The organism is Agromyces sp. Root1464 (assembly GCF_001427265.1).
Classification (GTDB): Bacteria; Actinomycetota; Actinomycetes; order Actinomycetales; family Microbacteriaceae; genus Agromyces; species Agromyces fucosus.
This window is the reverse complement of sequence record NZ_LMFU01000002.1, coordinates 683713-740870: the sequence shown is the minus strand read 5'-3', so window position 1 is coordinate 740870 and position 57158 is coordinate 683713. Positions and strand designations below refer to the sequence as shown.

Genomic DNA, 57158 nt, shown 5'->3' with positions numbered 1-57158 from the left:
ACGTGCGGCGGGTGCTCGAGCCGGTCGGCCCCGTGCTGAACTTCGCGGCGTCGAACTTCCCGTTCGCCTTCTCGGTCGCGGGCGGCGACTCGGCCGCGGCGCTCGCCGCCGGCTGCCCGGTCGTCGTCAAGGCGCACTCGGGCCACCTCGAGCTCTCCCGGCGCACGGCAGAGGTCGTCGTCGACGCGCTCGCCGGTGCGGGCATGCCCGACGGCGTCTTCCAGCTCATCGAGGGCCAGCAGAACGGCGTCGCCCTCCTGAAGGACGACCGCATCCGCGCGGGCGCCTTCACCGGATCGACGCACGTCGGCCGGCTGCTCGCCGACATCGCGGCGACCCGGCCGCGCCCGATCCCGTTCTTCGGCGAGCTCGGCAGCGTGAACCCCGTCTATGCGACGCCCGGAGCCGTCGCCGCCGAACCCGAGCTGCTCCAGGGGTTCCTCGCCTCCGTCGCGGGTTCGGCCGGCCAGCTCTGCACGAAGCCGGGCTTCCTCTTCGTGCCGGACGATGCCGAGCTCGGCGGCCTGGCCGAAGCCGCCGCCGCCGTCGGCGAACATCGGCTGCTGAACCCCGGCATCGGCCGGGCGTTCGAGGAGCGGCGCGGCGCCGTGCTCGGCGCCGACGGCGTCACCGTGCTCGCCGAGGGCGAGGTGCGAGTCGACCACGACGGGCAGCGGTTCGTGACGCCGACCGTCGTCGAGGTGTCGGTCGAGCAGCTCCGGGCGCAACCGGATGCGCTCCTCGAGGAGTCGTTCGGTCCGCTGTCGGTGATCGTGCGGTATTCGGATGCCGCTGCACTGCCCGCGCTCCATCGCGAGCTGTTCCCCGGCAACCTGACCTCGACCGTGCACGCCACGGATGCGGAGGCGGGGCAGCTCGGCGAGCTCGTCGACGCTCTCGCCGAGACGAGCGGCCGGGTGCTCTTCGGCGGTTGGCCGACCGGGGTCTCCGTGACCGCTGCGATGCAGCACGGCGGGCCGTTCCCGGCGACGACGACCGATGCCACGAGCGTCGGCACGGCGGCGATCTCGCGGTTCCTCCGCGGCGTCGCCTACCAGAATGCGCCGGAGGCCCTGCTGCCTGCTGCGCTGCGCGACGACAACCCCTGGGGCATCCCGCAGCGCCGCAGCGAGGCTGGCCGGTCGAACGGCTGGGGCGGCCTCACCGGCGAGTTCTGAGCGAGCGGATGTCGCGTGGCCGGTGAAGCCCCGGCCGCGCGACATCCATCAGCGAGCGCCGGCCAGCGCGGACTGGATGTCCCGGATGACCGACCCGAGCGTTCCCGATGCGAGCAGTCCCGGGCCGAGTGGTCCGGCGGAGTCCTCGCCGACCATCGGCAACTGCCGAAGGGCCGACCGCGTTCGTTCGTCCATCCGCCCGAGCTGCCAGGCGACCTCGTCGTCGAGGGCGTCGGGTCGGTCCGGAGCGGCGAGGCCGGCGGCCTTCGCGGCGTAGGCGGCGGCGCCGAGCGCGTGCGCACCCATGTGGGCGACGCCGGAGGCCTGTGCGGCGGCCCTGGCCGCGGCCACGGCCGCGGGCGACTCCGCCGACTTCGCAGCCCGTCCGGCGACGAACCGCCGGCGGATCTCGTCCGCGGTCTCGAGCTCGCCGCGGCCGAATGCCCGGGCTCGCGCGATCGCGTCTCGCGGTCGGTCGTCCGTCGGGGCCTCGGACTCGAAGAGGCCGAGCACCCGCTCAGCGCAGTCCGCCGCCCACAACGCGACGTGACGCCGGTCGGCTTCGCTCAGCGACTGCGGTGATTCCATCCCAGCAGTGTCGCACGGCGGTTCGCCGCGGCGTCAGCGCAGGCTGAAGCCCTCGGCGAGCGGGTCGGCCGGATCGAGCTCGAACTCGCACGAGCCCACGCGGTACGCCTGGCCGGTGACCTCGGGCACGACGGCGCCCTCCGTGCGCTCGGCGACCCGCGCGAGGAAGCGCGTGCCGATGATCGAGTCGTGCGTGAGCACCTCGCCGTCGGCGAGTTCGCCCGTGTGCGCGAGCAGCGCGACGCGGGCGGCGGTGCCCGAGCCGCAGGGGCTGCGGTCGACCTCGCCGTCGGCGAAGACGGTGACGTTGCGCTGCCACGGGCCGTCGGCGGTGCGGCCGAGGTCGTCGACGAGGATCGTGCCGTACACGCCCGACAGCCGGTCGTCGTCGAGCTGGGCGGCCGGGTGGTCGTTCAGCGCCCACTTGATCTCGCGGCCGAGACGGATGAGCTCGGTCGTGTCGGCGGGCGCCACGGTGAGGCCGAGGGAGGCCGCCGGCAGGGTCGCGTAGACGGCGCCGCCGAACACGAGGTCGACGAGGACGTCGCCCCGGCTCGTCGACAGCGGGATGCCCGTCGCGAGCACCCGGGACGGCACGTTGCGGAAGACGACGCCCGTCGTGACGCCGCCGCTGCGCTGCACGCGCGCCTGCACCCGTCCGCTCGGCACGTCGATCGTGACGATCGCCTCGCCGTCATCAGGTGCGGCGACGCGGCCCGTGCGCACGGCCCAGGCGCCGAGCGCCATGGTGCCGTGCCCGCACGCAGTCGAGAAGCCGTCCTTGTGCCAGAACAGCACGCCGAAGTCGGCGCCGTCGTCGTCGGGCGGCGTGATGAAACCGCCGTACATGTCGTCGTGTCCGCGCGGTTCGAGGCAGAGGAACCGGCGCACCGCGTCGGCCTCGCCGGTCATGGCCTCGACCCGGCGGGCGGCGACGGTGCCGCCCTCGGTCGGAACATCGAGCACGATGCGGAACGGTTCGCCCGCGGTGTGCCAGTCTTCGGTCTTCCAGTGCATGTGCGTTCCGTTCGTCGTTCAGTGGGCGTCGGGCGTCAGGGCGAGTTGCGCGACGGCGAGATCCTGCCAGCCCATGCCGCAGGTCTTGATCACGACGGGCCGAGCGGATGCCTCGGGCTCGTCGCCTCCGAACAGCCGCGCCATCGGGGTGAGCGAGTCGGGGGAGAGGTGCCCCTCGGCGATGGCGAGGATGACGTCGCCGGCCTCGGCGAGGGCGACCCGCTGCGACTCGACGATCACGCGGGCGCGCCCGAGGAGCTCGCCCGGCAGTTCGCGGGCGTCGCGTTCGTGCGAGCCGACGGCCACGACCGCGGCGCCGTCGCGGACGAGTGCGGCGTCGAAGAGCGGCTCGCGGGCGGTGGTGGCGCAGACGACGATGTCGGCGTCCGCGACATCCGCTGCACTGCCGACGGCCACGTCGAGACCGTTCGCGGTGACCGTGGCGACCGCCTGCTCGGCCCTCGCCCGGTCCCGACCGACGAATCGCACCCGTTCGATCGGGCGGATGGCGCGCATGGCCTCGACGTGTCTCACGCCCTGCGGGCCGGTGCCGAAGACGACGAGCGATGTCGCATCCGGAGCGGCGACGACGTCAACGGCGGCCGCCGACACGGCCGGGGTGCGCAGGCTCGTGAGCTCCGTGCCGTCGAGGAGGGCGACGGGCGCGAGTGTCTCGGCGTCGAGCACGATGTAGAGCGCCTGGATGCGCTCGAGGCCGCGTGCGGGGTTCGCGGGCGCGACGGTCGCGAGTTTCTGGCCGGTGTAGGCGCCGAGGTCCGACGGCATGAGCAGGAGTTGGCCGTGCCGCACGTCGACGATCGCGCGTGCCGGATCGTCGTCGGGGTCGAACCCGTCGCGGAGGGCCTGCTGCAGGGCGACGATGGCCTGGCGCATGGTGATGCGCTCGGCGATGGCGGGGCCGTCGAGCAGACGGAGCGAGTCGAAGATGCCGGGCATGGACACATCGTACGGGTAATGCGTAATATGTCACATATTGCATAATGCTCGGGCTCCCAACCCGACGAGCTGCCCCCGGATCCGCCGCCACGAGCGCCGGAACCCGCGCAGTGCTCGAGCACGGCAATCCGCTTGTCGTCCGACGCGCGGACAGCGAATGATTCAAAGGTGACTCATGGCTCGATCCACTCTTCGCGCCGCGGCGGTGCTCGCCGTCTCGACGGCGCTCATGCTGACCGCGTGCACGACCTCGCCCGGCACCGACTCCGGCGACGGCGAACCCCAGACCGGCGGCACGCTGAAGGTGCTCGCGAACGGCGACGTCGACCACCTCGACCCGCAGCTCGTCGCGTACGTCCCGACCTACAACGTCATGCGCTCGGTGTCGCGGTCCCTGCTGAGCTACGCGGCGAGCGACGATGCCGCCGAGCGCATCGTGCTCCAGCCCGACCTCGTCGAAGAGGTGCCGACCCCGAGCGCCGACGGCCTCACTTACACCGTGACGCTGCGCGACGGCGTCACCTGGGGTGCACCAGACGGTGCTCGCCCGATCGTCGCGAGCGATGTCTCCCGCGGCATCGAGCGTCTCTGCAATCCGCACATCTCGGGTGCCCTCGCGGGCTACTTCCAGGGCCTCATCGCCGGCATGGACGAGTTCTGCACCGGCTTCGCCGCGGTCGCACCCGAGGTCGGACCGATCAAGGAGTACATCGAGGGCAACGAGATCTCCGGCATCCGCACCCCCGACGACCGCACGATCGAGTTCACGCTCGTCGAGCCCGCGAGCGACTTCCCCTTCATGCTCTCGCTCGACGCGGCCGACCCCGCGCCGATCGAGGCGCTCGACGCGCTGCCCGACTCGCCCGAGTACCGTCGCGCCTTCGTGTCATCCGGTCCCTACCAGGTGGCCGAGTACACGCCCGACGCGAAGCTCGTGCTCGAGCGCAACCCGGCGTGGGACCCCGAGAGCGACCCGCTCCGCAAGGCCCACGTCGATGGCATCGAGATGACGATGGGCGTCGAGGGCGACGCCGCCATGCAGCAGCTGCAGGCCGGATCCGCCGACATGCTCTTCGACCTCACGCCGAGCCCCGCGAACATCCAGCAGCTCAAGGCGGCGAACGACGAGAAGTTCTCCACGATGGAGAACGGCGGCGTCGACCAGTTCATGTGGATGAACACGGCGTCGGCGAACAACGGCGGTGCGCTGACCAAGCTCGAGGTGCGCCAGGCGCTGCAGTACGCCGTCGACAAGGCGGCTGTCGTGCAGACGATGGGCGGCGCCGAGCTCGCGGGCGTCACGAACGGCATCTTCGGCCCCGGCATCCTCGGCTACGAGGAGTCCGACGAGTACGCGACCGACGGCGGCAAGGGCGACCCCGAGAAGGCGAAGGAGCTCCTCGCTGCGGCGGGCTACCCCGACGGCCTGACCCTGAAGATGCCCTACCGCAATGTCGGCACGCAGCCCGACATCGCCCAGACGGTGCAGGCGAGCCTCGAACGCGCCGGCATCACCGTCGAGCTCACGCCCGTGCCGCCGACCGACTACTACGCGAACTTCATGACCAACCCCGACAACGCGAGCTCGGGTGCGTGGGACATCGCCCTCGTCGGCTGGTCGCCCGACTGGCAGGGCGGCGCAGCGCGCAGCGTCTTCCAGCCGCAGTTCGTGTTCGACGGAACCCCGCAGACGTACAACTACGTCGACTTCAACAGCGACGCCGCGAACGAACTGGCCGCAGAGGCCCTCGCCGCGGCGACGCCCGACGAGGCGGCCGACCTCTGGCACCAGGTCGACCAGGCCGTCATGGCCGACGCGCCGATCGTCAGCATCGCCTACCGGCTGAAGCCGAACTACCACTCGGCCCGCGTCGGCGGCTTCGAGCCGTACGCCCAGAGCCAGAACGGCGACTGGACGAACGTCTGGCTCACGAAGTAGCAGCCCGAATCATTCGCAAACCCAGTACCCGGCGGCCGGTCACGGCCGGCCGCCGGGTCTGATCGAGGGAACCCAATGACGATCCTCCTCGACGTGCGCGACCTCGCCGTCGACATCCCGACCGAGGACGGCACGGTGCACGCGGTGCAGCATGTCTCCTTCTCCGTCAACGAGGGCGAGTTCTTCGGCGTCGTCGGCGAATCCGGCTCCGGCAAGTCCGTGATGGTGCAGTCGATCATGGGGCTCGTGCCCGGTGCACGCACCAGCGGCTCCGTGCTGTTCCGAGACCGCGACCTGCTCTCGCTCGCGCCCGAGCAGCTCCGTTCGGTGCGCGGGCGGGAGATCAGCATGATCTTCCAGGATCCGCTCTCGAGCCTGCACCCGCAGTACACCGTGGGCTGGCAGATCGTCGAGCAGATCCAGGCGCACGAGAAGGTCAGCGCGAAGGCGGCGAAGGCGCGCGCGGTCGATCTGCTCGACCGGGTCCGCATCCCGGATGCCGCGGCGCGCTTCGACGCCTACCCGCACCAGTTCTCGGGCGGAATGCGACAGCGCGTCATGATCGCGATGGGGCTCTCGCTCGGCCCGGCGCTCATCATCGCCGACGAACCGACCACCGCGCTCGACTCGACCGTGCAGGCGCAGATCCTCGACCTCCTCGGCGAGATGCGCAGCGAGTTCGGCACGACCGTGCTCATGATCAGCCATGACCTCGGCGTGCTCTCCCGCGTCGCCGACCGGGTCATGGTCATGTACGGCGGCCGTCGCATGGAACTCGGGGCGGCCGATGCCGTCCTCTGCGGTCCTGCTCACCCCTACACCGCGGGCCTCCTCCGCTCCTCGTCGTTCAACCGGGAGCCTGGAACACCACTCGTGCCCATCGGCGGACGGCCGCCGAGCCTGCTCGCGCCGCCCGAAGGCTGCGCGTTCCGCGACCGGTGTCCCGATGCGATGTCGATCTGCACCACCAAGCCGCCCGTGCGCCACTACGACGACGGCACCGAGGTGGCCTGCTGGCTCGAGTCGACGCCGGTCGAACCGGAGCCGCCGGTGCTCCCGCCGCCGAGCCTCATCGCGACCGGCGACGACGCCATCGTGACCGTCGACGCGCTGCGTCTCGCCTTCCCGCAGCGGCGGGGCGAGCCGCGCGTCGTGCTCGACGACGTCTCGCTCGAGGTGCGACGTGGCGAGACGCTCGGCCTGGTCGGTGAGAGCGGCTGCGGCAAGACCACGCTCGCCCGCGCGATCGCCGGTCTCGTGGCACCGACCGCCGGCACCGTCGAGTTCGACGGCGCGCCCACCGCGAACCTCGACCGCGCGCAGTGGCGCGACCTCCGGCGCCGCGTGCAGCTCGTCTTCCAGGACCCGTTCGGCTCGCTGAACCCGAGGCGCCGCGTCGGGTCGATCATCGGCGACCCGTTCCGCATCCACCGGCTCGCGAGCGGCGCCGAGCGGCGGGCGAAGGTGCAGGACCTCATGGAGCTCGTCGGCCTGAACCCCGAGCACTACAACCGCTTCCCGTCGCAGTTCTCGGGCGGACAGCGTCAGCGCATCGGCATCGCGCGGGCGCTCGCCCTGAATCCCGAGCTCGTGATCCTCGACGAGCCGGTCTCCGCGCTCGACGTGTCGATCCAGGCGCAGGTGCTGAACCTGCTCGACGAGCTGCAGCGCAGGCTCGGCCTCACCTACCTGTTCATCTCGCACGACCTCGCGGTCGTGCGCCACGTCTGCGATCGGATCGCCGTCATGGAGGGCGGGCGCATCGTCGAGCTCGGAACCGCCGACCAGGTCTGGAACGATCCCCAGCAGCCCTTCACTCGGCGGCTGCTGGCCGCGGCGGCGCCCGAGATCCCTCGGGAGCCGCGCGAGCGGCGACTGCTGCCGCCGACCGGCTCCGCTGGCGCGCACGCCGATCGGCACCATGCCGAGCAGCTCGCGGTGGAGGTCGCCTCGTGAGCATCCTTCCCAAAACCCCTGCGGCGGCGGCGAGCGCCTCGACCGAGGTGCAGGCGCGCGGCTCCGGCCGGCTCACGCTCACCCGGCTGCTGCGCGACCCGGCGAGCATCGCCTCCCTGATCGCGATCCTCCTGATCATCGCGTTCGCGCTGTGCGCGCCGCTCATCGCGGCGTGGACCGGGCACGGCCCAACCGAGCAGTTCCGTGAGACCGGGCTCACGCCCGAGGGCATCCCGGTCGGCCCCAACCCCGAGTTCTTGCTCGGCACCGACCAGCTCGGCCGCGACGTGCTCGTGCGCCTCGCCTACGGCGCTCAGGTCTCGCTCCTCGTCGGCGTGCTCGCCTCGATCGTGGCGTCGGTGATCGGCATCGCGATCGGCACGATCTCGGGGTTCTCGGGCGGCATCGTCGACACCGTGCTCAGCCGCACGATGGACCTCGTGATGAGCGTGCCGTTCCTGCTCTGCGCGATCGCGCTCGTCTCGGTGCTCGGACCGAGCCTCAGCCTGTCGATCGCCGTGATCGTGTTCTTCAGTTGGACGGGGCTCGCTCGCGTCATCCGCGGCCAGGTGCTGGCCCTCCGCCACCGGGAGTTCGTCGAGGCGGCGCGTTCGCTCGGCGCCTCGCGCACCTCGATCATGTTCCGCGACATCCTGCCCAACCTGGTCGTGCCGATCATCGTCTACACGACCCTCATGATCCCGGCGGCGATCGTGTTCGAGGCGACGCTCTCGTTCCTCGGCCTCGGCATCGTGCCGCCGACGCCCAGCTGGGGCAACATGCTCGCGGATGCCGCGAACGGCTCGCTCTACCTCGTGGCGTGGTGGATGGTCGTCGTGCCTGGCGGCGCGCTGCTCGCACTGACCCTCGCGTTCAACCTGCTCGGCGACGGGCTCCGCGACGCCCTCGACCCCGCCGCCGTCTCGAAGGGCAAGCGCGCATGACCCGATTCATCCTCTCCCGCATCGCCTTCGGCGTGCTCGTGCTGTTCCTGCTCAGCGTGTTCGTGTTCATGCTCTTCTACGTCTCGCCGTCCGACCCGGCCCGCATCATCGCGGGTGACAAGGCGACAGAGGAGCTCATGGCGCAGATCCGCTCGAACCTCGGGCTCGACCGGCCGATGACCGAGCAGTACGCGGCCTTCGTCGGTAACCTGCTGCAGGGCGACCTCGGCTACTCCTACCGCTCGAGCATGCCGGTCTCCGAGCTCGTCGTCTCCCGCATCCCGGTGACGATGTCGCTCGTCTTCGGGGGCATGGTGTTCTGGCTCGCGATCGGCATCCCCATCGGCATCGCGTCGGCGAGGCATCCGGGTTCGGCACGCGACCGGTTCGGCCAGGGGTTCGCGATCGTCGGCATCAGCTTCCCGACCTTCGTGCTCGGCATGCTCGCGCTCTACCTGCTGTACTTCGTTCCGACGAAGCTCGGCTTCACGCTCTTCCCGCCGAGCGGCTACGTGCCGTTCGAGCAGAGCCCCCTGGAGTGGGCGTGGCATCTGCTGCTGCCGTGGCTCACGCTCGCGCTCGTCGTCGCGGCGGTGTACGCGCGGCTCACGCGCGGCCAGATGCTCGAGGTGCTCGGGCAGGACTACATCCGCACCGCTCGCGCGAAGGGCGTCGACGAGCGGCGCGTGACGTACGTGCACGCGTTCCGCAGCGCGATGCCGCCGCTCGTCACCCAGCTCGGCATCGACATCGGACTCATGCTCGGCGGCGTCATCGTGATCGAGCAGGTCTTCGGCCTGCTCGGTGTCGGCAGCCTCGCGGTGACCGCGGTCGCCATGCAGGATCGGCCGGTGGTGATCGCGATCGTGCTCCTCGGCGGCGTCTTCGTCGTCATCTCCAACCTCGTGGTCGACACGACCTACGCACTGCTCGACTCGCGGGTGCGGACGGCGGCCCGATGAGCGTGCACTGGTACCCCATCGGTCCGGATGTCGCGGCGCGCGAGCTGTGGCTCGACGTGCCGCTCGACTGGGCCGACCCCGACGGACCGACGATCCGCGTCTTCGCGCGCGAGCTCGTCGACGCGGCCCGCCGTGACGAGCATCTCCCGGTGCTCGTCTACCTGCAGGGCGGCCCGGGCGGCAAGTCGCCGAGGCCGCTCGGGCGCGACGGATTCCTCGCCGAGGCGCTCGCCCGGTTCCGGGTGGTGCTGCCCGACCAGCGGGGCACCGGACGCTCGACGCCGCTCGAGGGCCGGCAGCTCGAGGGGCTCGGCGCCGAGGCATCGGCCCGGATGCTCGAGCTGCACCGCGCCGATTCCATCGTGCGCGATCTCGAGGCGCTGCGGCGCGCGCACTACGGGGGAGTGCAGTGGTGGACGCTCGGCCAGAGCTACGGCGGGTTCCTCACGCTGCACTACCTCTCGGTGGCGCCCGAGGCGATCGCGGCTTCGGCCATCGCCGGCGGGCTGCCGAGCCTCGACCCGTCGGCCGACGCCGTGTACGCGCGCACGTTCCCTCGGGTGCGGACGAAGAACCGGCGGTTCGCCGAGCGACTTCCGCACCTCGGGTCGCGCATCGCACGGGTCGCCGACCTGCTCGACGCCGGCGACGTGCGCCTGCCCGACGGCGACCGGCTGACCGTGCGGCGCCTGCAGACCCTCGGCTTCGACTTCGGCATGGCGCCGGGGTTCGACCGGGTGCACTGGGTGTTCGACGAGGCGTTCGCCGACGCCGACGAGAGCGTGCTCAGCGAGACGTTCCTGTCGAGCGTGGGCGCGCTCACGGGCTTCGATCGCAATCCGCTCTTCATCGCCCTGCAGGAGAGCATCTACGGCCCCGGCCCGACCGCCTGGGCGGCCGAGCGGGCCCGAGACGTGAATCCCGACTTCGCGCCCGACGCCCGACCGCTGCTCTTCACGGGCGAGATGGTCTTCCCCTGGATGTTCGACGAGATGCGGGCGCTCCGCGGGTTCCGCGCTGGGGTCGAACGCCTCGCCGAGACGGCGAGGCCCATCGAGTTGTACGACCACGACCGGCTCGCCGCGAACGTCGTGCCGATCGAGGCGGTCGTCTACCTCGACGACATGTACGCCGACGCGGCGTTCTCGCTCGACACCGTCGACCGCGTCGGGGGTCTCGAGGCCTGGATCACCAACGAGTTCGAGCACGACGGACTGCACACCGGGAAGGTCGCCGGGCGCCTGTTCGACGCGCTCGACCGGCGCGTCGCCGGCTCTGCCCACGCCCCGCGCTCCCGACAGCGCCGAATGACGCGAGAGCGCCGATGAAAGGACCCGGAATGACCGGACACGCCCACACGCACACCGATTCCCCGAGCCGGCCCGCCGACGGGGGAGCCGCGGCATCCTCGATGCCCGCCCCCGACGAGCGCGACCCCCGGATGCCGCGGCTCGCGCAGTCGCCGGGGTTCAACGAGTCCATGCTGCGAGGCTGGGCCACACCGGTGCGCACCCCCGTGATTCCGTCGGGTGCGGCGCTCGCGGCGCACCACCACCGGGCACGTCTCGCCGAGGCGCTGCCCGGCCGCACGATCGCCATCTCCGCCGGTCGTGCGCCGGTGCGGGCGAACGATACGAGCTTCGAGTTCCGCGCCGACAGCGACTTCCTCTGGCTCCTCGGGTGCGGCATCGAAGACGCGGTGCTCGTGATCGACTCGATCCCGGGCGGCCACGACGCCACGCTGTACCTGCCGGCGCCCTTCCGGCCGGGCGACGACGGCTTCCACGCCGACCCGCTCCGGGGCGAGCTCTGGGTCGGGCCGATGCCCGGCCTCGCGGAGTACGCCGAGGCGCTCGACGTGCGCACCCGCCGCATCGAGGAGCTCGTGCTGGGCGACGACGCCCTCGTCGCGGGCGCGCCGACCCCGGCCGGGCCGGCCGCCGCCGCGCTCGCGGCGACCCCGCGCTCGGCCGAGCTGCGGCGCGTGCTCGCCGAGCTCCGCATGATCAAGGACGAATGGGAGCTCGCCGAACTCGCGGCCGCCGTCGCCTCGACCGAGCAGGGCTTCGCGGCGATGGCGCGCGAGCTCTCCTCGGCCATCGAGTGGGGCGGGGAGCGGTGGCTGCAGGGCACCTTCGACCGCTACGCCCGCACGGTCGGCAACGGCCCGGGCTACGCCTCGATCGTCGGTTCCGGCGCCCACGCGCCGATCCTGCACTGGGTGCGTGCCGACGGCGACATCAACCCCGCCGAGGTCCTGCTCCTCGACGTCGGCGTCGAGCGGCGGTCGGGGTTCACGGCCGATGTCACCCGCACGATCCCGGCCGGTGGCACGTTCACCTCGGCGCAGCGCGCCGTGCACGACCTCGTCGAGGCCTCGCACCGGGCAGGGCTCGCCGCGGTCGGACCGGGCCGCCCTTGGTCCGACTTCCACGCCGCGAGCATGGAGGTCATCGCGCGGGGGCTCCACGACTGGGGGATGCTGCCGGTCTCGGTCGACGAGGCGCTCGCCCCCGACGGGCAGCAGCACCGGCGCTACATCGTGTGCGGGGTCGGCCACCACCTCGGCATCGACGTGCACGACTGCGCCGGCTCGAGCTATGCCGCCTACCAGGGCGCCGTGATGCAGCCGGGCATGGCCCTCACGGTCGAGCCCGGACTCTACTTCCACGCCTTCGACGAGACGGTTCCGCCCGAGCTCCGCGGGCTTGGCGTGCGCATCGAGGACGACCTCGTCGTGACGTCGACCGGGCATGAGGTGCTCTCGAGCGGGCTCCCCATCGATGCGGCGGGCCTTGAGACGTGGCTGGCTGCTGCCCGAGCGGGACAGCCCTCGCACGCGGCGCTCGACGCGTCATCCGCTCGCTGACGGACGCATCGGCAGCGGTCGCGAGCCGCTTCGGGACGCCCGGCACGGTCCGATTCTCGTTTCGGCGCGGAATCTGCAAGAATGATCAGTCGAGTTCTGTATCGCCCGACCCTCTATCAGGCGCGCAGAACCCCTTTGAGCTTCCGCCGAGTGTGCACCCCACGCTCACGGCTGTCAGTTCGCCAACTCACAACATTTCAGGAGAATTGTGGCTGTCAAGATTCGTCTCAAGCGTCTCGGCAAGATCCGTGCGCCGTACTACCGCATCGTCGTCGCCGACTCGCGCACCAAGCGCGACGGTCGCGTGATCGAGGAGATCGGCAAGTACCACCCCACCCAGAACCCCTCGTTCATCGAGGTCGACTCCGACCGTGCGCAGTACTGGCTCTCCGTCGGCGCGCAGCCGACCGAGCAGGTCGCCGCGATCCTCAAGCTCACGGGCGACTGGGGCAAGTTCAAGGGTGACAAGAACGCCGTCTCGACCGTTCAGGTCGCAGAGCCGAAGGCCGCCTTCGTCGCCGACGAGAAGAAGAAGCCGGTGCTGAAGCCGAAGGCCGAGAAGCCCGCGGCCAAGGTCGAAGAGGCTCCCGCCGAGACCGCGACGGACGAGGCGTAAGCCTTGCTCCAGTCCGCGCTCGAACACCTCGTCAAGGGGATCGTCGATCACCCTGACGAGGTGAAGGTCGTCTCCGCGTCGAGCGCACGTGGCGAGGTCCTCGAGGTTCATGTGAACCCCGAGGACCTCGGTCGCGTGATCGGCCGCGCAGGCCGCACCGCGAAGGCGCTCCGCACGCTCGTCACCGCTCTCGCCGACGGTCGCCGCGTTCGCGTCGACGTCGTCGACACCGACGACTGACGTGGCCGACACTTCAGGCACACAGCTTCGGGTCGGGCGCCTGCTGAAGGCGCACGGCCTGAAGGGCGCGATCAAGATCGAGCTCTACACCGACGACCCCGACCGGCGTTTCGTGCCGGGCGCGGAGTTCTCGCTGCAGGTGCCCGGCGACTCGCCCTGGCACGGCAAGAGTCTCACGCTCCGTGAGCTCCGTTGGTACAACGGGCATGCCGTCGGATTCTTCGAGGGCATCGACGACCGCACCGAGGCCGAGGGCCTCGCGAAGGCGATCCTCTGGGTCTCGCACGTCGAAGAAGAGGCGCCCGAAGACGACGCCTGGTACGACCACCAGCTCATCGGCCTCGCCGTCGTCCGCGACGGCGAGCGGGTGGGCGAGGTCTCGCACGTCGAGCACTTCCCGGCGCAAGACCTGCTGGTCGTCAAGACCGGCAACGGCGAGGTCATGGTGCCGTTCGTCTCGGCCATCGTGCCCGAGGTCGATCTCGCCGCGGGCACGGTCACCGTGACGCCTCCGCCGGGCCTCTTCGAGGAGCTTCCCGAGGTCGAGGCCGCGGCCCCGACCGCGCCGGCAGCCGACTCCGTCGAGACCGCCGAGACGGATGCCGCGGCGCCCGTCGAGGCCGATCGCGACGAGTAGTCCGCCGATGCGCGTCGACATCGTCACGATCTTCCCCGAGTTCTTCTCGGTGCTCGACCTGTCGCTGCTCGGCAAGGCGCGGCAGTCGGGCCTCATCGAGGTGACCGCGCACGACCTGCGCGATGCCACGCACGACCGGCATCGCACGGTCGACGACACGCCGTACGGCGGGGGCGCCGGCATGGTGATGAAGCCCGAGCCGTGGGGCGAGGCGATCGACGGCATCGTGGGCGACGGGGCATCCGATGCCCTGCTCATCGTGCCGTCGCCCGCCGGCGAGCCGTTCACGCAGCAGATCGCCCGCGAACTGGCTGCGGAGCAGCACCTCGTGTTCGCCTGCGGTCGCTACGAGGGCATCGACCAGCGCGTCGTCGACCACTACGCCACCCGCATGCGGGTGCGCCTCATCAGCCTCGGCGACTACGTGCTGAACGGCGGCGAGGTCGCCGTCATGGCGATGATCGAGGCGGCAGGCCGGCTCGTGCCCGGCGTCGTCGGCAACCCCGAGAGCCTCGTCGAGGAGTCGCACGAAGACGGCCTGCTCGAGTACCCGAGCTACACCAAGCCGGCGTCCTGGCGCGGGCTCGACGTGCCGCCCGTGCTGCTCTCGGGCAACCACGGTGCGATCGCCGCCTGGCGGCACGAGCAGCAGATCGAGCGCACGCGCCGCGTCCGCCCCGAACTGCTCGGCGAGTAGCGGGGCCGAGTACCCCCTGCGCACGGCGTGAGCCGTTCTTCACGTGCCGGAAACACGTGGGTGCGGTGCGTGAAACACGCTCTCCCTAGCGTCGAATCGGCGGCTGAGACGGGTTCCGCCGGAGAGCGCGGGTCAGCACATGGTCGGGTCCAGAGTCATCGGTGCCGCGGCCGAGCATGTCGAGGCCCCTCCGCTCCGGCTCGTCGCGGTCACGCACGGGGCGCCGTCGAGCGCGAATCGCGAGGCCGTGATCCGGCTCGTCGACGGCGTCGCCTCCGCGCGTCCCGATCTCGACGTCTCCATCAGTTTCGTCGACGCCAGCCGGTCGGATGTCGCGGCCGCCCTCGGCCCTGACGACGACGCCGGGGCGGTCATCGTGCCACTCGTGCTCTCGGCGGGCTTCCACGTGCGCACCGGGCTCTCGCTCGGACTCGACCGGCGCGGCTCGGGCGTCGACGCACCCACCGGCTCGCGGCTCGCGGACGAACTCGGCCCCGACGATCGCATCGTCGAGGTGCTCGCCGAGCGGCTGGGCCGGCTCCGGCTCGCCGACACCGACGCCGTGGTGCTCGCCGCGGCCGGTTCCAACGATCCACGCGCGGTGCGCGAGTGCTTCGAGACCGCGCGCAGGCTCGGGCACCACCTCGGCCGTTCGGTGACCGTCGGGTTCATCGCCGCGGCGATCCCGCGCTTGCACGACGCCATCGAGATGATCCGCGAGGTGCACCCGGGGGTGCGCGTGATCGTCGGCAGCTACCTGCTGGCACCCGGCACCTTCTACGACACCGCCGCGTCTGCAGGAGCCGACGCGATCGCGGCGCCCCTGTTGCTACCCGACGAGGTGGCGCCCCGTCAGTTGGTGGAACTCGTGCTCGATCGGTACGCCGACGTCGGTGCGCCCCGACTGGAACGGGCATGACGGCGACGGCGCCGGCCGCGGCGCCCACCATCGCCGCGTACGACGCGATCGTGCTGGCCGGTGGCCGCGCCTCTCGGTTCGGCGGCATCGACAAGACGGCGCTCATGATCGACGGCACGAGTCTCGCCGCGCGCGCTGTCGCCGCGGTCGGCGGCGCTCGTGCGATCGCCTACGTCTCGAGTGCGCCGGCGCCCCGGTGGGTGCTCGCGGAGCGGCGCATCCGCGTCGCCGCCGAGGATCCGCCCTGGAGCGGCCCGGTCGCGGCCATTGCGGCGGGACTCGAGGGGCTCGCCGACCGTCCGCAGCGCTTCACGGTGGTGCTGGCGGGCGATCTGGTGGGGGCGGCACCCGCCGTGGCCCACCTGCTCGGCCGGGCCGTCCACGCGATCGACGGCGTGGTCGGGGTCGACCCCGACGGGTTCTCGCAGCCACTGCTCGCGGTCTACCGCACGGCGGCGCTTCGCGGCGCCGTCGCCGAGGTGCTCGCGGTGACGCGAAGCGCGTCGCCGGCCGGCGGCAAGGGCGCGTCGATGGGCGCGGTGCTCGCGCGGATGCAACTTCGCGGAGTCGCGCTCCGCGGGAGCTGGTGCGCCGACGTCGACACTCCGGCCGACGCCGCACGGCACGGCGTAGTGCTGCCGATGGGGGAGGTGCGCCGTGTCCGCGTCGCGTGACGTCGAGAGCTGGTCTCGCGAGCTCGTCGCCGAACTCGGCCTCGACATCGCGCCCGACGTCGCGGCGGTGCTCGATCTCGCACGCATCGCCGCACATGGCGTGGCCCGTCCGGCCGCGCCGCTGACGACCTATCTCGCGGGGTACGCCTCGGCACGTGGCATCCCGCTCGACGTCGTCGTCGCCGCCGTCGAACGCCGACTCGGCGAGGACGCGCCGTGAGCTCGACGACCTGGGAGTCGGCCAGGGACGTCGTCTGGCATGCCGGTCGCACCCGACCGCTCGCTGCTGAGCCGGTGCCGGTCGACCGGGCCGACGGTCGGACGCTGGCCGACGCCGTGCATGCGCGCGTCGACCTGCCCACGGTCGACGTCAGCGCGATGGACGGCTGGGCGGTGGCGGGCGCGGGCCCATGGAGGCTCGACGGCACGGTCGTGATGGGTGCGCCGCCGTCACGGCCGATGCGGGTCGGCACCGCTCGGATCATCACGACCGGCGCGGCCGTGCCGCCCGGCGCGGTCGGGGTGCTGCGTGCCGAGCACGGAGACCTGCTTCCCGAAGCCCCCGGGTGGCTCCGGCCCACTGCTTCCACGCCGCTCGCGGGGCGCGACATCCGGCGCCGCGGTGAGGAACTGCGACGGGGCGAGCCGCTCATCCCGGCCGGCGCACGGATGACGCCGCCGCGCCTCGCCCTCGCCGCGGCCGCAGGTCACGACACCCTCGAGGTGCTCGCCGCCCCGCGGGTCGAGCTGATCGTCACGGGCGACGAGCTCGTCGCATCCGGCCGGCCCACGCCCGGCGCGGTGCGCGACGCCTTCGGCCCATCCCTTCCCGCGTTGTTCGAGCGACTCGGCGCACGGGCGTCGACGCGGCGCGTCCCCGATCGGCTCGACCCGTTCATCGAGCTCCTGGCCGAGGCCCGCCCCGACCTCCTCGTCACGACGGGGGGAACCGCCGGCGGCCATGGCGACCTGCTGCGGCGGGCGATCGTCGCCGAGGGCGGCACGATCGACGTCGCCGGCGTCGGGATGCGTCCGGGGCACCCCGTGCTGTTCGCCCGCACGAGCGCGGGGGTGCCGGTGCTCGGCCTGCCGGGCAATCCGCTCGCCGCCTTCACCTGCCTCCTCAGCTTCTTCCCGCCGTGGCTCGACGGTGCATCGGGCCGGCCGATCACCGCACTCGACGAAGTGGCGGCCCACGACCTCCCGGCCACCGGGCTGCAGCGCCGCCTCGCGCCGTTCAGCTGGCGAGCCGGGCGCGCGGCGGTGAGTCCCTGGGTGGGGTCGGCGATGCTCCGAGGGCTCGCCGGCGCCGACGGACTGCTGGTCTCACCGGTCGCCGACGGCGAACCCGCCTGCGCCCTCCCGCTGCCCTGGTGATCCCGTTCAGGCCGTGACGCTCGGCGTCTCGTCGGTCTCGGCCGCACGGGCGAGGATCTCGGCGACGCGTCCCTTGCAACCGCCGCAACCGGTGCCCGCACGGGTCTCCCGACCCACCCCCTCGACCGTGGTGGCACCGCAGACGGCCGCTTCCTCGATGCGGCCCACCGTGACCCCGTTGCACCAGCACACCGTCGAGCCCGGCGCGAAGGCGTCCGCATCGGCACTCGGGTCGTAGTCGGGGCCGTCGAAGCGCAACAACACCGAGCGATCGGCCGGCAGCTCGCCGCGCCGCTCGAACAGGAGCGTCAGCTCGGCGGCGGTGCGCGGCATCCCGACGCTCACGAATCCCGTGAGCGCACCGTCCTCGGTCACCATCTTCACGTACCGCAGGTGCTCGGGGTCCGCCCACTGCGAGACCCGTCGTCGCGGGTGCACGGCGTCGTCGTCCCACGGATCCGCCGAGATGTCGCCGACCGCGACGACGTCGATGTGCTCCGCCTTGAGCATCACGATCGCGTCGCGTTCCGCGGGCGCCGCGGCATCCGTCGAGCCGTCGTCCGTCACCGACGCGATGAAGTGCGCTGCCAGCCACTCCGCCTGCCGCCACCCCGGTCCGATCAGCCCCGAGGGAGCCCCCGGGAGCACGCGCTGCCCGGCGAGCTCCTCGGTGCGCGGGACGACCTGGGCGCAATCGCCGATCGCGAACACGTGAGGATCCGTCCAGCTCGCGAGCCCCGCGCCGACGACGACGCCGACGGCCGTGCGCAGGCCCGCGAGCGTCGCGAGCTCGTTGCGGGGGCTCACTCCGCAGGAGAGCACGAGCAGGTCGCCGCGCAACTGCTTGCCGTCGGCCGTGACGACCATGTCGAAGCGACGACTGCCGTCATCGTCGGTGCGGAACGCCACGGCCTCCGCGCGGCTGTGGGCGACCACCGTGACACCCGATCGGCGCAGGGCCGCACGGAGCACGAGGCCGCCGCCCCGGTCGAGGTTGCGCGGCATCGGGTGCGGGCCGTGGTGCACGACGCAGACCTGCGCGCCGGCGTGGGCGGCGGCGAGTGCGAGTTCGAGGCCGAGCACGCCGGCGCCGAGCACGATGATGCGCTTGCGCGACTGCACGGCCGCGAGCACGCGCTCGGCGTCGGCGAGATCGCGAAGGGCGGTGATGCCCGCGGGCAGGGCGTCGTCGCGCGCGACGAGCTGCGTGGCGTACTTCCGGAGCGAGTCGGCGTCGCGGCGGTGCCGCTCGACCCCGTCGAGGGTCGGCACGTTCGCCCGGGACCCGGTCGCGAGCACGACCCGGTCGTACTCGAGCTCCTCACCGGAGTCGAGCTGCACGATCCGTGCCGAGCGGTCGATCGAGGTGGCGGCGACGCCGAGCAGCACGCGCGCGCCGGCGGCCTCTGCGGCTGCCCGGTCGCCGACGAGCATGGCGCCCAGTTCGGTGTTGCCGACGGCGTACTCGGCGACGAGCACCCGGTTGTACGCCTCGACGTCCTCACCCGCGACGACGGTGAGCGCGATGGAGCCGTCCTCGACGGCCGGCAGCACCTCCTCGACGAAGCGCGCGCCGACGGGGCCGTAGCCGATGAGGACGATCCTGAGCTGGCTCATGCCGGCACCTCGATCTCGATGAGGCGTGCGAGTCGCACGAGGTTGGTCTTGAACTCGGGCATCGCCGAGACGGGGTCGACCGCGTCGGACGTGAGCAGGTTCGCCGCCTGCTCGTCGCCGTAGTGGAACGGCAGGAAGACGGCGTCGGGGCGGATGTCGGTCGTGAGTCGCGCGCGGCAGCGAACGGTTCCCCGGTCGTTCGAGAGCTCGACGAGTTCGCCGTCGGCCACGCCCAGGCGTTCAGCCGTCGACGGATGCAGCGCCGCCCGTGCCTCGGGCTGGGCGTCTGCCAGCTCGGGCACGCGCCGCGTCTGCGCGCCGCTCTGGTAGTGCTCGAGCAGACGGCCCGTCACGAGCGTGAGCTCGCCATGGAGCGGAGCGGGGTGGGCGGACGACCGCACCGAGACGGCGACGAGTCGTGCGAGCCCGTCGGGGTGGGCGAAGCGATCGGCGAAGAGCCGCGGGGTGCCCGTGCCGCCGCGTGGGTAGGGCCAGTACACGGCTTCGCCCCGGTCGAGCATGGCGTAGTCGATGCCCGAGTAGTCGGCGATGCCGCCCTCGGAGGCGAGGCGCAGCTCCTCGAAGACGAGCTCCGGCTCGGTGTCGAACGTCGCGGTGCACTCGAGCCGCCGAGCGAGCTCGGCGAGGATCCAGAGCTCGTCGCGCACGCCGGCAGGAGGGGAGATGGCACGACGGCGACGGATGACGCGGCCCTCGAGCGAGGTCATCGTGCCCTCCTCCTCGGCCCACTGCGTGATCGGCAGCACCACGTCGGCGAGGGCGGCCGTCTCGGAGAGGAAGAAGTCGCACACCACGAGGAGGTCGAGCGCGGCGATGCGCTCGCGCACGTTGGCGACGTTCGGGGACGAGACGACGAGGTTCGATCCGTGCACGAGGAGCGCACGCACGCCGCCGGGCTCGCCGAGCGACCGCAGGAGTTCGACGGCCGGCACGCCGGGACCGGGGATCGCGCTCGGCGACACCCCCCACACCCGTGCGACGTGCGCCCGTGCCTCGGGGTCGGTGATCTTGCGATAGCCGGGCAGCTGGTCGCACTTCTGGCCGTGCTCCCGCCCGCCCTGCCCGTTGCCCTGTCCGGTCAGCGTGCCGTAGCCGCTGCCGAGGCGCCCGGGCAGCCCGAGGAGGAGGGCGAGGTTGATCGCCGCGGTCGCCGTGTCGGTGCCGTCGACGTGCTGCTCGACGCCGCGGCCGGTCAGGATGTACACGTTGCCGCCCGCGGCCAGGCGCCGCGCGAGCCGGCGGAGCGTCAGTGCCGGCACGCCGGTCGTGGACTGCACGCGTTCGGGCCACCACGACGCCACGCTGCGGCGGATCGCCTCGTATCCGACGGTGCGAGCGGCGACGTAGTCGAGGTCGACGAGTCGCTCGGCGATGACGATGTGGATCAGGCCGAGCAGGAGGGCGAGGTCGGTGCCGGGCATCGGCTGCAGGTGCAGCCCCTTGCCGTCGTCGGTGAGTCGGGCGGTCGCGGTGCGTCGCGGGTCGACGACGACGAGGCCCCCGGCAGCCTGGGCGCCCGCCAGGTGGCCGATGAAGGGCGGCATCGTCTCGGCGACGTTCGTGCCGAGCAGCAGGATCGTGTCTGCGTCGTCGAGGTCCACGAGCGGGAACGGCAGCCCACGGTCGACGCCGAAGGCGCGGTTGCCGGCGGCCGCGGCCGACGACATGCAGTACCGGCCGTTGTAGTCGATGCGGCTCGTGCCGAGAGCGAGCCGCGCGAACTTGCCGAGCAGGTACGCCTTCTCGTTCGTGAGGCCGCCGCCCCCGAAGACGCCCACGGCGTCGGCGCCGTGCTCCGAGCGGATGCCGCGGAGCGACGCCGCGACGCGGTCGAGCGCGTCCTCCCAGCTCGCCTCGTGCAGCACGCCGTCGGCGCCCCGCACGAGCGGGGCGCCGAGGCGGGACGGGGCCCGGAGGAGTTCCGCCGACGTCCAGCCCTTCTTGCAGAGGCCGCCCCGATTGGTCGGGAAGTCGCGGCCCGCGACGGTCACCGGCGTGGCCGCGGCATCCGCTGCGGCGTCTGCCGCGACATCCGTCGGGGTGAGGGTCATCGCGCACTGCAGCGCGCAGTACGGGCAGTGGGTGTCGGCGGAACGGGTCAAGCTGGCCTCGATTCAGATCTTGTGGGCGCTGAGCTTGCCCGACCGCACGTACACGGCCCAGGTCAGCACGAGCAGCAGCACGTATGCCGCGATGAAGCCGGCGAACGCGGCGCCGTACCCGCCGGTCGACTGGAACGAGAGGTTCAGCGCCTGCGGGATGAGGAAGCCGCCGTAGGCGCCGATGGCCGAGATGAGGCCGAGCGCGGCCGCGGCCTTGCGCTGGGTCGAGACGTCGCCCGTGCCGCCGCCGCGAACCGCGAACACGACGGGCACCATCCGGTAGGTGGAGCCGTTGCCGATGCCCGCCGAGGCGAAGAGGAGGAGGAACAGGCCGAGGAAGAGCCAGAAGTTGCCGAGCGGTAGCGTCAGGAGCACCGCGACCGTGACGAGGGCCATCGACGCGAAGGCGACCATCGTGATGCGCGCCCCGCCGAACCGGTCGGAGAGTCGGCCGCCGTAGGGGCGGGCGAGTGAGCCCACGAGCGCGCCGAGGAACGCGAGGGAGACGGAGGCGCCGCCGACGGCGATGCCCGAGAACTCCGGGAACTGGTCGGCGATCAGCTTCGGGAAGACGCTCGCGAAGCCGATGAACGAGCCGAAGGTACCGATGTAGAGCAGCGAGAGCAGCCACAGGTGCGGCTCCTTGAGCGCGGCCGCCGATCCGCTGAGGTCCGCCTTCGCGTTCGAGAGGTTGTCCATGTAGCGGGCGGCGCCGAACATCGCGACGAGGATGAACGGGATCCAGATCCAGCCGGCGACCGGCAGGTTCAGGGTCGCAGCGGCGCCGATCGTGACCGCGATCGGCACGACGAACTGGGCGACCGCAGCGCCCAGGTTGCCGCCCGCTGCGTTCAATCCGAGGGCCCATCCCTTCTCGCGCTGCGGGTAGAAGAACGTGATGTTCGACATGGAGCTGGCGAAGTTGCCGCCGCCGAAGCCCGCGAGTGCGGCCGCGCCGAGCAGCACCGGGAACGGCGTCTCGGGGTTCGAAACGCAGACGACCATCGCGATGACCGGTGCGAGCAGCAGCCCCGCCGAGATGATGGTCCAGTTGCGTCCGCCGAACTTCGGCACGAGGAACGAGTACGGGATCCGCAGGGTCGCGCCGACCAGGCTCGGGATCGAGATGAGCCAGAAGATCTCGCTCGTGGTCAGCTCGAAGCCCGCCTTCGGGAGCATGACGGCGACGATCGACCAGAGCTGCCAGACGACGAACCCGAGGAACTCGGCGAAGATCGACCAGTTCAGGTTGCGCCGGGCGATGGCCCGGCCCTGCGACTCCCATTGCTCGGTGTTCTCGGCGTCCCAGCCGTCGATCCATCGGCCGGGGCGCGTGCTCAGCCCGGGCTTTGCGGCGGTCGTCTCTGGTGCTGCGGATGTCGCGGGGGGAGCGGTGCTCACGGTCTGGGTCATCGGGGCCTCCGGGGTTCGATCACGAGTGGATCCTTCGACTCGAAGCTATTGACGTCGTGTTTCTGCGGATCGGTCCGGTCGTAAACCTTGCGTCTCCACCTGCTCACCGGTGACGGCGGCGGATGTGAGGCGATGCTCACACGTCGATGCGGTATCCCCGCTTCACGACGGTGGCGATGAGTCCCGGTACGGCGAGCGTCTGGCGCAGGCGGCTCAGGGCGACCTCGAGGGCGTGCTCGTCGTCGGTGCCCGGCAGCGCGGACGTGAGCCGGTCGCGCGCCACGACGGAACCCCGCGCCTGCACGAGCGCTCGGAGGATCATGAGGGCGACGGGTGCGAGCGCAACGCGGCGCTCGTCGACGTCGACCACGGAGCCGCGGAGTTCGAGCGGGCCGTGACGGGTGTCGAGTCGCAGCACCCGTTCCGATTCGAGGTGTTCGCAGACGAGCCTGATGAGTGCGCCCATGCGGAAGCGCTCCGGCTGGATCGGCTCGATGCCCGCCGCGACGAGCGGCGCCGCCGTGACCGGGCCGACCGCCGCCGCGACGACCGGACCGCACATCGCGTCGATCAGGTCCTCGAGCCTGCCGCGCGCTTCCGCCGCGGCGAACAGCGCGTGGACCGCGGGGGCACTCGTGAAGGTGATGCAGTCGAGCCCGCCGCTGCAGGCCGACTCGATGAGGCGGTCGACCCGTTCGTCGGTCTCGTCGGGCTCGATCCAGCGGTAGGGCTCGACGGTCAGCACCCGGTCGTGGGCGTCGCGCAAGCGGTCGAGCTGCGACGGGTTCAGGAACCCGTGCAGCTGCACGGCGACGGTGAGCCCCGATGGCCGGGTGGCGAGCACCTCGTCGATGAGGGACTCGGTGGTCTCCTCGGCGCTCATGCCCACGTCGTTCAGTCCGGCAGCACGGATGCCGCCGCGTGCCTTCGGCCCGCGGACCAGGATCGCCGTCTCGGCGAGCGCGTCGACGAGCTCCTCGCCGAGCCCCGCGGCATCCGCGACCTCGAACCAGCGGCGCACCCCGTAGGCGGTCGTGGCGAGCAGTACGTCGGGCCGCGCCTCGATGATGGCTCGAGTATCGGCGATGACGGGATCGTCGCTGACGGCGTTTGCCATGCGAAGCGTCGGGGCATGGATCACGGTCGCGCCGCGGCGGGCGAGGGCGTCGATGAGGTCGGCCGAGCGCCGGTCGCTCGTCACGCCGATGCGGAATCCCGCGAGCTGGTCGGCGCGGAACCCTGGTGCGCACTCGAGGAGGTCGCTCACCGGGCCACCGCCGTGAAGCCGGCCGCGCGCTCCATGAGCTCGGCGGCGCCGGCATCGCCGTCGTGCGCGAGGCGTACGACCTCGCCGACCACGACGACCGCGGGGGAGGCGACACGGGCTCGTCCCGCGGAGACGACGATGTCGGCCAGGTCGCCGCTCGTCGTGCGCTGGTCGGGCCGGAAGCCCCGCTCGATGATCGCGACGGGCATCTGCGCGGGCATGCCGTACCGGGCGAGGCCGGCTGTCAGGGAAGGCAGCGAGTTCACGCCCATGAGCACGACGATCGTGCCACCGAGCCCGGCGAGGTGCTCCAGCTCGGTCTCGGTCAGCGGCGCATGACCGGAGACCACCGTGAAGAGGTGGCTGACGCCCCGGTGCGTGAGCGGGATTCCCGCGGCACCGGGCACGGCGACGGCGCTCGTGACGCCCGGGATCACCTCGACCGGCACTCCCGCGGCGTGGCAGGCGAGCACCTCCTCGCCGCCGCGCCCGAGCACGTAGGGGTCGCCGCCCTTCAGCCGCACGACGTGGCGGCCCGCGAGCGCGTGCTCCACCAGGAGCGCCTCGATCTCGTGCTGCGGCACGGCGTGGTGGCCGGGACGCTTGCCGACGTCGACGAGCTCGGCGCCCGGCGCGAGCTCGTGCAGCCGCTCGTGCGGTGCGAGCCGGTCGAAGAGCACGACGTCGGCGTCGGCGAGCGCACGCGCACCGGCGAGCGTCAGCAGGTCCTCTCGGCCGGGCCCGCCGCCGACGAGGGTCACGCGGCCGGTCATGCGTCCACCTTTCGAACCGGGATCGACGCGCCGGATATGAGCACCGCTTCGCCGCGCTCGCGTTCCTCAGGCGTCGCCGGACGCATCTGACCGCGTCCGTCGGGCACCTGGGCGATCGAGGGGTCGGGCAGGTCGGGTGCGTTCACGAAGGAGCGGAAGCGCCGCAGGCGCTCGGGATCCGCGAGCGTCGCGGCCCACTCGTCCTCGTAGGAGCCCACGTGAGCGTCGACGGCGGCCTCCAGCTCCGCCGCGAGACCGAGCGAGTCGTTCACGACGACGTCGCGCACGTGGTCGAGTCCGCCCTCGATGTCCTCGATCCAGCGAGCCGTGCGTTGCAGGCGGTCGGCCGTGCGCACGTAGTACATGATGTAGCGGTCGATGAACTTCAGCAGCGTCTCGTCGTCGAGGTCGCTCGCGAGCAGTTGGGCGTGCGCCGGCTGGAAGCCGCCGTTTCCGCCGACGTACATGTTCCAGCCCTGGTCGGTGGCGATCACGCCGACGTCCTTGCCACGGGCCTCCGCGCATTCGCGGGCGCACCCCGAGACGCCGAACTTGAGCTTGTGCGGTGATCGAAGGCCGCGATAGCGAAGCTCGAGCTGCACGGCCATCGCGACGGAGTCCTGCACGCCGAAGCGGCACCAGGTCGAGCCGACGCAGCTCTTCACGTTGCGCAGCGCCTTGCCGTACGCCTGTCCCGACTCGAAGCCGGCGTCCACCAGCCGCTTCCAGATATCGGGCAGCTGGTCGAGTCGGGCGCCGAACAGGTCGATGCGCTGACCACCGGTGATCTTCGTGTAGAGCCCGAAGTCGGTGGCGACCTGGGCGATGACCAACAGCTTGTCGGGCGTGATCTCGCCCGCAGGGATACGGGGCACCACCGAGTAGGTGCCGTCTTTCTGCATGTTCGCCATTGCACGGTCGTTGGTGTCCTGGAGCCCGCCGCGACCGCCGTCGAGGATGTACGACCCGTGCTGCGTCGCCAGGATGGAGCCGACGACCGGCTTGCACACGTCGCATCCGCGGCCGTTGCCGAGCCGCGCGACGATCTCGTCGAACGAGGTGAGCTCGAGCACGCGGATCGACTCGAAGAGCTCCTGGCGCGAGAGCTCGAAGTGCTCGCACAGCGCCCGCGACGGGGTGATGCCCGCCTTGGTGAGCTCGGTCTCCATGAGCTTCTTCACGAGCGGCACGCACGACCCGCACTGCGTTCCTGCACGCGTGCAGGACTTCAACGCACCGAGCTCGGTGCACCCCTCGGTGTGCTCGTCGCCGTTCACCGCGTCGCGGATCGTGCCCGCTGCGACGTTGTTGCAAGCGCAGACGAGAGCGGATGCCGGCAGTTCGTCACCCGCGGGCGCCTCCATGCCGGATGCCGAGAGGTAGGCGGCGGGCTCCGACGAGAGCTGCATTCCGAGCATCGGGCGCAGCGACGCGTAAGGCGATGCGTCACCGACGAAGATGCCGCCGAGCAGCGTCTTCGCGTCGTCGGTCATGACGAGCTTCTGGTAGAGGCCGCGAGCCGGGTCGGCGTAGACGATCTCGAGCGCCTGCTCGGTGCGCGCGAGTGCGTCGCCGAAGCTCGCGACATCGACGCCCGAGAGCTTCAGTTTCGTCGCGTCGTCGACGCTCGTGAACTCCGCTGCGCCGCCGAGCAGCCGGTCGGCCACGACCTCGGCCATCGCGTTTGCGGGGGCGACGAGCCCGGTGCAGCGCCCTTCGAAGCTCGCCACCTCGCCGATCGCCCAGATCCGGGCAGCGGATGCCGCGCACGCGGTGCTGATCGCGATGCCGCCGCGCGGCCCGAGCTCGAGTCCGAGGTCGCGCGCGAGTTCGTCGCGAGGACTGATGCCGATCGCGAAGACGACGAGGTCGGCGTCGATGCGGCGCCCGTTGGTCAGCTCGACGCCGACGACGGCGTCGGCCTCGATGAGCACCGCCGCCGGGCGGGTGCCGAGGTGCAGGCCGATGCCCTGCCCCGAGATGATGCGGCCGAGCGCGCGCCCGGCGCCTTCGTCGAGCTGCGCCGACATGAGCCAGCCGCCCGAGTGCACGACCGCGGCGTGCGCGCCGAGCTTGGCGAGGCCGCCTGCCGCCTCGAGGCCGAGGAGGCCGCCGCCGGCGACGACGACCTGCGCGGGGCGCCCGTGCCGATCAGCGAGCTCCCGGGTCTCGGCCACGAGGGCGTCGACGTCGTCGATCGTGCGGTAGACGCGGGCGTGGTCGCGGCCGGGGAGTTCGGGCACCGGCGCACTCGAGCCGGTGGCGAAGACGAGTTCGTCCCAGTGCAGGGCTCGCCCGCTCGACGTCGTGGCCGTCTGCGCCTCGCGATCGATCGCGACGACGCGCTCGCCGGTGACGAGCCTGATGTGGTCGTCGTCCCACATCGACGAGGGCTGCAGGGTCAGGTCGGCCGCGCCATCCGCGAGTCGCGTGCTGAGTGCGACGCGGTCGTACGGATGGTGCAGCTCCTCACCGACGACCGTGACGCGCAGTGCGCGGCCGGAGTCGCGGGCGTGCAGGCTGTCGGCGAGCCGGTGCGCCGCGGGTCCTCCGCCGATGATGACGACGTCTCGCACGCCCGAATGCTCTTGGGTGCTCTCGATCATGGCTGCCTCCCGGGCTCGATGGAGGCGAGCTCATGGCTGCCTCCGGGGTCCGAATGAGGCGAGCGTACGACCGGCCGGTTTCGGCCCTGTTTCGGGGCGGTAACCGAAGGGGTCGTCCGACGCACGAGCGGCGATGGGCGATGTGAGCACGGTTTCACGTCGGTGAAACATGCGGATGCCGCCGAGGAAACACCCGGAACCTAGCCTCGGAGGCAGGGAGAGAGGAGCCGGCATGTCGCTGACGATGGAGACGACCACCACGTGGGTGCCGACCTGCGAGGTCGCGGACCTCGAGCCCGGGTGGGGCGAGGTCGCGCTGCTCGGGCGCACGCAGGTCGCCCTGCTGCGCCTCGACGAGGAAGAGGTGTACGCCGTGGACCACCACGACCCGCACACGGGCGCACCCGTGATGGCCAGGGGCATCCTCGGCTCGCGAGGCGACCGGCCGACGATCGCATCGCCGCTGCACAAGGAGGTCTACGACCTCGGTACGGGGGAGTGCTTCACCGACAGCGCTCTGGCGCTGCGGACCTATCGCACCCGAATCGTCGGCGGCATGATCGAGGTCGAACTCGAGCGCTGAGCGCGAGCGCCCCGGTGGAAGCCGTCAACCGGCCCCGTCGTCAGGAACGCTGCGTGAGCACGATCGGGTCGCCGTCGGTGATCGCGATCGTGTGCTCCGAGTGCGAGCCCCGCGAACCGTCGGCGCTGCGAAGGGTCCAGCCGTCGGGATCGGTGAAGATGCGATCCGTCGTCTCGAGGAACCACGGCTCGATCGCGATGACGAGTCCGGGCTTCAGCGGCAGGCCTCGACCCGGTCGCCCGTTGTTCGGGATGTGCGGATCGCCGTGCATCGTGCGGCCGACGCCGTGACCGCCGAAGTCGGTGTTGATCGAGTAGCCCTCGGCCTTCGCGACATCCGCGATCGCCCGGGAGATGTCGCCGATGCGATTGCCAGTGCGGGCGGCGGCGATGCCGGCATCGAGCGCCCGCCGAGTCGTGTCGATGAGGCGCAGGTCTTCCTCGCGCGGTGTGCCGACGACGAGGGAGATCGCCGAGTCGGCGACCCATCCGTTCACCGACGCCGCGAAGTCGAGGCTCAGCAGGTCGCCGTCGCGCAGCGTGTAGTCATGGGGGAGTCCGTGCAGCACCGCGTCGTTGACCGAGGTGCAGATGACCTTTCCGAAGGGGCTCGCGCCGAACGACGGGTGGTAGTCGATGTAGCAGCTCTCGGCGCCGGCCTTCCGGATCATCTCGTGCGCGAGGGCGTCGAGTTCGAGCAGGTTCACTCCCACCGCAGCCGCGGCCGAGGTGGCCTCCAGTACGCTCGCCACGAAGCGGCCGGCGGGCCGCATCTCCTCGATCTCTGCAGGGGTCCGAAGTTCAATCACGAGTCCATTCTGTCGGCTCCGCCCTGAGTGAACACCCGGCGCGCGCCGAGCCGGTCGGATTACGCTGTGATCATGCTCCTGCGGCGCGCCCTGTACAGATGGCAGATGATCTCGGTCGTCGTGCTGCCGATCTGGCTCGCCGTCGGCTGGGCGATCTTCGGCGGGGGCGGCTGGGGCACGCTCGGACTCGTGCTCGTCGTGCCGATCGCCTTCGTCGTGCTCGGCATCGTCGCTCTGCTCACGAACGTGCGGCCGACCGTGCGCCACGAGCGCGCGCTGTCGTGGATCGACGTCGGCGTGCTGACCGCCTGGCAGCTCTCGATCATCGCCACGGGGTTCTACGGCGCGACGGCCACCGGCTTCGGCGTGCTCGCGATCCTGCTCGGCATCGCCGCATTCTGGGTCGCCGTGTGGCAGCTCGTCACCGACGGCGCCAATCGCATGAAGGCCTCCATGGCGGAGTTCGAGCGGCTCGCCGGGGAACAGCCGGGTTCGTCCAACGGCGGCTCGACGAGCGGTGCTCAGGGCGCCGCAGGCCCGGGTGCCCGGCGTCCGCCCTTCGACGACGGCAGCGACGACGTGATCATCATCCACGAGGTCCGCGAAGACTGATCGGCGTTCGGGCAGACGCGCGAGCGGGCCATTCAAGCCCGCTTTTGGCCTGTGGCCCGTCAGCGTGGCACAATAGAGGATTGTGCCGCCGCAGGTCTCTGCCTCCGGGGAGCACGCACGCACGATTCCTCGTGCGAGGCGGCACCAGAACTTCCATCCAATGATCCGCGTTCGACCGGTTGCGGGCGCAGAGAGCGAACCAACATGCATATCCTCGACCACGTCGACGCCGCGAGCCTGAGGTCGGATGTCCCCGACTTCCGCCCCGGCGACACCGTCAAGGTGCACGTCAACATCATCGAAGGCACGCGCGCCCGCATCCAGGTCTTCCAGGGCGTCGTCATCGGCCGCCAGGGCGAAGGCGTGCGCGAGACCTTCACGGTCCGCAAGGTCAGCTTCCAGGTCGGCGTCGAGCGCAAGTTCCCGGTGCACTCGCCCGTGATCGATCACATCGAGGTCGTCACCCGCGGTGACGTGCGTCGCGCGAAGCTGTACTACCTGCGCAAGCTCCGCGGCAAGAAGGCGAAGATCAAGGAGAAGCGCGACGCCTGATCCGCTTCGCGGATCGCGCTCCACGCGAACTCCTCCCCGAGCTCCCCACCCCTAGACTGGGTGGGGAGCTCGGGCGGTTAAATGACAGAAGAAGACACAGGAACGCGAACAGATCGCGTGGATTCGGCGACGCCGAGTAGACGACGCGGCGTTCTGCTGTTCCTCCGAGACCTGCTCGTCATCTTCGTGGTGGCCGTGCTCGTCTCGTTCCTCATCAAGACGTTCCTCATCAGGTCGTTCTTCATCCCATCGCAGTCGATGGAGGAGACGCTCGTGAAAGACGATCGCATCATCGTGAACCAACTGGTTCCCGAGGTGACGCCGCTCGAACGCGGCGACGTCGTCGTGTTCCGCGATCCCGGCGGATGGCTGCCGGCGCGCACCGAGGTCGAACAGCCGCCCCTCGTGGCCGCCGTCGACTGGTTCCTGGCGTTCGTGGGGCTCGCCGCCCCCGACTCCAACGACCATCTCGTCAAGCGCCTCATCGGGCTGCCCGGCGACCACGTGGTCTGCTGCAACGCCCTCGGGCAGATGAGTGTCAACGACGTTCCGCTCGACGAGCCGTATGTGGCGCTGCCGCCCGGTGACACCAAGGTCTCCGCCGACGACTTCGACGTCGTCGTTCCCGAGGGCTCGCTCTGGGTGATGGGCGACAACCGCTACAACTCGAAGGACTCGCGGTACAACCGGGAGACGCCGCTCAAGGGCTTCGTGCCGATCGACAACGTCGTGGGCCGGGCGTTCGTCGTGAGCTGGCCCGTCGATCACTGGGCGTGGCTCGGCAACTACCCCGAGGTCTTCGACGGCGTCGACGAGGCCGGCGACTGAGATGGCGCCCGCAGCAGTGCCGACGCTCCGCGTCGAGCGAGAGTTCTTCGCCGAATCGCCCATGATGCTCGCGTGCGACGAGGTCGGCCGCGGTGCCCTCGCCGGGCCCGTCACGATCGGCCTCGTGCTCATCGACTCCGGCGTCCGCCGGATGCCGGCCGGGCTCCGTGATTCGAAGCTGCTGAGCGAACCCCGCCGTGAGGCGATGGCCCCTCGGGCCACCGCCTGGGTGCGGGCATCCGCCGTCGGCGAGGCCACTGCAGCCGAGATCGACGAACTCGGCATCATGGCCTGCCTCGGGCTCGCCGGGGCCCGTGCGTTCGCCGAGCTGTCGGCGGCCAACGAGCTCATCGCCGACGTGCCACTCCTCCTCGACGGCAACCACGACTGGCTGAGCGCCTCGATCGAGCGTCGGGCCCGTGTCGTCACGCGGATCAAGGCCGACCGCGACTGCGCGTCGGTCGCCGCGGCATCCGTCATCGCGAAGGTGCACCGCGATCGCTTCATGCGACGCGCGCACGACGAGCGCCCGCTCTACTCGTGGGACGAGAACAAGGGATATTCGAGTCGCGCGCACTTCGCCGCGATCGCCGAGCACGGTCCGAGCGAGCTCCACCGCACCACGTGGCTGCACGAGCAGTCGCAACCCGCGCCGACGCTCTTCGACCTCAGCGTAGGATGAGTGCGATGGATGAGGACGAGTTCGAAGACTACGACCGCGAGGTCGAGCTGGCCCTGTATCGGGAGTACCGCGACATCGTGTCGCAGTTCAAGTACGTGGTCGAGACCGAGCGACGGTTCTACCTCGCGAACGAGGTCGAACTCGTGCGCCGGGACACCGAGCACGATTTCTACTTCGAGCTGACGATGAAAGACGTCTGGGTGTGGGACGTCTACCGTGCCGACCGTTTCGTGAAGTCCGTGCGTGTTCTCACGTTCAAGGACGTCAACGTCGAAGAGCTCGCCACGCGCGAGTTCGAGTTGCCGAAAGAGCTCGCGCTCGACGAGTAGTCGACTGCCTGGTCGAGGCTCGGCCGAGGCCGGCTCAGCTGAGGCGGCGCTCGAGGTGCACCGTCTCGGTGTCGCCGAGGCCCTTGACGAGCGTCTCGCGGAGCTTCGCGCCCGGCGGGAGCAACTGACCGCACGTCGCGGTGACCATCGCGCCAGCCTTGCACCGCGCCGCGCCGTCGAGCGAATGCTCGCCCTGCAGGCCCGGTCACTCGGTCTCCCCAGTCGCGAACTCCCGGAGTTCCCCACTGCCTCGCAGCGGGCGAGCCTGCCGCCCCGTTCGGCCCGCGACGCTGGACGCGGAGGTGGTGCGGATGTCGCACAATGCAGAACTCGGCCGACGCGGCGAACAACTCGCGGTCGAGCATCTCGAGGCTCGCGGAATGCAGGTGCTCGAGCGCAACTGGCGGTGCCGCATCGGCGAGATCGACATCGTCGCGCGTGACGGCCACGACACGGTGTTCGTCGAGGTCAAGACGCGCACCTCGGGCGACTACGGACATCCCTTCGAGGCGATCACGCCGTTGAAGCTCGCGCGCATGCGGCGCCTCGCGATCGCCTGGTGCGAGGCGACGGATGCCCCGGTGTCCCGCATCCGCATCGACGCGGTCGCCGTCCTCGCGCCGATCGAGGCGCCGGCGCTCATCGAGCACCTCGAGGGCATCAACTGATGCCGGTCGCTCGCACGCGATCCGTCGCCCTCCTCGGCCTGAGCGGCTCGGTCGTCGAGGTCGAGGCCGATCTCTCCTCGCAGCTGCCGGCCTTCGTGATCATCGGCCTGCCCGATGCCGCCCTCGGCGAGGCGCGTGATCGGGTGCGGGCCGCGGCGGTGAACGCCGGCTGCCCGCTCCCGCAGCGGCGGCTCACCGTCAACCTCTCGCCGGCAGCACTGCCCAAGCACGGCTCGGGGTTCGACCTCGCGATCGCCGTCGCCTGCCTCGCGGCGGCCGGCGAGATCTCCGCGGAGTCGATCGAGCGGGTCGTGCACCTCGGCGAACTCGGTCTCGACGGCAGGCTCCGGCCGATCGACGGCATCCTCCCTGCCGTACTCGCCGCCGTGCGGGCCGGCTACGACACCGTCATGGTTCCCGCTGCCAACAGCGACGAGGCACGGCTCGTGCCCGGGGTGAGCGTCATCGGCGTGGCGTCGCTGCTCGATGCGGCGGTGCATCACGGGGGCGTCTACGACGAGCGGGAGTTCGATGCAGTACCGGCACCCGATCGCCCTGATCCCACCGCATCGGTCGACGAGCCGCACGGCGACCTCGCGGACGTCTCGGGCAACGACGACGCCGTGCAGGCGCTGCTCGCGGCGGCAGCGGGCGGACACCACGTCTTCCTGCTCGGTCCACCGGGCGCGGGAAAGACGATGCTGGCATCGCGCCTGCCGGGCATCCTGCCCGATCTCGAGGCCGATGAGGCGCTCGAGGTCGCGTCGCTCCGCTCGCTGTCCGGCCGCCCGCCCATCTCGGGGCTCTCTCGTCGCCCGCCGTTCGAAGCGCCGCACCACACGGCCACCGCTGCGGCGATGGTCGGCGGCGGCAGCCGACTCATCCGACCCGGTGCGGCGGCGCGCGCCTCCCATGGCGTGCTGTTCCTCGACGAGGCGCCCGAGTTCCCGTCCGCGGTGCTCGACGTGTTGCGTCAACCGCTCGAGTCGGGCTCGATCGCCATCCATCGGGCCAATGCCGTCGCGTCGTTCCCGGCCCGCTTCCAACTCGTGCTCGCCGCCAATCCATGCCCCTGCGGCAATCACGGCTCGAAGGGCGCGGAGTGCACCTGCCCGCCGAACGCACGCCGACGCTACCTGGCCCGCATCTCGGGCCCGCTCCTCGACCGCATCGACGTGCAACTCCGGGTGCCGCGCATCACCGCGGCCGGCCTCCGCATCGCAGCCGAGCGCCCGGGCATGTCCACCGAGGTCGCACGCGACCGGGTGGTCGAGGCCCGAGCCCGCGCCGCCCGTCGGCTGCGCGGCACGCCGTGGCGAACGAACGCCCAGATGCCCGGTCCGTGGATGCGCGGTGCCGGCGGGCTCCACCCCGGTGGTCGCGCGACCGCCGACCTCGACCGTGCGCTCGAACTCGGGGGCGTGACCATGCGCGGCTACGACCGCATCCTGAAAGTCGCGTGGACCCTCGCAGACCTCGACGGCGCCGATATCCCCCTGCTCGATCACGTCGGCCGAGCACTCTTCCTCAGAAAGGGACTCCCGCTGTGAACGCCGTCCATCGTGGTGCGACCGAGCTGCGTGCCGCACTCTCGTCGGTGCGATCCGTACCGATCGCCGACGCCGATGCGCTCGACGAGATCTACGCTCGAGCACTGCTCGGCTCCGTCGCCGAGCCCGGCGACGGCTTCCTCGGCCGCGCGATCGACGTGTTCGGTGCGGTCGGCGCCGCAACGTTGCTCCTCGAGTCGGCGAGTCCCGCCGACCTCGTCGAGGCGCTGACGAATGCGGGTGGTTCTGCCGACCTTCGCGAGGCGGAGTCGGGCCTCGGGCGATGGTCGCCGCGCCTCGACCTCGGTGCATTCGGCAGGGCGCTCGAGCAGGCGGCTCGGGTCGGCGCCCGCCTCATCCTCCCGAACGATGCGGCGTGGCCGGCCGGGGTCGACGAGCTCGGCATTCACGCCCCACTCGGCTTGTGGATCCGAGGTCGTGAGCACGCCCTCGACGGGTCGTCGGCGTCGATCTCGCTCGTCGGTGCGCGCGCCGCGACCGGCTACGGCGAGCACGTCACCATGGAAGCATCCGCCGGGCTCGTCGATCGGGGCTTCACGGTCGTGAGCGGTGGCGCATACGGCATCGACGGCATGGCCCACCGCTCGGCGCTCGCGAGCGGAGGCACCACCGTCGCCTTCCTCGCCGGGGGCGTCGACCGGTTCTATCCCATGGGGCACGAGACCCTGCTCTCGCGAATCGTCGACACCGGAGCGGTCGTCTCCGAACTGCCGTGCGGGGCCGCGCCCACGAAGTGGAGGTTCCTGCAGCGCAACCGGTTGATCGCAGCGGCGAGCGAGGCGACGGTCGTGCTCGAGGCCGGGTACCGCTCCGGATCGCTCAATACGGCTGGCCATGCCGCTGCCCTCGGCAGACCGCTCGGCGCCGTTCCCGGACCCGTGACGAGTCCCGCCTCCGCCGGATGCCACCGGCTCCTGCGCGAGTACGACGCCATCTGCGTCACGGATGCCGAGCAAATGGCGGAACTCGTCGGGGGAGGACCGCGCAGCGCCGCCTCCGAGCGGCGGTCGCCAGGATCGGTGTCGGAGTCGGTGTCGGAGCCGGAGTCGGACGATCGAGGCGCCCGCGGCGCTGCGGCCTCACCTGAGACGGTGCGTGTGCTCGATGCGTTGAGCACCCGAAGCCCTCGCGAGCTCGCCGACATCGCACGTCGGTGCGGCATGACGCCGTCGGGCGTGATGGGCGTGCTCGGCGGCCTCGAGGCGGTGGGCCATGTCAAGCGGCATCCGTTCGGGTGGCTGCGGGTCGCTCGGAGCTGACGCTTCGCAACCGCCTGCACCGAGGGCTAGCGTGATGCAGGCGGCTGCTGAGGGGCCCGCGGATGTCAGGAGGGTGCGCCGTGCTGGGAAGAACCTACGAGCGGGAGAACTGCTCTGCTGCCCGCGCGCTCGAGGTGGTGGGCGAACGATGGAGCCTGCTCATCATCAGGGACGCGATGTTCGGGGGCGCTCGCCGGTTCACGGACTTCGAGCGATCGCTCGGAATCGCCTCGAACGTGCTGGCGGCTCGACTCGAGCTGTTCACCGAGAACGGCCTCATGGAGAGCAGGCGCGCAGCCGACGGCGCCGAAGTCCGTGAGTACGTGCTGACGGCGCGAGCCCGCGATCTCGAACCGGTCATTCTCGCGCTGAGCGCGTGGGGCGACACGTGGGCCGCACCGAACGGCGCCCCGATCGTCTACCGGCACCGCCGCTGCGAGAGCCCGGTACACCTGGACCTGCGGTGCGACACGTGCGGCGACTCGCTTCCTCCGGGGGAGATCGTCGCCGTGCCCGGCCCTGGCCTGCAGTGATGAACGACCCGGCCGCCAGACCAGGATCGATGGGGCGGCCGGCGACGACCGGTCACGCAGGAGCAGCACCTTCGGCGAGGGCCTCCGCCGCGGCTCGCGCTCGCGCAGCGGGTGCCGCCCTCCCGGCCGACGACTCGGGCATGCCCTTCCCGTCCTCGGCCAGCCGACGCAGGCTGTCCCTCACGAAGAAGACCCACGCATTCGAGCACACGTCGTAGCACTCGAGGCCCGGCACCAATCCCCGTTGCGTGAACGTCAGGCGGGTTCCATCGCCATCCGGTACGACGTCGAACTCGATCCGGTCGCCGACCCACTCGCTCTGGTCCTCGACGAAGGCGAAGAAGTTGTCGACGACGAGCCAGGTGATGCGTCGGTCGGGCTCGACGTCCGTGATCCGCATCCGCGTGCGGTGGAGCCCGGCGACCTCGAATCCGAACTCGTCGCCCACCGCCGAGGTCGGGCCCTCGATCGCCTCATTCCACCACCCCCGAGCGTCGAGGACAGCGCGGAAGACGTCCTCGGGCGGTCGCTTGATGGTGATGGAGGTGCTGAAGTCGTTCATTCCCGGAAGCCTCTCGTCGGTGGTGCTTGCATGATGCAAGCAACGCTAGCCAGCCCGTCCGATTAGTGCAACCAATTTGTTGCACTTTCTCGCGTCGGCTGCCGCGCTGCATCCGCGTCCTCCGCTCGGCGTCGGCGGCACGTCCTAGGCTGGCGGCGAAAGGAGGGCGCGATGCAGCACCCGCAACTCGGTCGGTACCCCGCAGCCCGACACGTGATCGCCCAGGTGAGCGATACGCACCTCCTGCGCGGCGGCGCGCCGCTCGGCGGTGTCGCGGACACGGTCCTGGCGCTTGCGCAGGTCTCCGCGCAGCTCGAGCGGCTCGGCGGCCGGGTCGATGCGATCGTCGTCACCGGCGATGTCGCCGACCTGGGGGAGCCCGATGCGTACCGTCTCGCGCGTTCCGCGCTCGAGCCCCTCGCCGACCGCATGGGCTCCCGACTCGTCTGGGTGATGGGCAATCACGACGAGCGCGCCGCGTTCCGCAGCGAGTTGCTCGGCGAGCCCGCGAGCGACGCACCGGTGCACCGCGTCGTCGAGGTCGACGGCCTCCGCATCATCGCGCTCGACTCCACGGTGCCCGACTACCATCACGGCGAACTCGACGACGCCGCGCTCGACTGGCTCGCGGCGGCCCTCGATGAGCCCGCCGAGCACGGCACCGTCATCGCGCTGCACCACGCACCCATCGCCACGCCGCTCGCGCTCATGGACGTGCTCGAACTCCGCGGGCAGGACCGCCTCGCCGACGTCGTGCGCGGCCGCGACGTTCGGGTCATCCTCGGCGGGCACCTGCACTATGCGACCAACGGCACCTTCGCCGGGATCCCCGTCTCCGTCGCCGGAGCAACCGCATACACGATGGATCTCTCGGCGTCGCCGCGCGATCTCGTCGGTGTCGACGGCGGCCGCAGCTTCTCGCTCGTGCACCTCTACCCCGACGGCGTCGTGACGTCGGTCGTGCCGGTCGGGCCGTACCCGCCGGTCACGACGCTCGATGAGGCCTTCCTCGACGAGATCGAGTCGTTGTCGCCCGACGCGCGTCTCGAGCGCTTCTCGCGCAAGCTCGGCACGGTGTGACCCGCGACTGCGGGCGCGCCGTGTGCCGCGCCGGCCGTTCCGGGCGCAAGCTGGAGTCGTGAACCTCGACCAGCTGCTCGACGACTACCTGTCGCATGTGGCGATCGAGCGCGGCTACTCGCCGCACACCGTCGCCGCCTATCGGAGCGACCTCGTCGAGCTCATCGCCTACACCGAGGCACGTGGGTCGACGGATGCCGCGGCGATCGACCTGCCGCTCCTGCGCGACTGGCTCTGGGCGGCCACCGAGCGCGGCCTCGCCAGGACGAGCATCGCGCGGCGCGCGGCATCCGCTCGGGGATTCACCGCCTGGCTGACCCGCCGCGGTCTGCTCGGCGCCGATCCCGGCATGCGCCTCAAGGCGCCGCGGGCTCAGCGCACCCTGCCCCGCGTCGTCACCGAGCAGGCCGTCACCGACGCGCTCGCGGCGCTGTCGGCCCGGGCCGCCGGAGGTTCGCCCACTGAAGTGAGGGACCTCGCGATCATCGAGCTGCTCTATGCCTCGGCCCTCCGCGTCTCGGAGCTCGTGGGCCTCGATCTCGACGACGTCGACCGGCGCCGACGCATCGTGCGCGTGCTCGGCAAGGGGTCCAAGGAGCGGATGGTTCCCTACGGGGCTCCTGCGGCCCGTGCGATCGACCGGTATCTCGACGAATCACGCCCGAAGCTCATTGCGAACGCGAGCGAGAAAGTTGTGAGCTCGAAGGTCGCGAGCGCACCAGCTGCTACGAATGCAGTCTTCCTCGGCTCTCGAGGAGGTCGCATGGGGGTGCGCAGCGTCTACGGGCTCGTCGCCGCCATCCTCGCCGAGATCCCGGGCACGGGCCCGAGCGGTCCGCACGCCTTCCGTCACACCGCGGCGACGCACTTGCTCGACGGTGGCGCCGACCTGCGCGCCGTGCAGGAGTTCCTGGGGCACGCGAGCCTCGGCACGACGCAGATCTATACCCACGTCTCATCGGAGCGTCTGAAGCAGAGCTACCGCACGGCGCATCCGCGCGCCTGACTCACGCCGGCGGCAGCAGCACCGCCCGCGGCAGGCCGCCGAGGAAGAGGAACGGCGACACGTACTCGCCGTCGACCCGCACGCCGAAGTGCACGCAGCCCGAATCGCAGTGGCCACCGGTCGCGACGGAGCCGATCGCGTCGCCGGCCGTCACCGGGGTGCCCGCCTCGACGACCCCCGCGACCGGCTCGACCGCGCTGACGACGCCGTGGCCGTGGTCGATCGCGACGACCGGGCGTCCGGCGACCATGCCGCTGAAGCTGACTACCCCTGGAGCGGGTGCCACCACGGGGGCGCCGGCCGCCGCAGCGACGTCGATACCGCGATGACCGGCCGTGTACGGCGTCGGCGGGGCGCGGAAGGGTGCCAGGATGCGGATCGGCGCGGCCACCGGCCACCGCCACGGTTCCGCCGGCGGTTCCGATGCATCGCGGGGAGATGAGACGTCGAGCCTCCCGGTCTCGGGCATCGCGACCGACGATGGCCCCTCCGCTGCAGATGCCGGCGAGCCCGTCGCAACGAGCGCGAGCACGACGATCGCGGGTATGGACGAGGCGAGACGAGCCGCGCGTCGGCGTCGTGCTGTTCGAGCGTTCATGATCCGATGATCGGCTCGTACGAGGCATCCGCTCGCGCCGAGGCCGGGTGCGTGGACGCACCGGCGTCGACCGCGGTTGGGGAGGGGGAGTGCCGATGGTAGAGTATCGGGAGCACCCCGGTCTTCCGGGGTGACTACGCGCGCCATTTCGGCCAACGACTCCACTCAGTCCAGTTCTCTGCCTCACCGCAGAAACCGGCGGAGCCGTGCCGGGCGCCAGGGCTCCAGCCGCCGGCCGGAGCGACAACTGAGAACAAAGGAGTACGGCTCATGGCCGTCGTCACCATTCGCCAGCTGCTCGACAGCGGCGTTCACTTCGGGCACCAGACCCGCCGTTGGAACCCGAAGATGAAGCGCTTCATCCTCACGGAGCGTTCGGGCAGCTACATCATCGACCTGCAGCAGTCGCTCGCCTACATCGACAAGACGTACGACTTCGTGCGCGAGACCGTCGCCCACGGCGGCACCATCCTCTTCGTCGGCACCAAGAAGCAGGCGCAGAACGCGATCGCCGAGCAGGCGACCCGCGTCGGCCAGCCCTACGTGAACCAGCGCTGGCTCGGTGGCCTCCTCACCAACTTCCAGACGGTCTCCAAGCGCCTCGCGCGCATGAAGGAGCTCGAGGAGCTCGACTTCGAAGGCACCACGAGTGGCTTCACGAAGAAGGAACTCCTCATCAAGAAGCGCGAGCTCGACAAGCTGCACAAGTCGCTCGGCGGTATCCGCAACCTGACGAAGACGCCGTCGGCGCTCTGGGTTGTCGACACCAAGAAGGAGCACCTCGCGATCGACGAGGCCAAGAAGCTCGGCATCCCCGTCATCGGCATCCTCGACACCAACTGCGACCCCGACGAGGTCCAGTACCCGATTCCGGGCAACGACGACGCGATCCGTTCCGTGAGCCTGCTCACCCGCATCGTCGCCGACGCTGCTGCCGAGGGCCTCATCGAGCGCCACCAGAAGCCCGAGGCCGAAGGCAACGTCTCCGCCGTCGAGCCGCTCGCCGAGTGGGAGCAGGAGCTCCTCCAGGCCGGTTCCGAGACCACCCCGGAGCAGGCTTCGGCCGAGACCGAGGCTGTAGCCGAGACCGTCGAAGAGGCCGAGGCCGAAGCGGCTGAGGTCGTCGACGAAGCCGCGACCGAGGTCGCCGCGACCGAGACCGCTGCAGACGTCGAAGGCGCGGAGGCTGCTGAAGCCGCCGAGTCCAAGTAAGACCACGAGTTCAGGAGACTTACGAGATATGGCCAACTTCACTCTCGAAGACGTCAAGAACCTGCGCGAGCGCCTCGGCACCGGCATGGTCGACACCAAGAACGCCCTCGTCGAAGCCGATGGCGACATGGAGAAGGCGGTCGAGATCCTCCGCCTGAAGGGCGCGAAGGGCAATGCCAAGCGCGCCGACCGTTCCACCTCCGAGGGCCTCGTGGCTGCCGTCGACAACGGCGACGGCACCGCGACCATCATCGAGCTCGCCTGCGAGACCGACTTCGTCGCCAAGGGCGACAAGTTCGTCGGCCTCGCCGACCGCGTGCTCGCTGCAGTCGCAGCTGCCCGCGCCGAGGACCTCGACGCCGCACTCGCCGCTCCGGCCGACGGCAAGACCGTCGCGACCGTGATCGACGAAGAGGCTGCGATCCTCGGCGAGAAGGTGGAGCTTCGTCGCGTCCGCCTCGTCAAGGGCGAGCAGTTCTCGATCTACCTGCACAAGACGTCGAAGGACCTCCCGCCGCAGGTCGGCGTCGTGCTCGGCTACGCCGGTGCCGACGCTGAGACCGCCCGCTCGGTCGCTCAGCACATCTCGTTCGCCGCTCCCGAGTACCTCACTCGTGAAGACGTGCCCGCCGAGGCGGTCGACAAGGAGCGCGCGATCGTCGAGCAGATCACCCGCGAGGAGGGCAAGCCCGAGGCCGCCCTCCCGAAGATCGTCGAGGGTCGCATCGGCGCCTTCTTCAAGCAGGTCGCACTGCTCGAGCAGGACTACGCGAAGGACAACAAGCTGTCCGTCGCGAAGGTGCTCTCGGACGCAGGCCTCACGGTGAGCGACTTCGCTCGCTTCAAGGTCGGCGCGTAAGTGCCCCGAAGGAGTCCGGATCGTTCGCGATCCGGACTCCTTTGCTGTGTCCGGATCGATTCCGGATGCCTGGCGGGTCGTGCCCGTCGAACACGCCCGAGTCCCGGCACTGCGCCGGGCTCGGCGAACCAGTAGCTTTGACCCCAGAGGGGAAGGATCGGTCGGGATGACGGAACGCAAGCGCAGGGTTCTGCTGAAACTCTCGGGGGAGGCGTTCGGCGCCGGTGCCCTCGGGGTGAACCCCGATGTGATCAGTGCGCTCGCACGCGAGATCGCCGACGCCGCTCGAACGGTCGAGATCGCGATCGTCGTCGGCGGCGGCAACTTCTTCCGCGGCGCCGAGCTCTCCCAGCGCGGCATGGACCGCGGCCGGGCCGACTACATGGGCATGCTCGGCACCGTGATGAACGCCCTCGCCCTCCAGGACTTCCTCGAGCAGGCGGGCGCCGAGACGCGCGTGCAGTCCGCGATCTCGATGACGCAGGTCGCGGAGCCGTACATCCCGCGTCGTGCCGAGCGGCACCTCGAGAAGGGCCGGGTCGTCATCTTCGGTGCCGGCGCCGGTCTGCCCTACTTCTCGACCGACACGGTCGCCGCGCAGCGCGCGCTCGAGATCGACGCCGAGGTCGTGCTCGTCGCGAAGAACGGGGTCGACGGCGTCTACTCCGACGATCCGCGTACCAATCCCGACGCGCACAAGATCGACCGCATCAGCTACCAGGAGGCCCTGCAGCGCGGGCTCAAGGTCGTCGACTCGACGGCGTTCAGCCTCTGCATGGACAACGGCATGCCCATGCAGGTCTTCGGCATGTCGCCGCACGGCAACGTCACCGCGGCGATCCTCGGCGCCGAACTCGGCACGATCGTCAGCAACGGCGAGCCCGCCACCAGTCGATAGACTGTCCCGAGTAGCGAACCAGAAGGAGCCCCCGTGATCGCGGACGTACTTTCCGATGCCACCACACGCATGCAGAAGGCCGTGGAGGTCGCCAAAGACGACTTCTCGAGCGTTCGCACCGGTCGGGCGAACCCCCAGCTCTTCCAGAAGATCATGGTGAGCTACTACGGCACCCCGACGCCGCTCGCGCAGCTCGCATCGATGCAGAACCCCGAAGCGCGAACCCTCGTGGTCACGCCCTACGACAAGGGTGCGCTGAAGGACATCGAGCAGGCCATCCGCGACACGCCGAACCTCGGGGCGAATCCCTCGAACGACGGCAACATCATCCGTGTCACGCTGCCCGAGCTCACTGAGGAGCGTCGCCGCGAGTTCGTCAAGATCGTGCGCGGCAAGGCCGAAGACGCGCGCGTGTCGGTGCGCAACATCCGCCGCAAGGCGAAGGACGACCTCGACGCGCTCAAGGGCGACGTCGGAGACGACGAGGTTTCGCGCGCGGAGAAGGAACTCGAGCAGATCACCAAGTCCAACGTGGACGCGATCGACGACGCCCTGAAGCGCAAGGAAGCCGAACTCCTCGAGGTCTGAGGCACACGATGTCGGGCGTCCCAGAAGAGGATCAGTCGGACGCCGGGGGAGCAGAACGAACCTCGCGCGAGGAGTTCCGAGCGCAAGTGCACGCCCGGAAGGCCGACCTGGAACGGCAGTTCGAGGTCGGCAGGGCCCAGTTCGACCAGGCCCAGGAGAAGATCAAGGCTCGCACGGGCCGCAACCTGATCCTCGCGACGCTCATCGGGCTCGGGTTCGGCGCCGTGCTGCTCCTCAGCCTCCTCGTCATCAAAGAGCTGTTCATGCTCTTCGCGGTGGTCATCGCCGCGTTCGCGAGCTACGAACTCGCGCAGGCCCTCCGCAAGGGCGGCTATCACGTTCCGCGCATCCCGACCGTCGTCGTCGCGGTGGCGGCCGTGCCGCTCGCGTACTACGGGGGCGCCGGCGGGCAGCTGATCGCGGTGCTCGGCGGCATCCTCATCGTCTCGCTCTGGCGACTCGGCGAGCAGGCCGTGCCGACACTGCGCCGCTCGGGCCGCGAATTCGGCCGCGATCTCGCGGCAGGCGCCTTCGTGCAGGGCTACGTGACCTTCCTCGCGACCTTCGCAGTGGTGCTGACCGCGGCAGAGGGCGGCGAGCTGTGGACGCTCGCGTTCATCGCAGTGGCCGTCGCGGCCGACACCGGTGCCTACGCGTTCGGCCTCATGCTCGGCAAGCACAAGATGGCGCCGATCATCAGCCCGAAGAAGACCTGGGAGGGCTTCGCGGGCGGCGCCGGGGTCAGCCTTGTCGCGGGTGTGCTGCTCTCGACCCTCATGCTCGGCAACACCTGGTGGTTCGGCCTGATCTTCGGGGCGGCGATCTTCCTCACCGCGACCCTCGGCGACCTCGTCGAGTCCCTGATCAAGCGTGACATCGGCATCAAGGACATGAGCTCGTGGCTCCCGGGGCACGGCGGCTTCCTCGATCGCCTCGACTCGATCCTTCCCTCCGCGGCCGTCGCGTTCGTGGCATTCCGGATCTTCGGGTGACCGTTTCCGCGCCGACCCTCGGTGATAATGGAGCGGTGGACTCCACCTTCCCTCGCGCTCGCAAGCCCAAGCTCGGATACAACACGGCTCAGGTCGAATCGTTCCTGCAGGTGGCGCGGCGTGCGTACGACGGCACCGCTCGCCCCGACGACGAGCCGCTGACTTCGGATCGCATCCGGTTGACGGCCTTCGCGATGCAGAAGGGCGGCTACTCCACGACCCATGTCGATCAGGCCCTCGAGCGGCTGGAAGACGCCTTCGCCGCCCAGGAGCGCCAGGTGGCCGCTCGCCTGCACGGCGGGGAGGCGTGGCTCACCGAGGCGCGCGCGACGGCACAGGTCGTCTCCAACCGCCTGGCGCGCCCCGAGGGCCACCGGTTCGATCGCGTCGCGCCGCTCGTGCGCGGGTACAGTACTCGCGACGTCGACCGCTTCGCGGACAAGCTCACGAGGTACTTCAGCGACGGCTGGCCGATCTCGATCGACGACGTGCGCGGCGTCGTCTTCAAGACCCAGCGCGGCGGCTATCGCGAGGCCCAGGTCGACCTGCTGCTCGACGCGGTCGTCGACGTGATGCTCGCGGTTCGCTGACGTGCGCGTCGAGTTGGAATCTCTGCTCGCTCTTTCGATACACTCGTCGAATCGTGGGTAGACATGCGGGAAGTGACGAGGCCGGGCAGCCGCGTCCTGAGACGATCGCAACCCCGTCGCCCGTCGATTCCTCGCCGTTCGTCCGACCGGCGCCGACGGTCGGAGCGGCGGCCGCCAGAGCCCCTCGCGTCGGCCGCGTCAAGCAGGCCGTGACCGTCGTGTTCGCCTTCGCGGCATCCGTCAGCTTCCTCCTCGTGAACGTCGTCGACCCGTTCTCGGGGGCGATCGCATCGTCGAATCTCGCGAGCGCCGGCGCAGGCGACCGATTCGGCGGTGAGGCGGTGCAGGCGATCGAGGTCGCCGGCGAGTACTCGATCGACGTCGGCCACGAGAGCTACGACGTCGAGAAGAAGCCCGAGGTCAAGCTCGCCCCCGCTTCGACGAGCCAGGGGAGCGGGTGGGCTCCTCCTGCGGTGACTCCCGACCCCGGTTCGGCCCAGGCGTACGCTGCGGGCGCGGTCGCCGCTCGCGGATGGCCGTCGAGCGAGTTCGACTGCCTCGTGGCCCTCTGGAGCAAGGAATCCGGATGGCGCGTGAACGCGTACAACGCCGGAAGCGGCGCGTACGGCATTCCGCAGGCGCTGCCCGGCTCGAAGATGGCGACCGCCGGTGCCGATTGGGAGACCAATGCGGCGACCCAGATCGAGTGGGGGCTCGGCTACGTCTCCGGGCGCTACGGCACGCCCTGCGGCGCGTGGGCGCACTCGCAGGACGTCGGCTGGTACTGATCACTCCCGGGTCGCGGTGGGGAGCGGATCCCGCGCCGCGCGCAGCCTAGACTGGATTCCATGGCGCGTTCGAACCGATCCCGGAGTCGGGCGGCTCGAGCCCGCGAGGAGCATCCCGAGCTCGATGTCGAACGACTCACCTCGGGATGGCGACGCACCGAGGTGCGCGGCGGTCGCGAGTGGAACGTCCAGCCCGTCTCGGAGGCGCAGGCCGCGAAGGCGTATCTCTGCCCGGGCTGCGGGCAGGATGTCGCGCCGGGCGTGGCGCATCTCGTGGCCTGGCGCGCCGACGGCGTCCTCGGCGACGCGGCCGACCTGGCCTCGCGCCGTCATTGGCACACCCACTGCTGGAGGATTGGCGCAGCATGAGCGACACGTCCATCGAGATCCGCGCGAGCGTCGAGCTGCCCGCTCGTCGCGAGGAGATCGAACTGCACACGGCCGACGGCCTGACCCTCGTCGGCGAACTCGCGACGCCGCTCGATCGGCCGCCCGTCGCGACGCTCGTCACGCTGCATCCGCTGCCGACCGCCGGCGGCTTCATGGACTCGCACATCATCAGGAAGGCAGCGGCCCGGCTGCCGGCGCTCGCCGATCTCGCGGTACTGCGCTTCAACACGCGCGGCACGGTCTCGCCACGCGGCACGAGTGAGGGCTCCTTCGGCGAGGGCGTGGCAGAGCGAGCGGATGTCGCGGCGGCGATGTCGTTCGTGACGGAGCGCGCACTGCCGCACCCGTGGCTCGTCGGCTGGTCCTTCGGCACGGAGCTCGCGCTGAAGTACGGACTCGACCACGGCATCGACGGGGCGATCCTGCTCTCGCCGCCGCTGCACCGCACAAGTGCTGCGGAGCTCGCCCGGTGGCAGCACGCCGCGCCCGAACTGGTCGCACTGATTCCGGAGTTCGACGACTACCTGCGACCGGCCGAGGCCGCCGAGCGGTTCGCGAGCGTGCCGAAGGTCACGCGCATCGACGTGACGGGCGGCAAGCACCTGTGGGTGGGGGAGTCCCAGACCCGCCGGGTGCTCGACGAGATCGTCGGAGTGGTCAACCCCGCAGCCCTGCCGCTGCCGACGGTGTGGCCCGCAGACCCGAGCTGAACCGAGCGGACTGAAGAGCGGATCGAGCTGCGCCAGCGCCCGACGGATGGATTGCGCCCGGCTCAGCGCTCGTTCTGATGCGGGACGACGACCTGCTTGATGATGAGCAGGATGGCCGCGGCGACCGGGATCGCGACGAGTGCGCCGAGCACGCCGCCGAGCGATCCGCCCGCGAGCGCCGCGATGACCACGAGCGCGCCGGGCACCTTCACGGCGCGGTTCATGATGCGCGGGCTCAGCACGTATGCCTCGACCTGCATGTAGATCACGTAGTAGATCGCTGCCACGAAGGCCGTCAGCGGCGAACCGAGCCCGGGGATCAGGCAGACGAGCACGATGAGCACCGAGCCGCTCAGCGTTCCGACGAGCGGCACGAGCGAGAACAGGAAGGCGAGGAAGGCGAGCACCGCCGGGAACGGGGCCTGGATGATCGAGAGGAACACGAAGCTCGCGACACCGTTGACCGCGGCGAGCGAGACCTGGCCGAGCACGTAGCGGCCGACCGACTGGGTGATCTGCTCGGTCAGGTCGGCGAACCGCTCGCGCTTCGAGGCCGGCACGAGCTGGTACGTGGCGCGCTTCATGGTGTTCAGGGACGACACGAAGTAGAGCGTCAGGATGAAGACGATCACGACGCCGAACACTCCGGCACCGATCGCCACGGCGACCTGCAGCACTCCGCCGGCGAGCTCGCTGAGCTTGTCGGGATTGGTGAAGAAGTCGGTGAGGCCGGTCGTGACCTGATCGCTGATCTCGTCGACCGGGACCTGCGGGAACTGCTCCTCGAGGTACTCGATCCAGTCCTGAGAGCTCGACTGGTCGATGATCCGCGGGATCTCCTCGACGAGCTGGCTCACCTGGTCGACGATGATCGGCACGACGGCGACCACGAGGGCGGCGACGAGCAGTCCAACGCCGCTCATGACGATCAGGATCGCCGCCCAACGAGGAAGCCCTCGGCGCTCGAGCCAGCTGGTTGCCGGATCGAGGCCGAGGGCCAGGAAGAGTGCGATGCCGACGTAGGCGATGATCGTCGACAGCGTCGCGATGGAGCTGAGGATGAGCAGGCCGACACCCACGCCGAGGGTGCCGACCAGCCCGATGCGGAACGCGTTCTGGATCTTCATGGAACGGTCCGCCGCCTCTGCTCGAACTACTTGGTCTTCGCCGCGATCTGCTCCGCCTGCGTGAGCACGCCGCGGAGGCTCTCGAAGTAGCCGGCGACGGCGTCGCGCTCGATCTTGATCTGCGAGAGTCGGTCCTCGGCGTCGGCGACGAGCGCGCGGGTGCGCTCCTCGGCGTCGGCGATGAGCTTGCGGGCCTGCTCGTGCGCGGCCGCGATGCGGTCGCGCGCCTCGTCGTCGGCCTTGTCGCGAACGACCGCGATGTCGGACCGGACCTCGGTCTCGAGACGGTCGGCCTCTGCGCGGCTCTCGGCCGTGCGTGCGACGGCCTCGGCGAGCTCGGCGTTGGCGTCCTCGAGGAACTTCTGGGTCTGCGCGACCGCCTCCTGGTGGGCGGCGAGCAGTTCCTGCTCCGCTTCGTCACGCTTCGTCGACAACTCGGATTCGAGGTCGAGGTGCGCCTTCTCGATCTCGCGACGCATGCGGTTGACCTCGTGCGTGGTCTTCTTGCGCATGGCGGTGAGCTGGTTGTCGAGATCGATGCGGCCCTGCTCGGACTCCGCGTCGAAGTCGGCGCGCGCCTGCTCCTGCTCGAGGGCGAGGTCGGCTCGCATCTGCTCGAGATCGGCGGCGTGCTTGGCCCGGATGCGCTCGAGTTCGTGCTGGAGCTTGAGGCGAGCCGCCTCGGCTTCGCGCTCGAGGTCGACCTTCGCCTGCTCGCGCTGCTGGACCAGTTCGACCCGGCTGCCTTCGAGCTCGCGGTCGAGGTCGCTGCGAGCCTGTTCGAGCTCGTGCACGAGTGCTGCGCGGCGCTCGGCGATCTCGGCGTCGATGGCGGCGCGAGCCTCGGCGGATTCGCGCTCGAGGTCGAGGCGCGACTGCTCGGTCTCGGCGGCGAGGTCGATGCGGGCCTGCTCGCTCTCGCGAGCGAGTTCGGCGCGGGCACGGTCGAGCTCGATGGCGACCTCTGCGCGAGTCTGCTCGGTCTCCTGAGTGAGGCCGGCAGCGGTGGCGCGAGCTTCGGTGGCCTCCGCGTTGGCCGCCAGGAGGATCTCGGCGGACTTGCGCTCGGCGGACGCGATCATCGCCGCGGATTCGCGCTTGGCGCTCGTGCGGATCTCCGCGGTCTCGGTGGCGACTGCGCCACGGATCGCTGCCGCGTCGCGCGCAGCATCCTGACGGAGCTGTTCGCTCGCCTCGTGGGAGCGCGAGACCATGTCGTCGGCCTCGGAACGAGCGTTCTCGAGGATGCGGTTGGCCTGTGCGCGAGCCTCGGTGAGCGTGCGCTCGGCGAGTTCGTGCGCGTCGGAGCGCATGAGGTGCGCCTCGTCTTCAGCCGCGCGACGGAGCTTCTCCGCGTCGATGTCGGCCTGGGCGATGAGGCGAGTGGACTGCTCCTCCGCGACGCGGAGGGTGTTCTCGAGCTTGGTGCCGAGACCGGAGAACGTGGGGCTGCCGACCTCTTCGAGTTCGGCCGTCAGCTCCTCGATGCGAGCGAGGAGGCGCTTGTTCTCCTTGACGCTGTCGGTGCTCTGGTTGTTCGCGGCGATGATGTCGCGACGCAGGCCGTTGATCGCCTTGTCGACCTCGTCCTTGTCATATCCGCGGAACACTTGCGTGAACTCGGTCTCTTCGACGGCCATTCTTCCTCCGGGCTCTGTCCCGCGTTCGTGGGGGCGCATGCGGGATGGTGTGTCCGATTGTACGGGGTTGCGCGAGGCGCCCGGAGACACCGGACTTGCAGCCATCGGTTAGCGATCTCCCAGAAATCGTCGGTAGTCTGGAATGTCTGTGTCAGAGGCCGCCCAGGGCGGCAATGGAGGTTCCGTTCGTGCGCTTCGTCTTCGCAATCGTGGCGTTCATCGCCGCGGCCGTGATGATCGGGCTCGGCATCGCCCAGCGCACGGTCTTCCTCGAGCCCGACCGTGTCTCGATGTCCGCCGAGCTCTCGGGCGGCGAGGCCGACTTCATCGTCGTCGAGCCCGAGGCGCTGGCCGCACATCCGGGCAAGCAGACGATCACGGTGTCGGGATCCCCGAAGGCGTTCCTCTCCTACGGGCGCAGCTCCGACGTGGAGGCCTGGCTGGGCGACACTCCGTATGTCTCGGTCGGATACGACGAGGGGGCCGACGAGCTGACGAACGAGATCGTCGTCCCGAAGCCGGTCGACGATTCGACTCCCGTGGCCCCGACGACGCCGCCGACGACCGGGACCGAGGCCGACGCCGTCGCCCCCGAAGAGCCGTCACCCTCCGGTTCCGACCTCTGGCTCGACGAGTTCACCGACGACCTCGTGCTCACCACGACGATCGACGTCCCCGACGACATCGCCCTGCTGGTCAGTGCTGATGGCGGCGACGAGCTGCCCTCGCGCGTGAAGATCGACTGGCCGCTCGACAATGCGACGCCGTGGGCCGGCCCCCTGATCGTCGGCGGCGCGCTGGTGTTCCTCGTCGGCATCGCACTCGTGATCGCCGGGTTCATGAACCACCGGCGCATGCGCGGCCCCCGCCGGAACCTGCCGAAGGGCCCGCGCGGCAAGCTGCCGAGCGCTCCGAAGCCGGGTCGCACCCAGATCGGCGGCGGACGTCGCTCCATCGGCCGGGCGAAGCGCGTCGCCATCGTCCCGTTGCTCGTCATCCCGGCGCTGGCGCTCTCCGCATGCTCGGCCGACTACTGGCCGAACTTCGACCAGCAGGCGGCACCCGAGACCACGGCACCGGCGACGGCTCTGGCGACGCCCGTGCCGACCGATGAGCCCGATGAAGACACCCCGGTGACCCAGCCCGCGGTGACCGTGCCCCAGATGGAGCGCATCATGCGCCGCGTCGCGGTCTTCGCCACCGACGTCGACGCGTCACGCGACGCCACGGTCGCCGCCGAGCGCTTCACCGGCCCGGCACTCGAGGCGCGCACGGCCAACTACGCCATCCGCGGTTCCCTCGCCGAGCACCCGCTTCCGACGCCGATCCCGGCTTCGCCGCTCACCCTGACGCTGCCGCAGCAGGCCACGGGTTGGCCCCGAACGGTGCTCACGATCGCCAAGAACTCGGATGACCCGACGATCGCTCCGAGCGCCCTCACGCTCGTGCAGCAGTCGCCGCGTGAGAACTACAAGATCCTCTACGCCATCTCCCTCGCACCCGACGCCGAGGTGCCCGAGGTCGCTCCCGCGTCGATCGGCGCGGCGCCGATCTCGCCCGAGTTCAAGGGGCTCGTGATGCCGACCGGTCAGGTGGCCGCTGCGTATGCCGACGTGCTGCTGAAGGGCGAGGCATCCGAGTTCTACCCGATGTTCGACGCCGAGGGCGACACCCTCATGCAGCAGCTCGGGCCGGCCGGGCAGAAGGCCATCAACGACGGCCTCCCGGCGACCGTCGACGCGAGCTACTCGAACGCGGTGGGTGACAGCCCCACGATCGCCCTCGCCACGAACGACGCCGGCGCGCTCGTGTCGGTCTCGATCGAGCAGACCGAGAACGTCGTCCCCAACGACGGCGGTACGATCGGATTCCAGCCCGGTCCCGCTGCGGCGCTCTCCGGGTTCACCGGCAAGAGCGCGAAGGGCGTGCAGCGCGTCATCGGCATCCAACTGCTGTTCTACGTTCCGGGCGTCGGCAACGAATCTGAGGACCAGATCCGTCTGCTCGGCTGGTCGGAGAGTCTCATCGGAGCTTCGGAGGTACCGTGACCAACCCGATTCCCCCTTCCGGCGCAGCGCTTCGCGGTGCCGTCGACCTCTCGGCGCTCGTGCAGCGTCAGGCGCAGAGCCCCGCGGGCGCACAGGGTGCGCACGCGGCATCCGGCCCGAGCGATCAGATCGTCTTCGAGACGGATGACGCAGCCTTCGGCTCCACGCTCGAACTCTCGCGCACGGTCCCGGTCATCGTGGCGCTGTGGGCGACCTGGAGCGAGCCGTCCAAGGCCCTCCTCGCGACGCTCGAACGCCTCGTCCGTGCTCGCGCGGGTCGACTCGTGCTCGCGGCGGCCGACGCCGATCGCAGCCCGCAGCTCGTGCAGGCCTTCCAGGCCCAGGCCATCCCGACGATCGTCGCCGTGGTCGCCGGTCAGCCCGTGCCGCTGTTCACGGGCGAGCAGCCCGACGAGGTCATCGACCAGGTGTTCGACCAACTGCTCGAGCTCGCCGGCCAGCACGGAGTGACCGGCAGCATCGAGACCGGTGAGCCCGGTGCCGCCGAAGACGGTGCTCCGGCGGAACCCGTCGAGCCGCCGCTTCCGCCGCTGCACCAAGAGGCGTACGACGCGATCGAGCGAGGCGACTTCGCCGCCGCGTCATCCGCGTACCGCACGGCGATCGCGCAGGACCCTCGCGATTCGCTCGCCGTCGCCGGTCTCGCCCAGGCGAACCTGCTCGGACGGCTGCACGGCAAGACGCTGGATGAGATCCGCAACGCCGCCGCTGCCGCCCCGAAGGACCTCGACGCGCAGCTCGACGTCGCCGACCTCGACCTCTCGGGCGGCCACGTCGACGACGCGTTCGATCGACTGCTGACGATGTTCCCCGAGCTCGACGCCGACGGCAAGAAGCTCGTGCGCGAGCGCATCGTCGAGCTCTTCGAGGTCGTCGGCACCGACGACCCGCGGGTCGCCGTGGCACGGCGACGCCTCACGACGCTGCTGTACTGACGCGCCCGACCGGTCAGTCGGTCGTCTCGAGCGCGAACCAGACCACCCCGAGCGGCGGCAGCGTGAACGACGCCGATGCCGGCCGCCCCGCCCACGGCGCCTCGATCGCATCGACCCCGCCGAGATTGCCGACCCCTGAGCCGCCGAACTCCGCGGCATCCGAGTTCATGACCTCGCGCCAGCGCCCGGCGCTCGGCAGGCCGAGACGGAAGCCCTCGTGCGGCACCCCCGAGAAGTTCACGACGCAGAGGAGCGGTCGTCGCTCGCGGTCGTACCGGAGGAACGCGATGACGTTCTCGGCTGCCGCGCCGCCCTCGATCCACTCGAACCCCGCGGCGTCGTCGTCGAGCTGCCAGAGCGCCGGCGTGGCACGGTAGCCTCGGTTCAGCGCTCCGACGAACTCGGCGAGCTGCCGGTGGCTCGGCTGGTCGAGGATCCACCAGTCGAGGCCGCGCTCCTCGCTCCACTCGGAGAGCTGGCCGAACTCCTGCCCCATGAAGAGCAGCTGCTTGCCCGGGTGCGCCCACATGAAGGCGAGGTAGGCGCGCACGTTCGCGAGCTGCTGCCAGTGATCGCCGGGCATCTTGCGTACGAGCGAACCCTTTCCGTGCACGACCTCGTCGTGGCTGATCGGCAGCACGAAGTGCTCGCTGAACGCGTAGAGGAACGAGAACGTGAGGTCGTGGTGGTGGTGCGAGCGGTACATCGGGTCGTTCTGGATGTACTGCAGCGAGTCGTGCATCCAGCCCATGTTCCACTTGTAGCCGAACCCCAGGCCGCCGCTCTCGGTGGGGGCGGTGACGCCCGGCCAGCTCGTGGACTCCTCGGCGATCATGACGATGCCGGGATTGCGCTTGTAGGCGGTCGCGGTCGTCTCCTGGAGGAAGGCGATCGCCTCGAGGTTCTCACGGCCGCCGTGCACGTTCGGCAGCCATTCGCCCTCGGCCCTCGAGTAGTCGAGGTAGAGCATCGAGGCGACCGCGTCGACCCGCAGCCCGTCGACGTGCATCTCCTCGAACCAGAAGAGGGCGTTGGCGACGAGGAAGTTGCGCACCCGCGGGTTGCCGTAGTCGAAGACGTAGGTGCCCCAGTCGAGCTGCTCGCCGCGGCGCGGGTCGGCGTGCTCGTAGAGCGGCTGCCCGTCGAAGCGGGCGAGCGCCCATTCGTCTTTCGGGAAGTGCCCGGGCACCCAGTCCATGATCACGCCGATGCCCGCCTGGTGCAGCCGGTCGATGAGGTACTTCAGGTCATCGGGGGAGCCGAACCGCGAGGTGGCGGCGTAGTAGCCCGTCACCTGGTAGCCCCATGAGCCGCCGAACGGATGCTCCGCGAGCGGCATGAACTCGACGTGCGTGTAGCCCAGCCACTCGAGGTATTCGATGAGCTCGTCGGCGACGTCGCGGTAGCCCTTGCCGGGGCGCCACGAGCCGAGGTGCAGCTCGTAGATGCTCATGGGCAGCGCGTGCAGGTCGGCGGCGGCACGGCGGGACATCCATTCGCCGTCGGCCCAGCCGTGCGTGCTCACGGAGACCACCGATCCGGTGGCGGGGGCGATCTCGGCCTGCTGGGCCATCGGGTCGGACTTCATGATCCAGTCGCCGGCGGCCGTGAGGAGCTCGAACTTGTAGACCGCGCCGGGCTCGACGTCGGGGATGAAGAGCTCCCAGACGCCGGTCGGGCCCATGCTGCGCATCGCGTGCCCCGTGCCGTCCCAGCGGTTGAACGCTCCCACCACGCGGGCTGCGGACGCGCGCGGCGCCCACACGGTGAACGCGGTGCCGCTCACGCTGCCGGAGACGCCCCAGTGCTCGCGGTAGTGTGCGCCGAGCACGCGCCAGAGCTCCTCGTGCCGGCCCTCGCCGATGAGGTGCAGGTCGAGCTCGCCGATCGTCGGCGCGAAGCGATACGGGTCGTCGCTCGTCCACTCCGAACGGTCGGCGTAGCGGGCGCGCACCCGGTAGTCGCGCGGGCCGAACATGCCGGCCCCCGCCCAGATGCCGTGACCGATGTGCTCGAGCGCGATCTCGCCTCCGTCGGCGAACACCGCGGCGACCGACTCGGCGAGTGGCCGTCGCGTGCGGATCGCCGTGAGCGGCCCTTCGAGGTGCGGCTCCTCGAAGCCGTGCTGGCCGAGCACCGAGTGCGGGTCGTGGTGGCGCCCCTCGGCGACGGCGGCGAGCACCTCGTCGGCGATGACGGGAGCGGCGAGCGGTTCAGGCATCCGTGACCCTTCTCACGTGCAGGATGTGCGCGGGCCGCGTGAAGGCGTCGAGCCGCACGTAGTTGTCGGCGCCCCACTCCCACCGTTCACCGGTGACGAGTTCGTCGACCTCGAAGCGGGCGCCGGGCGGGAGGCCGAGCGCCTCGAGGTCGAGGTGCACGGTCGTCTCCCGCACCGAGTGCGGGTCGACGTTCGCGACCACGATGATCGTGTCGTCGGCGCCGTGCCCGTTGCCGTTGCCGGTGAAGCGGCCCTCGAGGTGCTTCGAGTAGACGAGCACCGAGTCGTCGTCGCTCGCGTGGAAGCGGATGTTGCGGAGCTGGCCGAGCGCCGGGTGCTCGGCGCGGATGCGGTTGAGGATGCCGAGGTAGAGGGCGAGTGAGCGACCCTCGCGCTCGGCGGCCGCGAAGTCGCGAGGCTTGTACTCGTACTTCTCGTTGTCGATCGCCTCTTCGGCGCCGGGGCGGGCGACCGACTCGAAGTGCTCGAAGCCCGCGTACACGCCCCACAGCGGCGCGGCCGTCGCGGCGATGGTCGCGCGCACGGTGAACGCGGCCGGGCCGCCGAACTGGAGGTACTCGGTGAGGATGTCGGGGGTGTTGACGAAGAGGTTCGGCCGCATGAAGTCGGCGGTCTCCTGCGACACGCTCGTCAGGAACTCCTCGAGCTCGGCCTTCGTGTTCCGCCAGGTGAAGTACGAATACGACTGCTGGAAGCCGACCATCGCGAGGGCCTGCATCATCGCCGGCCGGGTGAAGGCCTCGGCGAGGAACACGACGCCCGAGTCATCCGCGTTCACCGCTGCGATCAGCCGCTCCCAGAACGCGAGGGGCTTCGTGTGCGGGTTGTCGACGCGGAAGATGCGCACGCCCTGCTTCATCCAGTGCCGGACGACCCGCAGCACCTCGGCGAAGATGCCCTCGGGGTCGTCGTCGAAGTTCACCGGGTAGATGTCCTGGTACTTCTTCGGCGGGTTCTCGGCGTAGCGGATCGTGCCGTCGGGCAGCTGCGTGAACCAGTCGGGGTGCTCCGTCACCCACGGGTGGTCGGGCGCGGCCTGCAGGGCGAGGTCGAGGGCGACCTCGATGCCGAGTGCGGCGGCCCGTCGCACGAACGCGCGGAAGTCGGCGAGCGTGCCGAGATCGGGGTGCACGGCGTCGTGACCGCCGGGGGAGCCGTCGGCGAGCGGTCCGCCGATGGCCCAGGGGGAGCCGGGGTCGTGCGGTCCGGGATCGAGGGTGTTGTTGCGCCCCTTGCGGTTGGTGACCCCGATCGGATGGATCGGCGGCAGGTAGACGACGTCGAAGCCCATTGCGGCGACCCCGTCGAGGCGTCTTGCCGCGGTGCGGAAGGTGCCCGACTTCCACGAGCCGTCCTTCAGCTGCTTCGCGCCCTCGGACCGCGGGAAGAACTCGTACCAGGCGCCGACGCCTGATCGGCGTCGTTCGACGAGGATCGAGTGCTCGGGGGAGTCCGTCGAGAGCCGCGCGAGGGGCCGCACGTCGAACTCGGCGAGGGCCGGGTCGTCGATGAGCGGGCGGCGAGCGGCGACGGATGCCGCGCCATCGCGCAGCCCGGCGGCGAGCGTCGACAACCGTTTGCGTGCCGCGAGCGGCCGGGCCTTCTCGGCGACGGCCCGGTCGAGCAGGCGGGCGCCGAGCTCGAACATGAGCTCGGCGTCGACCCCTGCGTCGACCTTGAGCGCGGCGTCGTGCCGCCACGTCGCGACCTCGTCGTCGAACCCCGTCACGTGCCAGTGCCACTCGCCGACCTGGTCGAGGAGTACCTCGACCTCCCAGCGATCGGTGCCGGCCGCCAGCGGAGACATCCGCTCGCGTCGCACCTGCCCTGACGGGCTCGTGATGACGAGCATCGCGCCCACCTGATCGTGCCCCTCGCGGAACACGGTCGCGCGGAACGGCACCACCTCGCCCTCGAACGCCTTGGGGCGCCAACGCGCATCGGGCACAGCGGGAGTCAGCCGGGTCACTGGGATCCGGCCGGCGAGCACGGGGGCGGTCGTCACGTTTCGACCGTAGCGCGTCTCAACCGGATCGCACTCGCGAACGCGGCCGGATCGTCATGGCCGGGCCGGATCTGTTGACGGCAGGTCTCGGCGTGGATACCGTCAGCGCATGGTGCCAGGGCGAGACCGATGATCACCGCCGAGACGCTCCGCGGCATCCCGATCTTCGCGCCGGTGCCCGAGGCGACGCTCGACGAACTCGCGCGCGCGGTCGAGGACATCCGCCTCATGCCCGGCGAGTACTTCGCGCACGAGGGCGACGAGCGGGCGCTCTTCATCGTCGTCGAGGGCGGTGCCGAGATCACCAAGGTGATCAACGGCGAGGAGCGGGTGATCGGCCGCCGCAAGCCGGGACAGTTCTTCGGCGAGGTGCCGATGACGCTGAGCACGCCGTTCCCCGCGAGTGGTCGGGCAGCGGATGCCGCGGAGGGCGCGCGCATCATCAAGCTCGACGTCACGGTCTACTACACGCTCGCAGCGGCGGCGCCGTCGATCCCCGCCCGCGTCGCGGGCCTCGCTCGTCGCTACCTCGATTCGCTGCAGGAGATGGCAGCCGAGCGGCTCGAGACCGACGTGCGGGTCATCGGGCCCCGATCGGATGCCCGAACCCATGAGGTCACCGGCTTCCTCATCCGCAACCAGGTCGCGTTCGAGCGCACGACCCTCGACGATCCGGTGCCCGGGGAGCGGTACCCGATCCTCGAGCACGGGGGCGCGCGTACGGTGGACCCCTCGTTGCGTGAGGTCGCAACAGCGGTCGGGCTCGACGTCGTGCCCGCGACATCCGACTACGACGTCGTCATCCTCGGTGCCGGGCCCGCGGGGCTCACCGCTGCCGTCAACGGCGCCGCGGAGGGACTGCGCACGGTCGTGATCGAGTCCGTCGCTCCGGGCGGGCAGGCCGGCACCTCGACGCGCATCGAGAACTACACCGGGTTCCCGTTCGGCATCTCGGGCGACGATCTCGCGAGCCGCGCCTTGAAGCAGGCGAAGCGGCTCGGCGCCGAGATCGTGGTGACCCGCACGGTGGAGTCGATCGTGCCGAGCGCCGAAGCCGCAGGGGTCGAGATCGT

At 70.7% G+C, this 57158-nt stretch carries 55 protein-coding genes (2 of these 55 only partly in view); 39 read left to right on the top strand and 16 right to left on the bottom strand.

The genetic code is table 11. The features are described 5' to 3' along the window. Window positions 1-1178: the 3' portion of an aldehyde dehydrogenase (NADP(+)) gene (locus ASD23_RS09275; protein WP_056009636.1), read on the top strand. The gene continues 316 nt to the left of window position 1, outside the view; the window shows 1178 of its 1494 coding nt (coding positions 317-1494); its start codon lies beyond the left edge, outside the window; it ends in the stop codon at window positions 1176-1178. Between the two features lie 48 nt (window positions 1179-1226). Here ASD23_RS09275 and ASD23_RS09270 read toward each other — a convergent pair whose 3' ends face one another. The 3 genes from ASD23_RS09270 to ASD23_RS09260 are packed head-to-tail and all read right to left on the bottom strand — an operon-like array spanning window position 1227 to window position 3740. After that, window positions 1227-1766 carry a putative immunity protein gene (locus tag ASD23_RS09270; protein WP_056009633.1) on the bottom strand — a complete coding sequence of 180 codons (540 nt, stop codon included), beginning with the start codon at window positions 1764-1766 and terminating at the stop codon, window positions 1227-1229. Between the two features lie 33 nt (window positions 1767-1799). Further along, complete coding sequence (locus ASD23_RS09265) at window positions 1800-2783, bottom strand: proline racemase family protein (protein ID WP_056009630.1); 984 nt, start codon at window positions 2781-2783, stop codon at window positions 1800-1802. Between the two features lie 18 nt (window positions 2784-2801). Further along, window positions 2802-3740: an ornithine cyclodeaminase family protein gene (locus tag ASD23_RS09260; RefSeq protein WP_056009627.1), complete on the bottom strand. Its 939-nt coding sequence runs from the start codon at window positions 3738-3740 to the stop codon at window positions 2802-2804. Window positions 3741-3915: 175 nt separating this feature from the next. On the opposite strand from ASD23_RS09260, the gene ASD23_RS09255 reads away from it, so the two are divergent. The 14 genes from ASD23_RS09255 (at window position 3916) to ASD23_RS09190 (ending at window position 17570) form a co-directional block, all read left to right on the top strand. Further along, window positions 3916-5679 (top strand): ABC transporter substrate-binding protein, encoded by a 1764-nt coding sequence (locus ASD23_RS09255; RefSeq protein ID WP_082571329.1) that lies wholly within the window; start codon window positions 3916-3918, stop codon window positions 5677-5679. Between the two features lie 75 nt (window positions 5680-5754). Next, window positions 5755-7635: an ABC transporter ATP-binding protein gene (locus tag ASD23_RS09250; protein WP_082571328.1), complete on the top strand. Its 1881-nt coding sequence runs from the start codon at window positions 5755-5757 to the stop codon at window positions 7633-7635. Further along, a complete protein-coding gene (locus ASD23_RS09245) occupies window positions 7632-8579 on the top strand; it encodes an ABC transporter permease (RefSeq protein WP_056009624.1) in 948 nt (315 codons plus the stop codon). The genes ASD23_RS09250 and ASD23_RS09245 overlap by 4 nt, the downstream gene beginning before the upstream one ends. Then, window positions 8576-9541 (top strand): ABC transporter permease, encoded by a 966-nt coding sequence (locus tag ASD23_RS09240; protein WP_056009621.1) that lies wholly within the window; start codon window positions 8576-8578, stop codon window positions 9539-9541. Before ASD23_RS09245 ends, ASD23_RS09240 begins: the two co-directional genes overlap by 4 nt. Continuing rightward, window positions 9538-10869: an alpha/beta fold hydrolase gene (locus ASD23_RS09235; protein WP_056009618.1), complete on the top strand. Its 1332-nt coding sequence runs from the start codon at window positions 9538-9540 to the stop codon at window positions 10867-10869. Before ASD23_RS09240 ends, ASD23_RS09235 begins: the two co-directional genes overlap by 4 nt. Before the next feature lie 11 nt (window positions 10870-10880). Then, window positions 10881-12410, top strand: a complete 1530-nt coding sequence (locus tag ASD23_RS09230; RefSeq protein ID WP_235507694.1) for an aminopeptidase P family protein — start codon at window positions 10881-10883, stop codon at window positions 12408-12410. 208 nt (window positions 12411-12618) lie between these two features. Then, window positions 12619-13026, top strand: coding sequence for a 30S ribosomal protein S16 (gene rpsP, locus ASD23_RS09225; RefSeq protein ID WP_056009615.1), 408 nt, complete (start codon window positions 12619-12621; stop codon window positions 13024-13026). 3 nt (window positions 13027-13029) lie between these two features. Continuing rightward, on the top strand, window positions 13030-13266 hold the full coding sequence (locus tag ASD23_RS09220) for an RNA-binding protein (protein WP_022891825.1): 237 nt from the start codon (window positions 13030-13032) through the stop codon (window positions 13264-13266). A gap of 1 nt (window position 13267) precedes the next feature. Beyond that, window positions 13268-13903 carry a ribosome maturation factor RimM gene (rimM, locus tag ASD23_RS09215; protein WP_056009612.1) on the top strand — a complete coding sequence of 212 codons (636 nt, stop codon included), beginning with the start codon at window positions 13268-13270 and terminating at the stop codon, window positions 13901-13903. A gap of 7 nt (window positions 13904-13910) precedes the next feature. Then, entirely contained in the window at window positions 13911-14600 is a 690-nt protein-coding gene (gene trmD, locus ASD23_RS09210; protein ID WP_056009609.1) for a tRNA (guanosine(37)-N1)-methyltransferase TrmD, read from the top strand. Between the two features lie 139 nt (window positions 14601-14739). After that, window positions 14740-15519: a sirohydrochlorin chelatase gene (locus tag ASD23_RS09205; protein ID WP_056009604.1), complete on the top strand. Its 780-nt coding sequence runs from the start codon at window positions 14740-14742 to the stop codon at window positions 15517-15519. Continuing rightward, window positions 15516-16193: a molybdenum cofactor guanylyltransferase gene (mobA, locus tag ASD23_RS09200; RefSeq protein ID WP_056009601.1), complete on the top strand. Its 678-nt coding sequence runs from the start codon at window positions 15516-15518 to the stop codon at window positions 16191-16193. The genes ASD23_RS09205 and mobA overlap by 4 nt, the downstream gene beginning before the upstream one ends. After that, the gene (locus ASD23_RS19070; RefSeq protein WP_056009598.1) at window positions 16177-16413 is read left to right on the top strand and encodes a DUF6457 domain-containing protein; all 237 of its coding nucleotides are present in this window, start codon (window positions 16177-16179) and stop codon (window positions 16411-16413) included. Before mobA ends, ASD23_RS19070 begins: the two co-directional genes overlap by 17 nt. Then, complete coding sequence (locus tag ASD23_RS09190) at window positions 16410-17570, top strand: molybdopterin molybdotransferase MoeA (RefSeq protein ID WP_056009595.1); 1161 nt, start codon at window positions 16410-16412, stop codon at window positions 17568-17570. The genes ASD23_RS19070 and ASD23_RS09190 overlap by 4 nt, the downstream gene beginning before the upstream one ends. Before the next feature lie 6 nt (window positions 17571-17576). On the opposite strand, the gene ASD23_RS09185 is transcribed toward ASD23_RS09190, so the two are convergent. The 6 genes from ASD23_RS09185 to nirB all read right to left on the bottom strand — a co-directional run bounded on the left by ASD23_RS09185 (window position 17577) and on the right by nirB (window position 27369). After that, a complete protein-coding gene (locus ASD23_RS09185) occupies window positions 17577-19187 on the bottom strand; it encodes an FAD-dependent oxidoreductase (RefSeq protein ID WP_056009592.1) in 1611 nt (536 codons plus the stop codon). After that, a complete protein-coding gene (locus ASD23_RS09180; protein WP_056009589.1) occupies window positions 19184-21310 on the bottom strand; it encodes a molybdopterin oxidoreductase family protein in 2127 nt (708 codons plus the stop codon). Before ASD23_RS09180 ends, ASD23_RS09185 begins: the two co-directional genes overlap by 4 nt. A 12-nt stretch (window positions 21311-21322) precedes the next feature. Continuing rightward, window positions 21323-22723: an MFS transporter gene (locus tag ASD23_RS09175; RefSeq protein WP_082571327.1), complete on the bottom strand. Its 1401-nt coding sequence runs from the start codon at window positions 22721-22723 to the stop codon at window positions 21323-21325. Window positions 22724-22859: 136 nt separating this feature from the next. Continuing rightward, a complete protein-coding gene (locus ASD23_RS09170; protein WP_056009586.1) occupies window positions 22860-23990 on the bottom strand; it encodes a uroporphyrinogen-III synthase in 1131 nt (376 codons plus the stop codon). Further along, window positions 23987-24799: a uroporphyrinogen-III C-methyltransferase gene (gene cobA, locus ASD23_RS09165; RefSeq protein ID WP_442854326.1), complete on the bottom strand. Its 813-nt coding sequence runs from the start codon at window positions 24797-24799 to the stop codon at window positions 23987-23989. Before cobA ends, ASD23_RS09170 begins: the two co-directional genes overlap by 4 nt. Beyond that, on the bottom strand, window positions 24760-27369 hold the full coding sequence (gene nirB / locus ASD23_RS09160) for a nitrite reductase large subunit NirB (RefSeq protein ID WP_056009580.1): 2610 nt from the start codon (window positions 27367-27369) through the stop codon (window positions 24760-24762). The genes cobA and nirB overlap by 40 nt, the downstream gene beginning before the upstream one ends. Window positions 27370-27601: 232 nt before the next feature. On the opposite strand from nirB, the gene nirD reads away from it, so the two are divergent. Then, window positions 27602-27952 carry a nitrite reductase small subunit NirD gene (gene nirD / locus ASD23_RS09155; RefSeq protein ID WP_056009576.1) on the top strand — a complete coding sequence of 117 codons (351 nt, stop codon included), beginning with the start codon at window positions 27602-27604 and terminating at the stop codon, window positions 27950-27952. 40 nt (window positions 27953-27992) lie between these two features. Here the strand turns inward: nirD and map are convergent, their stop codons facing one another. Further along, a complete protein-coding gene (map, locus tag ASD23_RS09150) occupies window positions 27993-28760 on the bottom strand; it encodes a type I methionyl aminopeptidase (protein ID WP_056009573.1) in 768 nt (255 codons plus the stop codon). A gap of 72 nt (window positions 28761-28832) precedes the next feature. On the opposite strand from map, the gene ASD23_RS09145 reads away from it, so the two are divergent. The 9 genes from ASD23_RS09145 to ASD23_RS09105 all read left to right on the top strand — a co-directional run bounded on the left by ASD23_RS09145 (window position 28833) and on the right by ASD23_RS09105 (window position 35794). Continuing rightward, window positions 28833-29372 (top strand): hypothetical protein, encoded by a 540-nt coding sequence (locus ASD23_RS09145; protein ID WP_157377049.1) that lies wholly within the window; start codon window positions 28833-28835, stop codon window positions 29370-29372. 204 nt (window positions 29373-29576) lie between these two features. Continuing rightward, the gene (rplS, locus tag ASD23_RS09140) at window positions 29577-29924 is read left to right on the top strand and encodes a 50S ribosomal protein L19 (RefSeq protein ID WP_056009567.1); all 348 of its coding nucleotides are present in this window, start codon (window positions 29577-29579) and stop codon (window positions 29922-29924) included. Between the two features lie 81 nt (window positions 29925-30005). Further along, on the top strand, window positions 30006-30752 hold the full coding sequence (gene lepB, locus ASD23_RS09135; protein ID WP_056009565.1) for a signal peptidase I: 747 nt from the start codon (window positions 30006-30008) through the stop codon (window positions 30750-30752). Window position 30753: 1 nt separating this feature from the next. Next, window positions 30754-31434: a ribonuclease HII gene (locus tag ASD23_RS09130; RefSeq protein WP_056009563.1), complete on the top strand. Its 681-nt coding sequence runs from the start codon at window positions 30754-30756 to the stop codon at window positions 31432-31434. Between the two features lie 5 nt (window positions 31435-31439). Next, the gene (locus ASD23_RS09125; protein ID WP_022891843.1) at window positions 31440-31763 is read left to right on the top strand and encodes a DUF2469 family protein; all 324 of its coding nucleotides are present in this window, start codon (window positions 31440-31442) and stop codon (window positions 31761-31763) included. A gap of 311 nt (window positions 31764-32074) precedes the next feature. After that, a complete protein-coding gene (locus ASD23_RS09120; RefSeq protein ID WP_056009559.1) occupies window positions 32075-32431 on the top strand; it encodes a YraN family protein in 357 nt (118 codons plus the stop codon). Next, window positions 32431-33981, top strand: a complete 1551-nt coding sequence (locus tag ASD23_RS09115) for a YifB family Mg chelatase-like AAA ATPase (protein WP_056009555.1) — start codon at window positions 32431-32433, stop codon at window positions 33979-33981. Before ASD23_RS09120 ends, ASD23_RS09115 begins: the two co-directional genes overlap by 1 nt. Continuing rightward, window positions 33978-35261 carry a DNA-processing protein DprA gene (gene dprA / locus ASD23_RS09110; RefSeq protein ID WP_235507692.1) on the top strand — a complete coding sequence of 428 codons (1284 nt, stop codon included), beginning with the start codon at window positions 33978-33980 and terminating at the stop codon, window positions 35259-35261. Before ASD23_RS09115 ends, dprA begins: the two co-directional genes overlap by 4 nt. 80 nt (window positions 35262-35341) lie before the next feature. Further along, a complete protein-coding gene (locus ASD23_RS09105; protein ID WP_056009553.1) occupies window positions 35342-35794 on the top strand; it encodes a winged helix-turn-helix transcriptional regulator in 453 nt (150 codons plus the stop codon). A 52-nt stretch (window positions 35795-35846) separates the two neighbouring features. Here the strand turns inward: ASD23_RS09105 and ASD23_RS09100 are convergent, their stop codons facing one another. Further along, window positions 35847-36356: an SRPBCC family protein gene (locus ASD23_RS09100; RefSeq protein ID WP_056009551.1), complete on the bottom strand. Its 510-nt coding sequence runs from the start codon at window positions 36354-36356 to the stop codon at window positions 35847-35849. Window positions 36357-36527: 171 nt separating this feature from the next. Between ASD23_RS09100 and ASD23_RS09095 the strand changes: the two genes are divergently transcribed. Beyond that, the gene (locus ASD23_RS09095) at window positions 36528-37436 is read left to right on the top strand and encodes a metallophosphoesterase (RefSeq protein ID WP_056009549.1); all 909 of its coding nucleotides are present in this window, start codon (window positions 36528-36530) and stop codon (window positions 37434-37436) included. Window positions 37437-37494: 58 nt separating this feature from the next. Next, window positions 37495-38442, top strand: a complete 948-nt coding sequence (locus ASD23_RS09090) for a tyrosine recombinase XerC (RefSeq protein ID WP_056009547.1) — start codon at window positions 37495-37497, stop codon at window positions 38440-38442. Between the two features lies 1 nt (window position 38443). On the opposite strand, the gene ASD23_RS18585 is transcribed toward ASD23_RS09090, so the two are convergent. Then, window positions 38444-39040, bottom strand: a complete 597-nt coding sequence (locus tag ASD23_RS18585; RefSeq protein WP_162248738.1) for a M23 family metallopeptidase — start codon at window positions 39038-39040, stop codon at window positions 38444-38446. Between the two features lie 270 nt (window positions 39041-39310). Between ASD23_RS18585 and rpsB the strand changes: the two genes are divergently transcribed. The 9 genes from rpsB (at window position 39311) to ASD23_RS09035 (ending at window position 46067) form a co-directional block, all read left to right on the top strand. Continuing rightward, window positions 39311-40252 (top strand): 30S ribosomal protein S2, encoded by a 942-nt coding sequence (gene rpsB / locus ASD23_RS09075; RefSeq protein WP_056009541.1) that lies wholly within the window; start codon window positions 39311-39313, stop codon window positions 40250-40252. A 28-nt stretch (window positions 40253-40280) separates the two neighbouring features. Continuing rightward, window positions 40281-41111 (top strand): translation elongation factor Ts, encoded by an 831-nt coding sequence (tsf, locus tag ASD23_RS09070; protein WP_056009539.1) that lies wholly within the window; start codon window positions 40281-40283, stop codon window positions 41109-41111. 166 nt (window positions 41112-41277) lie between these two features. After that, window positions 41278-42009: a UMP kinase gene (pyrH, locus tag ASD23_RS09065; protein ID WP_056009537.1), complete on the top strand. Its 732-nt coding sequence runs from the start codon at window positions 41278-41280 to the stop codon at window positions 42007-42009. A gap of 33 nt (window positions 42010-42042) precedes the next feature. After that, complete coding sequence (gene frr, locus ASD23_RS09060; protein WP_056009535.1) at window positions 42043-42597, top strand: ribosome recycling factor; 555 nt, start codon at window positions 42043-42045, stop codon at window positions 42595-42597. A gap of 86 nt (window positions 42598-42683) precedes the next feature. Next, window positions 42684-43589: a phosphatidate cytidylyltransferase gene (locus ASD23_RS09055; RefSeq protein WP_235507691.1), complete on the top strand. Its 906-nt coding sequence runs from the start codon at window positions 42684-42686 to the stop codon at window positions 43587-43589. 35 nt (window positions 43590-43624) lie between these two features. Next, complete coding sequence (locus ASD23_RS09050) at window positions 43625-44179, top strand: DivIVA domain-containing protein (protein WP_056009533.1); 555 nt, start codon at window positions 43625-43627, stop codon at window positions 44177-44179. Between the two features lie 209 nt (window positions 44180-44388). Beyond that, window positions 44389-44967 (top strand): lytic transglycosylase domain-containing protein, encoded by a 579-nt coding sequence (locus tag ASD23_RS18580; RefSeq protein ID WP_235507690.1) that lies wholly within the window; start codon window positions 44389-44391, stop codon window positions 44965-44967. 60 nt (window positions 44968-45027) lie between these two features. Beyond that, the gene (locus tag ASD23_RS09040; RefSeq protein WP_056009531.1) at window positions 45028-45336 is read left to right on the top strand and encodes a hypothetical protein; all 309 of its coding nucleotides are present in this window, start codon (window positions 45028-45030) and stop codon (window positions 45334-45336) included. Next, window positions 45333-46067: an alpha/beta hydrolase gene (locus ASD23_RS09035; protein ID WP_056009529.1), complete on the top strand. Its 735-nt coding sequence runs from the start codon at window positions 45333-45335 to the stop codon at window positions 46065-46067. The genes ASD23_RS09040 and ASD23_RS09035 overlap by 4 nt, the downstream gene beginning before the upstream one ends. 62 nt (window positions 46068-46129) lie before the next feature. Here the strand turns inward: ASD23_RS09035 and ASD23_RS09030 are convergent, their stop codons facing one another. Next, the gene (locus ASD23_RS09030; protein ID WP_056009527.1) at window positions 46130-47194 is read right to left on the bottom strand and encodes an AI-2E family transporter; all 1065 of its coding nucleotides are present in this window, start codon (window positions 47192-47194) and stop codon (window positions 46130-46132) included. A 26-nt stretch (window positions 47195-47220) separates the two neighbouring features. Further along, window positions 47221-48834 (bottom strand): DivIVA domain-containing protein, encoded by a 1614-nt coding sequence (locus ASD23_RS09025; RefSeq protein ID WP_056009525.1) that lies wholly within the window; start codon window positions 48832-48834, stop codon window positions 47221-47223. Window positions 48835-49022: 188 nt separating this feature from the next. On the opposite strand from ASD23_RS09025, the gene ASD23_RS09020 reads away from it, so the two are divergent. Continuing rightward, on the top strand, window positions 49023-50882 hold the full coding sequence (locus ASD23_RS09020) for a hypothetical protein (RefSeq protein WP_147305617.1): 1860 nt from the start codon (window positions 49023-49025) through the stop codon (window positions 50880-50882). Further along, complete coding sequence (locus ASD23_RS09015) at window positions 50879-51838, top strand: tetratricopeptide repeat protein (RefSeq protein ID WP_056009520.1); 960 nt, start codon at window positions 50879-50881, stop codon at window positions 51836-51838. Before ASD23_RS09020 ends, ASD23_RS09015 begins: the two co-directional genes overlap by 4 nt. 13 nt (window positions 51839-51851) lie before the next feature. Here ASD23_RS09015 and glgB read toward each other — a convergent pair whose 3' ends face one another. Together glgB and ASD23_RS09005 are read right to left on the bottom strand one after the other, a co-directional pair. Next, window positions 51852-54059, bottom strand: coding sequence for a 1,4-alpha-glucan branching protein GlgB (gene glgB, locus ASD23_RS09010; RefSeq protein WP_056009516.1), 2208 nt, complete (start codon window positions 54057-54059; stop codon window positions 51852-51854). After that, the gene (locus ASD23_RS09005; protein WP_082571324.1) at window positions 54052-56085 is read right to left on the bottom strand and encodes an alpha-1,4-glucan--maltose-1-phosphate maltosyltransferase; all 2034 of its coding nucleotides are present in this window, start codon (window positions 56083-56085) and stop codon (window positions 54052-54054) included. The genes glgB and ASD23_RS09005 overlap by 8 nt, the downstream gene beginning before the upstream one ends. 129 nt (window positions 56086-56214) lie before the next feature. Between ASD23_RS09005 and ASD23_RS09000 the strand changes: the two genes are divergently transcribed. After that, a protein-coding gene (locus ASD23_RS09000; RefSeq protein ID WP_056009514.1) for an FAD-dependent oxidoreductase crosses the window boundary here: on the top strand, window positions 56215-57158 show its 5' portion. It continues 691 nt past the right edge of the window; 944 of the gene's 1635 nt are visible here — the first part of the coding sequence; its start codon is at window positions 56215-56217; its stop codon lies off the right edge, out of view.

Coding starts and splice junctions, on each gene's coding strand:
- rpsB (WP_056009541.1), top strand. CDS start 39,311: ATGGCCGTCGTCACCATTCGCCAGCTGCTCGACAGCGGCGTTCACTTC.
- ASD23_RS09115 (WP_056009555.1), top strand. CDS start 32,431: ATGCCGGTCGCTCGCACGCGATCCGTCGCCCTCCTCGGCCTGAGCGGC.
- ASD23_RS09235 (WP_056009618.1), top strand. CDS start 9,538: ATGAGCGTGCACTGGTACCCCATCGGTCCGGATGTCGCGGCGCGCGAG.
- ASD23_RS09035 (WP_056009529.1), top strand. CDS start 45,333: ATGAGCGACACGTCCATCGAGATCCGCGCGAGCGTCGAGCTGCCCGCT.
- ASD23_RS09230 (WP_235507694.1), top strand. CDS start 10,881: ATGACCGGACACGCCCACACGCACACCGATTCCCCGAGCCGGCCCGCC.
- ASD23_RS09030 (WP_056009527.1), bottom strand. CDS start 47,194: ATGAAGATCCAGAACGCGTTCCGCATCGGGCTGGTCGGCACCCTCGGC.
- ASD23_RS09240 (WP_056009621.1), top strand. CDS start 8,576: ATGACCCGATTCATCCTCTCCCGCATCGCCTTCGGCGTGCTCGTGCTG.
- glgB (WP_056009516.1), bottom strand. CDS start 54,059: ATGCCTGAACCGCTCGCCGCTCCCGTCATCGCCGACGAGGTGCTCGCC.
- rplS (WP_056009567.1), top strand. CDS start 29,577: ATGCATATCCTCGACCACGTCGACGCCGCGAGCCTGAGGTCGGATGTC.
- mobA (WP_056009601.1), top strand. CDS start 15,516: ATGACGGCGACGGCGCCGGCCGCGGCGCCCACCATCGCCGCGTACGAC.
- ASD23_RS09265 (WP_056009630.1), bottom strand. CDS start 2,783: ATGCACTGGAAGACCGAAGACTGGCACACCGCGGGCGAACCGTTCCGC.
- tsf (WP_056009539.1), top strand. CDS start 40,281: ATGGCCAACTTCACTCTCGAAGACGTCAAGAACCTGCGCGAGCGCCTC.
- ASD23_RS09205 (WP_056009604.1), top strand. CDS start 14,740: ATGGTCGGGTCCAGAGTCATCGGTGCCGCGGCCGAGCATGTCGAGGCC.
- lepB (WP_056009565.1), top strand. CDS start 30,006: ATGACAGAAGAAGACACAGGAACGCGAACAGATCGCGTGGATTCGGCG.
- ASD23_RS09250 (WP_082571328.1), top strand. CDS start 5,755: ATGACGATCCTCCTCGACGTGCGCGACCTCGCCGTCGACATCCCGACC.
- ASD23_RS09175 (WP_082571327.1), bottom strand. CDS start 22,723: ATGACCCAGACCGTGAGCACCGCTCCCCCCGCGACATCCGCAGCACCA.
- ASD23_RS09130 (WP_056009563.1), top strand. CDS start 30,754: ATGGCGCCCGCAGCAGTGCCGACGCTCCGCGTCGAGCGAGAGTTCTTC.
- ASD23_RS18585 (WP_162248738.1), bottom strand. CDS start 39,040: ATGAACGCTCGAACAGCACGACGCCGACGCGCGGCTCGTCTCGCCTCG.
- pyrH (WP_056009537.1), top strand. CDS start 41,278: ATGACGGAACGCAAGCGCAGGGTTCTGCTGAAACTCTCGGGGGAGGCG.
- nirD (WP_056009576.1), top strand. CDS start 27,602: ATGTCGCTGACGATGGAGACGACCACCACGTGGGTGCCGACCTGCGAG.
- ASD23_RS09255 (WP_082571329.1), top strand. CDS start 3,916: ATGGCTCGATCCACTCTTCGCGCCGCGGCGGTGCTCGCCGTCTCGACG.
- ASD23_RS09120 (WP_056009559.1), top strand. CDS start 32,075: ATGTCGCACAATGCAGAACTCGGCCGACGCGGCGAACAACTCGCGGTC.
- ASD23_RS09145 (WP_157377049.1), top strand. CDS start 28,833: ATGCTCCTGCGGCGCGCCCTGTACAGATGGCAGATGATCTCGGTCGTC.
- ASD23_RS09260 (WP_056009627.1), bottom strand. CDS start 3,740: ATGCCCGGCATCTTCGACTCGCTCCGTCTGCTCGACGGCCCCGCCATC.
- trmD (WP_056009609.1), top strand. CDS start 13,911: ATGCGCGTCGACATCGTCACGATCTTCCCCGAGTTCTTCTCGGTGCTC.
- ASD23_RS09185 (WP_056009592.1), bottom strand. CDS start 19,187: ATGAGCCAGCTCAGGATCGTCCTCATCGGCTACGGCCCCGTCGGCGCG.
- ASD23_RS09100 (WP_056009551.1), bottom strand. CDS start 36,356: ATGAACGACTTCAGCACCTCCATCACCATCAAGCGACCGCCCGAGGAC.
- ASD23_RS09125 (WP_022891843.1), top strand. CDS start 31,440: ATGGATGAGGACGAGTTCGAAGACTACGACCGCGAGGTCGAGCTGGCC.
- ASD23_RS09025 (WP_056009525.1), bottom strand. CDS start 48,834: ATGGCCGTCGAAGAGACCGAGTTCACGCAAGTGTTCCGCGGATATGAC.
- ASD23_RS09095 (WP_056009549.1), top strand. CDS start 36,528: ATGCAGCACCCGCAACTCGGTCGGTACCCCGCAGCCCGACACGTGATC.
- ASD23_RS09040 (WP_056009531.1), top strand. CDS start 45,028: ATGGCGCGTTCGAACCGATCCCGGAGTCGGGCGGCTCGAGCCCGCGAG.
- ASD23_RS09270 (WP_056009633.1), bottom strand. CDS start 1,766: ATGGAATCACCGCAGTCGCTGAGCGAAGCCGACCGGCGTCACGTCGCG.
- nirB (WP_056009580.1), bottom strand. CDS start 27,369: ATGATCGAGAGCACCCAAGAGCATTCGGGCGTGCGAGACGTCGTCATC.